Annotated in this window: 49 protein-coding genes and 1 pseudogene (1 of these 50 cut by a window edge); 30 read left to right on the forward strand and 20 right to left on the reverse strand. The window is 70.6% G+C overall.

What is annotated here, in order from left to right:
* Window positions 1–703 carry the 5' portion of a XylR family transcriptional regulator gene (locus G6O68_RS12570; protein WP_165248217.1) on the reverse strand. The gene continues 503 nt to the left of window position 1, outside the view, so only the first 703 of its 1206 coding nucleotides appear in the window; its start codon is at window positions 701–703; its stop codon lies off the left edge, out of view.
* A 298-nt stretch (window positions 704–1001) separates the two neighbouring features.
* Here G6O68_RS12570 and G6O68_RS12575 point away from each other — a divergent pair, with 298 nt between their 5' ends.
* The 3 genes from G6O68_RS12575 to G6O68_RS12585 all read left to right on the forward strand — a co-directional run bounded on the left by G6O68_RS12575 (window position 1002) and on the right by G6O68_RS12585 (window position 3233).
* Window positions 1002–2030 carry a DUF1559 domain-containing protein gene (locus G6O68_RS12575; protein WP_165248219.1) on the forward strand — a complete coding sequence of 343 codons (1029 nt, stop codon included), beginning with the start codon at window positions 1002–1004 and terminating at the stop codon, window positions 2028–2030.
* Between the two features lie 97 nt (window positions 2031–2127).
* On the forward strand, window positions 2128–2649 hold the full coding sequence (locus G6O68_RS12580) for a carboxypeptidase-like regulatory domain-containing protein (protein ID WP_165248221.1): 522 nt from the start codon (window positions 2128–2130) through the stop codon (window positions 2647–2649).
* Between the two features lie 32 nt (window positions 2650–2681).
* On the forward strand, window positions 2682–3233 hold the full coding sequence (locus G6O68_RS12585; RefSeq protein ID WP_165248223.1) for a carboxypeptidase-like regulatory domain-containing protein: 552 nt from the start codon (window positions 2682–2684) through the stop codon (window positions 3231–3233).
* A gap of 859 nt (window positions 3234–4092) precedes the next feature.
* Here the strand turns inward: G6O68_RS12585 and G6O68_RS12590 are convergent.
* Window positions 4093–5847: an FAD-dependent oxidoreductase gene (locus tag G6O68_RS12590; protein ID WP_165248225.1), complete on the reverse strand. Its 1755-nt coding sequence runs from the start codon at window positions 5845–5847 to the stop codon at window positions 4093–4095.
* 181 nt (window positions 5848–6028) lie between these two features.
* Entirely contained in the window at window positions 6029–7366 is a 1338-nt protein-coding gene (locus G6O68_RS12595) for a Gfo/Idh/MocA family protein (RefSeq protein ID WP_165248227.1), read from the reverse strand.
* Between the two features lie 242 nt (window positions 7367–7608).
* Between G6O68_RS12595 and G6O68_RS12600 the strand changes: the two genes are divergently transcribed.
* The 6 genes from G6O68_RS12600 (at window position 7609) to G6O68_RS12625 (ending at window position 12283) form a co-directional block, all read left to right on the forward strand.
* Window positions 7609–8685, forward strand: coding sequence for a catalase family protein (locus G6O68_RS12600; RefSeq protein ID WP_165248229.1), 1077 nt, complete (start codon window positions 7609–7611; stop codon window positions 8683–8685).
* Window positions 8686–8778: 93 nt separating this feature from the next.
* On the forward strand, window positions 8779–9807 hold the full coding sequence (locus G6O68_RS12605) for an NADP-dependent oxidoreductase (RefSeq protein ID WP_165248231.1): 1029 nt from the start codon (window positions 8779–8781) through the stop codon (window positions 9805–9807).
* 43 nt (window positions 9808–9850) lie between these two features.
* Window positions 9851–10204, forward strand: coding sequence for an ArsR/SmtB family transcription factor (locus G6O68_RS12610; protein WP_240911157.1), 354 nt, complete (start codon window positions 9851–9853; stop codon window positions 10202–10204).
* A gap of 11 nt (window positions 10205–10215) precedes the next feature.
* Window positions 10216–10653: an SRPBCC family protein gene (locus tag G6O68_RS12615; RefSeq protein WP_165248232.1), complete on the forward strand. Its 438-nt coding sequence runs from the start codon at window positions 10216–10218 to the stop codon at window positions 10651–10653.
* A gap of 81 nt (window positions 10654–10734) precedes the next feature.
* Window positions 10735–11766 carry an MBL fold metallo-hydrolase gene (locus G6O68_RS12620; RefSeq protein ID WP_165248233.1) on the forward strand — a complete coding sequence of 344 codons (1032 nt, stop codon included), beginning with the start codon at window positions 10735–10737 and terminating at the stop codon, window positions 11764–11766.
* An 82-nt stretch (window positions 11767–11848) separates the two neighbouring features.
* Window positions 11849–12283, forward strand: a complete 435-nt coding sequence (locus G6O68_RS12625; RefSeq protein ID WP_165248235.1) for a hypothetical protein — start codon at window positions 11849–11851, stop codon at window positions 12281–12283.
* Here G6O68_RS12625 and G6O68_RS12630 read toward each other — a convergent pair.
* Window positions 12234–14876, reverse strand: a complete 2643-nt coding sequence (locus G6O68_RS12630; RefSeq protein ID WP_165248237.1) for a serine/threonine-protein kinase — start codon at window positions 14874–14876, stop codon at window positions 12234–12236. The genes G6O68_RS12625 and G6O68_RS12630 overlap by 50 nt on opposite strands.
* A gap of 67 nt (window positions 14877–14943) precedes the next feature.
* Window positions 14944–15312, reverse strand: a complete 369-nt coding sequence (locus G6O68_RS12635; protein WP_165248239.1) for a PEP-CTERM sorting domain-containing protein — start codon at window positions 15310–15312, stop codon at window positions 14944–14946.
* Between the two features lie 15 nt (window positions 15313–15327).
* Between G6O68_RS12635 and G6O68_RS12640 the strand changes: the two genes are divergently transcribed.
* Window positions 15328–15810 (forward strand): hypothetical protein, encoded by a 483-nt coding sequence (locus G6O68_RS12640; RefSeq protein ID WP_165248241.1) that lies wholly within the window; start codon window positions 15328–15330, stop codon window positions 15808–15810.
* A gap of 393 nt (window positions 15811–16203) precedes the next feature.
* Here G6O68_RS12640 and G6O68_RS12645 read toward each other — a convergent pair whose 3' ends face one another.
* Complete coding sequence (locus G6O68_RS12645) at window positions 16204–16782, reverse strand: RNA polymerase sigma factor (RefSeq protein WP_206108087.1); 579 nt, start codon at window positions 16780–16782, stop codon at window positions 16204–16206.
* A gap of 190 nt (window positions 16783–16972) precedes the next feature.
* Here G6O68_RS12645 and G6O68_RS12650 point away from each other — a divergent pair, with 190 nt between their 5' ends.
* The 3 genes from G6O68_RS12650 (at window position 16973) to G6O68_RS12660 (ending at window position 20537) form a co-directional block, all read left to right on the forward strand.
* The gene (locus tag G6O68_RS12650) at window positions 16973–17860 is read left to right on the forward strand and encodes a phosphoribosylaminoimidazolesuccinocarboxamide synthase (RefSeq protein ID WP_165248243.1); all 888 of its coding nucleotides are present in this window, start codon (window positions 16973–16975) and stop codon (window positions 17858–17860) included.
* A gap of 33 nt (window positions 17861–17893) precedes the next feature.
* Window positions 17894–19048, forward strand: a complete 1155-nt coding sequence (gene aroC / locus G6O68_RS12655; RefSeq protein WP_165248245.1) for a chorismate synthase — start codon at window positions 17894–17896, stop codon at window positions 19046–19048.
* A gap of 160 nt (window positions 19049–19208) precedes the next feature.
* Complete coding sequence (locus G6O68_RS12660; RefSeq protein ID WP_165248247.1) at window positions 19209–20537, forward strand: hypothetical protein; 1329 nt, start codon at window positions 19209–19211, stop codon at window positions 20535–20537.
* Between the two features lie 92 nt (window positions 20538–20629).
* Here G6O68_RS12660 and recA read toward each other — a convergent pair whose 3' ends face one another.
* The gene (gene recA, locus G6O68_RS12665) at window positions 20630–21727 is read right to left on the reverse strand and encodes a recombinase RecA (RefSeq protein WP_165248249.1); all 1098 of its coding nucleotides are present in this window, start codon (window positions 21725–21727) and stop codon (window positions 20630–20632) included.
* 72 nt (window positions 21728–21799) lie between these two features.
* Window positions 21800–22417 carry an RNA 2',3'-cyclic phosphodiesterase gene (gene thpR, locus G6O68_RS12670; protein ID WP_165248251.1) on the reverse strand — a complete coding sequence of 206 codons (618 nt, stop codon included), beginning with the start codon at window positions 22415–22417 and terminating at the stop codon, window positions 21800–21802.
* A 1164-nt stretch (window positions 22418–23581) separates the two neighbouring features.
* Here thpR and G6O68_RS12675 point away from each other — a divergent pair.
* Both G6O68_RS12675 and G6O68_RS12680 read left to right on the forward strand, forming a co-directional pair.
* Window positions 23582–23980, forward strand: coding sequence for a hypothetical protein (locus G6O68_RS12675; protein WP_165248253.1), 399 nt, complete (start codon window positions 23582–23584; stop codon window positions 23978–23980).
* Between the two features lie 98 nt (window positions 23981–24078).
* A complete protein-coding gene (locus G6O68_RS12680; RefSeq protein ID WP_165248255.1) occupies window positions 24079–24606 on the forward strand; it encodes a hypothetical protein in 528 nt (175 codons plus the stop codon).
* Here the strand turns inward: G6O68_RS12680 and G6O68_RS12685 are convergent.
* Complete coding sequence (locus G6O68_RS12685) at window positions 24603–25058, reverse strand: hypothetical protein (RefSeq protein ID WP_165248257.1); 456 nt, start codon at window positions 25056–25058, stop codon at window positions 24603–24605. The two genes, G6O68_RS12680 and G6O68_RS12685, sit on opposite strands and share 4 nt — an antisense overlap.
* A gap of 422 nt (window positions 25059–25480) precedes the next feature.
* Here G6O68_RS12685 and G6O68_RS12690 point away from each other — a divergent pair, with 422 nt between their 5' ends.
* Window positions 25481–26899, forward strand: coding sequence for a hypothetical protein (locus tag G6O68_RS12690; RefSeq protein ID WP_165248259.1), 1419 nt, complete (start codon window positions 25481–25483; stop codon window positions 26897–26899).
* Between the two features lie 146 nt (window positions 26900–27045).
* Window positions 27046–27555, forward strand: coding sequence for a hypothetical protein (locus tag G6O68_RS12695; protein WP_165248261.1), 510 nt, complete (start codon window positions 27046–27048; stop codon window positions 27553–27555).
* Window positions 27556–27785: 230 nt separating this feature from the next.
* On the opposite strand, the gene G6O68_RS12700 is transcribed toward G6O68_RS12695, so the two are convergent.
* On the reverse strand, window positions 27786–28553 hold the full coding sequence (locus G6O68_RS12700) for a TerC family protein (RefSeq protein WP_165248263.1): 768 nt from the start codon (window positions 28551–28553) through the stop codon (window positions 27786–27788).
* A gap of 296 nt (window positions 28554–28849) precedes the next feature.
* Here G6O68_RS12700 and G6O68_RS12705 point away from each other — a divergent pair, with 296 nt between their 5' ends.
* Both G6O68_RS12705 and G6O68_RS33430 read left to right on the forward strand, forming a co-directional pair.
* Window positions 28850–29857, forward strand: a complete 1008-nt coding sequence (locus tag G6O68_RS12705) for a YybH family protein (protein WP_165248265.1) — start codon at window positions 28850–28852, stop codon at window positions 29855–29857.
* Window positions 29854–31680: a tetratricopeptide repeat protein gene (locus G6O68_RS33430; protein ID WP_165248267.1), complete on the forward strand. Its 1827-nt coding sequence runs from the start codon at window positions 29854–29856 to the stop codon at window positions 31678–31680. Before G6O68_RS12705 ends, G6O68_RS33430 begins: the two co-directional genes overlap by 4 nt.
* A 100-nt stretch (window positions 31681–31780) precedes the next feature.
* Here G6O68_RS33430 and G6O68_RS12715 read toward each other — a convergent pair whose 3' ends face one another.
* On the reverse strand, window positions 31781–32719 hold the full coding sequence (locus G6O68_RS12715; protein ID WP_165248269.1) for a GGDEF domain-containing protein: 939 nt from the start codon (window positions 32717–32719) through the stop codon (window positions 31781–31783).
* A 323-nt stretch (window positions 32720–33042) separates the two neighbouring features.
* Between G6O68_RS12715 and G6O68_RS12720 the strand changes: the two genes are divergently transcribed.
* Window positions 33043–33654 carry a hypothetical protein gene (locus G6O68_RS12720; RefSeq protein ID WP_165248271.1) on the forward strand — a complete coding sequence of 204 codons (612 nt, stop codon included), beginning with the start codon at window positions 33043–33045 and terminating at the stop codon, window positions 33652–33654.
* Window positions 33655–33798: 144 nt separating this feature from the next.
* Here the strand turns inward: G6O68_RS12720 and G6O68_RS12725 are convergent, their stop codons facing one another.
* A complete protein-coding gene (locus G6O68_RS12725; protein ID WP_165248273.1) occupies window positions 33799–34404 on the reverse strand; it encodes a CAP domain-containing protein in 606 nt (201 codons plus the stop codon).
* 1104 nt (window positions 34405–35508) lie between these two features.
* Here G6O68_RS12725 and hisF point away from each other — a divergent pair.
* The 4 genes from hisF (at window position 35509) to G6O68_RS12745 (ending at window position 40316) form a co-directional block, all read left to right on the forward strand.
* Window positions 35509–36321, forward strand: coding sequence for an imidazole glycerol phosphate synthase subunit HisF (hisF, locus tag G6O68_RS12730; RefSeq protein ID WP_165248275.1), 813 nt, complete (start codon window positions 35509–35511; stop codon window positions 36319–36321).
* 80 nt (window positions 36322–36401) lie between these two features.
* Window positions 36402–37553, forward strand: a complete 1152-nt coding sequence (locus tag G6O68_RS12735) for a type IV pilus twitching motility protein PilT (protein ID WP_165248277.1) — start codon at window positions 36402–36404, stop codon at window positions 37551–37553.
* 160 nt (window positions 37554–37713) lie between these two features.
* On the forward strand, window positions 37714–39474 hold the full coding sequence (locus tag G6O68_RS12740) for a GspE/PulE family protein (RefSeq protein WP_165248279.1): 1761 nt from the start codon (window positions 37714–37716) through the stop codon (window positions 39472–39474).
* Window positions 39475–39545: 71 nt separating this feature from the next.
* On the forward strand, window positions 39546–40316 hold the full coding sequence (locus G6O68_RS12745; protein WP_165248281.1) for a hypothetical protein: 771 nt from the start codon (window positions 39546–39548) through the stop codon (window positions 40314–40316).
* A 26-nt stretch (window positions 40317–40342) separates the two neighbouring features.
* Here the strand turns inward: G6O68_RS12745 and G6O68_RS12750 are convergent, their stop codons facing one another.
* Window positions 40343–40906, reverse strand: coding sequence for a hypothetical protein (locus G6O68_RS12750; RefSeq protein ID WP_165248283.1), 564 nt, complete (start codon window positions 40904–40906; stop codon window positions 40343–40345).
* Between the two features lie 233 nt (window positions 40907–41139).
* On the opposite strand from G6O68_RS12750, the gene G6O68_RS12755 reads away from it, so the two are divergent.
* The gene (locus tag G6O68_RS12755) at window positions 41140–42672 is read left to right on the forward strand and encodes a DUF1570 domain-containing protein (protein WP_165248285.1); all 1533 of its coding nucleotides are present in this window, start codon (window positions 41140–41142) and stop codon (window positions 42670–42672) included.
* 87 nt (window positions 42673–42759) lie between these two features.
* On the opposite strand, the gene rpsR is transcribed toward G6O68_RS12755, so the two are convergent.
* The 4 genes and pseudogenes from rpsR to G6O68_RS33580 form a co-directional block, all read right to left on the reverse strand.
* Window positions 42760–43002 carry a 30S ribosomal protein S18 gene (gene rpsR / locus G6O68_RS12760; protein WP_068413333.1) on the reverse strand — a complete coding sequence of 81 codons (243 nt, stop codon included), beginning with the start codon at window positions 43000–43002 and terminating at the stop codon, window positions 42760–42762.
* A 207-nt stretch (window positions 43003–43209) separates the two neighbouring features.
* On the reverse strand, window positions 43210–43623 hold the full coding sequence (locus tag G6O68_RS12765; protein ID WP_165248287.1) for a hypothetical protein: 414 nt from the start codon (window positions 43621–43623) through the stop codon (window positions 43210–43212).
* A gap of 43 nt (window positions 43624–43666) precedes the next feature.
* Window positions 43667–44176 carry a hypothetical protein gene (locus G6O68_RS12770; protein WP_165248289.1) on the reverse strand — a complete coding sequence of 170 codons (510 nt, stop codon included), beginning with the start codon at window positions 44174–44176 and terminating at the stop codon, window positions 43667–43669.
* 224 nt (window positions 44177–44400) lie between these two features.
* A pseudogene (locus G6O68_RS33580) lies at window positions 44401–45190 on the reverse strand (ADP-ribosylglycohydrolase family protein).
* 653 nt (window positions 45191–45843) lie between these two features.
* On the opposite strand from G6O68_RS33580, the gene G6O68_RS12780 reads away from it, so the two are divergent.
* The 5 genes from G6O68_RS12780 to G6O68_RS12800 all read left to right on the forward strand — a co-directional run bounded on the left by G6O68_RS12780 (window position 45844) and on the right by G6O68_RS12800 (window position 51560).
* Window positions 45844–47358: a sensor domain-containing diguanylate cyclase gene (locus G6O68_RS12780; protein WP_165248292.1), complete on the forward strand. Its 1515-nt coding sequence runs from the start codon at window positions 45844–45846 to the stop codon at window positions 47356–47358.
* Between the two features lie 401 nt (window positions 47359–47759).
* Entirely contained in the window at window positions 47760–48377 is a 618-nt protein-coding gene (locus G6O68_RS12785; protein WP_165248294.1) for a hypothetical protein, read from the forward strand.
* Window positions 48378–48883: 506 nt separating this feature from the next.
* Window positions 48884–50521, forward strand: coding sequence for a 2-isopropylmalate synthase (locus tag G6O68_RS12790; protein ID WP_165248296.1), 1638 nt, complete (start codon window positions 48884–48886; stop codon window positions 50519–50521).
* Between the two features lie 92 nt (window positions 50522–50613).
* Entirely contained in the window at window positions 50614–50817 is a 204-nt protein-coding gene (locus G6O68_RS12795; protein ID WP_165248298.1) for a hypothetical protein, read from the forward strand.
* A 143-nt stretch (window positions 50818–50960) separates the two neighbouring features.
* Complete coding sequence (locus G6O68_RS12800) at window positions 50961–51560, forward strand: PEP-CTERM sorting domain-containing protein (RefSeq protein ID WP_165248300.1); 600 nt, start codon at window positions 50961–50963, stop codon at window positions 51558–51560.
* Between the two features lie 87 nt (window positions 51561–51647).
* On the opposite strand, the gene G6O68_RS12805 is transcribed toward G6O68_RS12800, so the two are convergent.
* The 3 genes from G6O68_RS12805 to G6O68_RS32790 form a co-directional block, all read right to left on the reverse strand.
* Window positions 51648–53495: a M48 family metallopeptidase gene (locus G6O68_RS12805; protein WP_165248302.1), complete on the reverse strand. Its 1848-nt coding sequence runs from the start codon at window positions 53493–53495 to the stop codon at window positions 51648–51650.
* A 135-nt stretch (window positions 53496–53630) separates the two neighbouring features.
* Window positions 53631–54239: an SMI1/KNR4 family protein gene (locus G6O68_RS12810; RefSeq protein WP_165248304.1), complete on the reverse strand. Its 609-nt coding sequence runs from the start codon at window positions 54237–54239 to the stop codon at window positions 53631–53633.
* Between the two features lie 91 nt (window positions 54240–54330).
* Complete coding sequence (locus G6O68_RS32790; RefSeq protein ID WP_240911159.1) at window positions 54331–56226, reverse strand: M20/M25/M40 family metallo-hydrolase; 1896 nt, start codon at window positions 56224–56226, stop codon at window positions 54331–54333.
* Between the last annotated feature and the right edge of the window lie 121 nt (window positions 56227–56347).

Raw genomic sequence — 56347 nt, forward strand, 5'->3', positions numbered from 1 at the left:
GGGGGTTCGCCAGCTCGCAGGCGAGGGTCTCGTCGTCGGCGCCGATCACCGCGACCTCCTCGGGGACCGAGACCCCGGCGCGGCGGCAGGCCTCGAGCGCCTGGATGCCCCGGAAGTCGTTGCAGGCCATCAGCCCCAGGGGCTTGGGGAGCGACGCGATCCAGCGCGAGGCCGTCTCCATCTCGGTCTCCCAGGCCGGCAGCTGGTGGCCCCACGAGGCGGTCTGCCCGCCGCGGTAGAGCCGGCATTCCCAGCCCTCGCGGCGCACCCGCTCCGCGAACCCTTCGTAGTTGGCCGCCGACCAGCGGAAGCCCGGATAGCCGAAGAAGGCGAACCGCTTGAAGCCCCGCTCCAGCAGGTGCTCGGCGGCCACGGCGCCGATCGCCCGGTGGTCGCTCTGGATGTGGGGCCGCCCCGCCTGGTCGTCCAGGTTCACCATCGGCAGCCTGCGAGGGGGGCGGAACTCGCCGCCGGACTTCGTCACCCCCAGGATGATCCCGTCGCCGTCCCACGAGGCCAGCCAGGGGGGCAGGGGGTCCTGCCGCGACCGGGGTTCGAAGTAGAACGTCCAGGGGCCGTTCTCGCGCGCGTATCGGGCCACGCCCTGGAGGATCTTGCGACCGTAGGCCATCGAGGTCTGGACCACCAGGGCGACGTGAGGCGGCCCGTCTCGGGTGCAAAGAGGCTTCGAAGGTGCTGCCATGCGCAGGAGGGACTCGCCGAATCGTCGGTGAGGAGAATCACTGATCGTCCGAAGACTTTGAACGAATTCCATGGTAGCCCCGAGGGGGCCGCAGCGACAACCGTCATGGTAGGCCGAAAGTTAGAAAACGAATGCCGAATATTGAATTGTCGGAGTCGGGGAGAGCCTCTAAGGTGATCTCCACTCTCCCACTTCCCTTGCATGCCGTCGTTCGCGGACAGACGTCGCGACATCGTCGAGGCGCACGCTCCGTTGCGCCCGTCCCTGCCCGATCTGCTCGTCTGAGGAGTCAATTCTGATGACCGCCATCCAACGCGGCGAGCCCCGTCGGGGCTTCACGCTGATCGAACTCCTGGTCGTGATCGCGATCATCGCCGTCCTCATCGCGCTCTTGCTGCCGGCCGTGCAGTCGGCCCGCGAGGCCGCCCGCCGGATCCAGTGCACCAACAACCTGAAGCAGATGGGCCTGGCCTTCCACAACTACCTGAGCGCCGTGGGCGCGCTTCCGCCGGCCAAGATCTACTCGGGCAGTTGCACCGCGCTGAATCCCGGCGGCCGGGTCCTCAATACGACCGCCTTCGCCCTGATCCTCCCCTACTTCGAGCAGACCGCCCTGGCCAACGCCTACAACTTCGAGCAGGCCGGCAACAACACGGCCTTCGGCGGCGTGAACACCGTGGTCATCGGCTCCGACCTGGTCAACACGACGGTCGTCGGCACGATGATCAACGCCTTCTGGTGCCCCAGCGACAACGAGCCCGACGCGGTCAACGACCCCAATACGACCGCCGCCTGGCCGTACCGCCGGATCAACGCCCGACGGGCGAACTACCAGCTCAACACCACGCTCTACACCGACTACTTCTGCCCGGCCTCCACCGGCGTCGACGCCGGCCAGAAGGGCCCCTTCTTCAACGACCTGGCCACCTCCATCTCCGCCATCACCGACGGCACCAGCAACACGTTCCTCGCCGGCGAGTCGGTCAACGGCGTCTCCAAGTACGACCAGGCCGCCCCCGCCCGGTTCGGCCCCTACTGGGGCTCGGGCACGCATACCGCCGTCCACGGCCGGATCCTCCCCCCGACGCATGAACATGCCATCGCCTTCATGCCCAACGGCGTCTCGGGCTACCTCTACCCGACCGCCACGGCGTTCGCCAAGAAGGCCCCCTACGCCTGGGTCTTCTCCAGCAAGCACGCCGGCGGCGTGAACATGCTGATGGCCGACGGCAGCGTCCGGTTCATCAAGAACTCGATCAGCCCCGTCACCTGGTGGGCCGCGGCCACCATGGCCGGCGGCGAGGTCGTCAGCGCCGACGCGCTCTGACCCCCATCGCGTCGCGTCGAGCCCGATCCGAACGACCGACCCGCGGCGACGCCCTGCACCGGCTTCGCCGCGGGTCTTTCATGAGGGAGCCCCCAGCATGAACCTCCGCCAGACGACCCGGCGACTCGCGCCCGTCGCGATCCTCCTCGGCCTCGCCGCCGGCTGCGGCGACGCCGACGACTCGATCGCCCTCGTCCCCGTGAAGGGGAAGGTCCTCCGCAACGGCGAGCCCCTGGGCAACGCCTCGGTCTCGTTCCAGCCCGACCCGAGCAACGCCGACCAGACTCCCGGCGGCGACACCAGCGGCCCCGCCGGCACCTACCTCGCCCGGTTCAAGACCCGCTCGGGCCTCGCCCCCGGCAAGTACAAGGTGACCGTCACCCCCGGCGCCGCGATCCCGGACATCGAGATCGACGCCTCCGTCGAGGAGGCCTTCAAGGACGACCCGATCATGCTCGGCGAGATGAAGAAGTCCGCCGCCGGCTCGTCCAAGGGGGGCCGCAAGGGGAAGAAGCTCGATCCCCCCGCCGAGTTCGAGGCCGAGGTCAAGGCCGACGGCAAGCCGCTCGACTTCGACATCGCCAAGGGCGAGGTCGTCAAGCAGGCCGCCGCCAGGTAGACCCCGCCAGCCACGATCAGGAGCCCTCCCCGATGAACGCCCGAATCCGCCGCCCGATCGGCCTCGCCTCCCTCCTCTGGATCGCCGTCCTGGCCGCCGGCTGCGGCGGAGGATCGGAGGAGGACACCGTGGACGCTCGCCTCGCCAAGCTGGAGGCCCTCGCCCCGGTCTCGGGCGTCGTGACGGTCGGCGGCAAGCCTCTCCCGGGCGTCGTCGTGACCTTCATCCCCGAGGAGTGGGCGCCGGCCCACGGCGAGACCGACGAGGACGGCCGCTACACCCTGGAGACCGCCGCCCGCCCCGGCGCGATCCCCGGCAAGTACAAGGTCGCCTTGAGCTACCTCGTCGCCGCCGACGGCCGCGTCCTCGGCCTCGAACCACGCGGCGGCTTCGTCCCCGACCCCGCCGTGGCGACCGCCGTCGAGAAGCTCCCCCCCGAATACGTCTCCCCCGAGAAGACCCCCCTCACCGCCGAAATCCCCCCCGACGGCGGCAGCTTCGACTTCGCCGTCGACGCCCAGATCGAGCCCACCTCGCCCGAGCCCGAAGCCGCAGCGGAGCCGGTCGCCCCTGCTCCGGAATGATCCGTCTGCTGTCGATGACGGCTTCTCAGTTAAGATCGTGGCTGAATCTCAAAATCGACCGTTCGACAACCGCGTTTGCCGCCCGCACGGTCCACGACTTCCACCGTGATGCTGGCATCATCACCCTCGCGGCATTTCTTGATATCTCGGGCGCGACCGATGGAGAACACGGGCGCCCCCGGGCCGAACCAGTCGAGATTTGTATCGATCTGATTGGCCCGCCAGAACCGCCTTACCTCCTCCTCGTTCCGGACGCGGAGGCCCAGGTCTTTCCCCATCGCTCGAATCACTGTCCCGTAAGCCGTCAAGCGAGCCCCTGGCGGTACGGATTTAGACGATCTCAGGATATCGATCGGGATTCTTTCCGGTTGTTCCGAAGTCCCGCCCTCGGGCTTGTCTCCCCCTGTTGGCCCAGGAGGGGCGACCTCCCCGCCAGAGTGGTCAAACTCTATTTCAAATCCAAACACATTAATTCTTCGAATTTTGCGAAACCAGTTCGCCATGACTCCTCCCGATTCTCCGGCCTTCGAGGCACACGGCTGGCGTCCGCCCGGAGCTCCTGGGACCAACCTCTGAGAATGCGCGACGATCCAAAGCACCGAGGTCTCGGCCTGACCATTGCCACGATTGTAGCGTCGGCCCGACGAGGAGCTGATGTACTCAACAGGAGTCGGAAAGATTCTGACCTGGTTCCGAGTCGTCCCCGAAGTGCGCCCCGCTCAGGCGTCGCCGATGGTGAAGCTTGTGCTATAGGAGAATCGATCCACTCAGCCCGGTCGAGGTGGGACGAGAGCACAGAGTGGGCTCAAGGGACCAGCCCGAGCCCACTTTATCCTGCCGGCCTGCCGGCCTGCCGGCCTCACTCCGCCTTCTCGGCCTCCGGGCCGGGGTAGAGCTTGCCCTCAATGGTCCACTCGGTGGGGGTCTTGGCGCGGACGAGGGCCTGGAGCTGCTCGATCTGCTCCAGCTCGTCGCGGCTGCTCCGGCCGTTGCGGGCCATGTCGGCGGCGGCGACCCCGGCGGCGGTGCCGCTGGACCACTCGATCGGGTGCAGGCGGGTCGCCGCGTTGGCGAGGAAGCTCTGCGCCATGGTCTTGCCGGCAACCAGCAGGTTGCCGAACGTCTCGTTCGTCAGCGAGCGGAACGGGATGTAGAACGGCAGCGTGTCGTGCGCCGAGACGATGTACGCCGGCATCGAGCAGGTCGAGATCGGATGGACGTCGGACGGATACGCGCCCAGGGCCACGCGGTCGTGGAACCGTCGGCCGGTCTTCTTGGCGATCGACCCGGCCAGGTCTGTCCCCTTGAGGAGGAAGCCGTCGAGCCCGACCGAGCGGCGGGTGTCGCGGATGTACGGCAGCTTGGCCAGCCCGTGGCCGGTCCCCAGCACCTCGCCGGCGAGCAGGAGCTGACGCGGGTCGATCCCCTCGGGCGCGTGGGCCTTGAACCAGTGATGCCAGCCCAGCGCCCGTCGCTCGGCCTCGGACATCACGCCCAGGTCCACGCCCCCCTTCCAGTCCCCCTTCTGCGAGTCGGTCTCGGCGCGGGTGAGGAACAGGTAGCCGAACGGGTAGTCGTTGCCGCCGGCCTTGAGCTTCGCGGAGTAGCCCCAGTTCTGGAGGCAGAGGTCGCCCACGGCCGCCGGGCCGCCCCCCTTCGCGCTCTTGATGCGGCGGTAGGTCCAGATCTTGTCCCAGGCCTCGGCCTTGCCCTGAAACTCGTCGTAGCCGAAGCCGGAGACCCCCTCGGGGCCGGCGGGCTCGTCGGCCGGCTCGGCGGCGTAGCGCTGGACGAAGTCGAAGACCGTGGACTGGCCGCAGCGGTCGTCCCCCTCGCGGCCGCCGTCCTCGGACTCGACCCCCTGGAGGTACGGGGCCCCGGCCAGAACCAGGACCTCGCCCCACTCGGTCGCGTCGATGAAGACGACGTCGCGTCCCCTGGGGGCTTCGAACCGGAGCACGGCCTTCTCGAACCGCGAGGAAGGCTCGGGGCTGTACCAGTCGGGCAGGTCCTTCGACGGCAGGACGTCGTAGCCCCCGGCCGCGACGCCCGCCCTGGGCGTGCGCCGGATCGCCGTGATCGCCGTCACCAGCCCCCGGGCCGGGTCGGCCTCGACGGTCTTGATGACGGTTTCGCGGAAGACCACGAGCGTCCCCTGGTCGACGAGCTTCTTCTCCAGCGGCAGGAGGTGGTCGGCCAGGAAGTTCTTCGGCTCGAAGCAGTAGTTGCTGACCCAGCCCTTGCCGGGGTTGCCGGTGGCGTCGAGCATGGCCCGGAAGTTGGGCGTCATGTTCGCGCGGTCGCGGGCGATCGCGAAGACCTTGTACTCCTCGCCGGTCTTCTTGTCCTTGATGGTGTGCCAGGCCTCGTCGATCGCCGGTACGGCGCTCGCGGTGATCTGGCCGCCGACCCAGTCGGTGGGCTCGATCAGGCAGGTCCTCGCCCCGCTCTCCGCCGACGCCACCGCCGCCGCGAAGGCCGCCGTCGTACCGCCCGCGATCACCACGTCGAAATCGCGGTGAATCTCGACGCCCTCGGCGCGGGCTCGCGTCCCGACCCCCGGGAAACCGACCAGGCCGACCCCGCACGCCCCCAGGAACTCTCGCCGTCGCATATCCGGACCCCTTCGATGATCGTCGCCCCTTGCCGGGCGGACGCGCGCGACCGCCTCGTTCCGGCCCGCAGCGTCGCGGGCGGATCTCCGAATTCTATCAGTTTCGAGCCCGGGCGGTCACCCCCGCCGCGTCGGGGCGGGCGGGGCGGGGGGCCGTGTGTGCCTCGGGAGGGTCCGCCGGTCAGGCCCGCGCGGGGCCGTCGGCCTGGAGCTTGACGGAGGAGGGCTCGGGGAGCCGCCAGGGGTCGCGGTAGGGGCGGGAGAGCATCGCGGCGGCCTCGGCGTCGCCGAGGATGGTCTCGACCTGGGGGTCCCAGGCGAGCTTCCGGCCGGTCCGGATGGCGATGTTCCCCAGGTGGCAGACGGTCGCCGAGCGATGCCCGATGCCCACGTCGCAGATCGGCTTCGCGCGCGACTTGATGCAGTCCAGCCAGTTGCGGTGGTGGTTCGCGCTGACCTCCAGCCGCACGTCCCCTTCGGCCAGGGGCTCCGTGAGCAGCTCCTTCGGGTCGGAGGCGATGCTGCCGCGCGAGACGCCGATGGTCCCCTTCTCCCCCTCGAACTGGACGGAGTGGCCCTTGCCCTCGCCCTGGAGGCAGACCACCCGCACGCCGTCGTCGTAGGTGTAGACGATCCGGCTGGTCTCGGCGACCTCGAACCAGCCGTCCTTGTTGAACTGGGCGGTGGCCTCGATCGCGACCGGGCCGGAGTCGTCGCGGCCCAGGCCCCACTGGGCGATGTCCAGGTGGTGGGCCCCGAAGTTCGTCATCTGGCCGCCGGAGTAGTCCCAGAAGAAGCGGAAGAGGTAATGCACCCGCTTCTCGTTGTAGGGCCGCTCGGGGGCGGGGCCGAGCCAGGTCTGGTAGTCCAACTCGGGCGGAGGGGTGGAATCGGCGACGGCCGGGCCGGCGAAGTTGACCTTGGGGAGCAGGACGCGGACTTCCTTGATCTTGCCGAGCCGGCCGTTGCGGACCAGCTCGCAGGCGCGTCGGAAGCCTTCCTCCGAGCGCTGCTGGCTGCCGGTCTGGACGACCCGGCCGGCGGCGCGGGCGACTTCGACCATGCGACGCCCCTCGGCCACGGTCAGGCTCAGCGGCTTCTCGCAGTACACGTCCTTGCCCGCGGCGCAGGCGTCGGTCGTGGCCAGCGCGTGCCAGTGGTCGGGGGTCGAGACGACCACGCCGTCGATCGACTTGTCCTCCAACAGCTTGCGGTAGTCGCCGAAGGTCGTCGCCTTGCCGCCGGCCGCCTCGACGACCTTCGCGGCCTCGGCCAGGTGCTTCGAATCGACGTCGGCCAGCGCGACGACCTCGACGCCCTCCTGCTTCAGGAAGCCCTTGAGGTTGCTGACCCCCTGACGCCCCACGCCGACGAACCCGAGCCGGATCCGCTCGCCCGGCGCGACGGCCCCGGCCCGCGCGCGGCTCGTCAGGATGTTCGGGAACGCCCAGCCCGCCGCCATGCCCGCGCCGACGCCCCGGAAGAAGCCCCGCCGATCGATCCTCGCGTCGCGACTCATGAATCCCACCCCTTCAAGATCGTGGCCCTTCGCCGTCGCCCCTCGCCGCCCGTTCGATTGTGCGTCGGGATCGGACGGCACGCAACCGGCCGCCATGCGGCCGCGTCGGCCGGGCGCGCGAAAGTCCGCCCTCGCGACGATTTGTTTGGAAAAGGCCGGCCCGCTTCCGTACAACCGATCGGCCTCGGGAAAGTACCGTGGGTACCGGACGCGACGCTTCGACACCTCCGAGGAGCCCCCCCATGAACACGCACGCCGCCCCGATCCCGCCCCACGAGGTCGCCCCTATCAAGAGGATCGTCGACCTGAGCCTCAAGCTGCTGGATCGGGACGAGCGCCCCGTCAAGCGAGGCCAACATCCGAAGCACCACGGCCTGGTCGACGCCCAGTTCGTCGTCGACCCGTCCGGGCTGCCCCCGGAGTGCCGCGTCGGCCTCTTCCAGCAAGCGAGGACCTTCCCGGCGTTGGTCCGATTCTCGAACGGCGGCCAGGCGGACGACCGCAAGGGGGACGTCCACGGCATGGCGATCAAGCTCCTCGACGTCGAGGGCGAGAAGCTGATCCCCGAGGAGAAGGACGCCGCGACCCACGACTTCATCCTGATCGACAACGAGGTCTTCTTCATCCCCGACCTGGGCTTGTACGCGCCTTTCACCGAGGCGTTCGCCAAGGCGAAGGGGGTCGAGCCGTCGACCGTGCGGACCCTGCTCGCCCCGCTCCCGAAGACGGGGCGGTTCCTGGCGACCCTCGTCGCCCTCTTCTACACCCCCCGGGGCCTCAAGGGCGCCCGCCTGCTCAGGCTGCTGATGCACTCCCTGAGCAAGAAGCCCGACAGCCCGCTGACCACGCGGTACTGGAGCACCACGCCGTATCGGCTGGGCCCGAAGGCCGTCAAATACTCGGCGACCCCCGCCTCCGACGAGGCCCCCCCGCGCGCCGACTCGCCGGACCTGCTCCGCCTGGCGATGAAGGCCGCGCTGGACGAGCGGGACGCGGAGTTCACCTTCGCCGTCCAGCTCCAGGCCGACGAGGGGTCGATGCCCGTCGAGGACGCGACCGTCGAATGGGACGAGAAGGCGTCGAAGCCCATCCCGGTCGCCCGAATCGTCATCCCGCGCCAGGAGTTCGACACCGAGTCCCGCCGCGCCTTCTGCGAGGACCTCTCCTTCACCCCCTGGCACGCGCTCCCCGAGCACGAGCCGCTCGGCGGCATCAACCGGGCCCGGCTCCCCGTCTACCAGGCGATCTCGGCCGAACGCCACCGCCTGAACGGCAAGCCTAGGGTCGAGCCGACGCCCGCCGACGTCGAGAAGCTCTGACCCGGTCGCCCGCGCGGGACGGGCCGGGATTTGCATGCCGAGGACCTCAAGCCGATCCCGAGGCCATCCCTCGTCCAACCCGGAGGCCGACTCGTGTCCCAGCCAGCCGCCCGCATCGTCCTGGCCTCGCGTCCCCAGGGCGAGCCCACGCCCGAGAACTTCCGCCTGGAGCGGTTCGACGCGCCAGAGGCCGGGAAGGGCCAGGTGCTCCTGAAGACCATCTACCTGTCGCTCGACCCGTACATGCGGGGCCGGATGGACGACCGCGAGTCCTACGCGCCGCCGGTCCCGGTCGGCGGCGTGATGGACGGCGAAGTCGTCGCCGAGGTCCTGGAATCGAACCTGCCCGGTTACGCGACGGGCGATCTCGTCCTGGCGGGGCTCGGCTGGCAGACGCACGGCGTCTCCGACGGCGAGGGGCTCCGCAAGGTCGACCCGGCGCTGGGGCCGATCTCGACGGCCCTGGGCGTGCTGGGGATGCCTGGCTTCACCGCCTACACCGGCCTGCGGATGATCGGCAAGCCGAAGGCGGGGGAGACGCTGGTGGTCGCCGCGGCCAGCGGGCCGGTGGGCTCGATGGTCGGCCAGCTCGCGAAACACGCGGGGCTGCGGGCGGTCGGGATCGCCGGCGGGCCCGAGAAGTGCGCCTATGTCCGCAACGAGCTGCGGTTCGACGCGGTCGTCGACCATCGCGACCCGGACTTCCCCAAGCGGCTCGCCGAGGCCTGCCCGAACGGGATCGACATCGACTTCGAGCTGGTCGGGGGTGAGGTTTGGCAGGCCGTCCTGCCCCTGCTCAATAGGTTCGCCCGCGTCCCGGTCTGCGGCCTGGTCGCCCACTACAACGGCGGAGGGGCCGCCGAGGTCGACCGCCTGCCGGCCACCCTCGGCCGCATCCTCGCCCGCAGCCTGACGCTCCGCGGCTTCATCGTCTACGAGTTCGCCGACCTCCTCCCCGACTTCCTCTCCGAGGTCGCCCCGCTCGTCAAGAGCGGCGAGGTCCGCTACCGCGAGGACGTCGTCGACGGCTTCGAGAAGGCCCCCGAGGCGTTCATCGGCATGCTCCGCGGCGGCAACTTCGGCAAGCTGATCGTCCGCGTCGCCCCGGAGCCGACGGCTTGACGGCCCGACTCCGCAACCTAAAATCATTCAACCTCTCGGTTGAATGATGGCGATCAGCGAAGGGCCGTCCGACCTGGATCAGACCTTGCTGGCCCTGGCCGACCCGACGCGGCGGGCGATCCTCCGCCTGCTGGTGCAGGGGGAGGCCCGGATCACCGAGTTGGCGCGCCCGTTCGGGATGTCGCTGAACGCGGTGTCGAAGCACATCCGGGTGCTCGAGCGCGGCCGGCTCGTCCGGCGGCGCAGGGCCGGGCGGGAGCAGTTCCTGACCATCGACCCGAAGCCGCTCGACGACGCGGCGGCGTGGATCGAGGCCCAGCGCGCCGCCTGGACGGCGCGGCTGGACGCCCTCGACGCGCTGCTGAAGTCCGACGACGCGGCCGGGCCCCCCGAGTGAGGAGGAAGCCCATGTCGGCCCCGATCGAGCCCGCCGTCGCCCTGAAGCTCGTCCGCCGATTCGCCGCCCCCGCCGAACGCGTGTTCGACGCCTGGCTGGACCCCGCCACGGTCGGCCGATGGCTGTTCGCGACGCCGACCGGCGCGATGGTCCGCGTGGAGGTCGACGCCCGCGTCGGCGGGTCTTACGCCATCGTGGAGCGTCGCGAGGGCGAGGACGTGGAGCACGTCGGCGAGTACCTGGAGATCGACCGCCCACGACGCCTGGCCTTCACCCTCAAGGTGCCGAAGTACTCGCAGCAGGAGGACCGCCTGATCGTCGAGATCGTCCCCCTGGAGACGGGCTGCGAGTTGACGCTCACCCACGAGAGGCTCGCCCCGGCCTACCACGAGCAGGCCCGCGCCGGCTGGGGTATGATCCTCGACGGCCTGGCGACGAGGCTCGGCTGAACCGGCACGGCGGTTGCGGTCGAATTCGGCGAGGTCGGACATCCCAAGGCGCCGCCGATCGCGGATGAGGAGACATCGAAGATGAGCGTACCCCAACCGGAAAGCGCCGAGATCCCCGCCTTCGCGGAGAACGAATGGCCCAGGCCCTTCGCGGAAGACCTGGCGTACCTGCGAACGGCCCTGGTCAACGTCTTCTTCGCGGGCAAGGCGGGGGACCGCAACTGGGTCCTGATCGACGCCGGGATCCCCGGCTGGGCCGATTCGATCGCCGACGCCGCGGCCCGACGCTTCGGCGAAGGGGCCCGGCCCTCGGCGATCATCCTCACCCACGGGCACTTCGACCACGTCGGCGCGGTGGCGACGCTGGCCGAGCGCTGGGACGCGCCGGTCTTCGCGCACCCGCTCGAACTTCCTTATCTGACCGGCCGGTCGTCGTACCCGCCCCCGGACCCGACGGTGGGCGGCGGCGCGATGGCGACCCTCTCGTGGCTCTACCCGCGCGGGCCGATCGACCTGGGAGGCCGCGTCCACCCGCTGCCGGCCGACGGCTCGGTCCCCGGGATGCCGGGCTGGCGTTGGGTCCACACGCCGGGGCACACGCCCGGCCACGTCTCCCTCTTCCGCGAGGCCGACCGGACGCTCGTGGTCGGCGACGCCTTCGTCGCGACCAAGCAGGAGTCGGCGCTCGCCGTCATGACCCAGCGCCGGGAGATCCACGGCCCGCCGATGTACTACACCAGCGACTGGGGGGCCGCCCGGCGTTCGGTCGAGATCCTCGCCACCCTGGAGCCCGAGACGGCCGGGACCGGGCACGGCGAGCCCCTGGCCGGCGAGTCCCTCCGCATGGGGCTCCACGCCCTCGCCTTCGATTTCAACCGCCTCGCCGTCCCGGCCCACGGCCGCTACGTCCCCCGCCCGGCGACTGCCGACTCCGAAGGCGTGATCTCCATCCCGCCCGACGTGCCGCATCCGCTGCTCAGGCTGGCCGTGGGGTTCGGCCTGGGCCTCGCCGCCGGCGTGGCGATCCACCGATGGACGTCGGGCGGGCGTCCCGAGCCGCGACCGTCGGACCTCGCGGAAGCGTCCCGACGCGGCCCGCGCCGCGACGCCTAGGCTCGCGATTTGCAGTTGGAATCCCTCCGTGAGCCCGGCCGTGCCCCGGGCGACGATTCTCGATCGACGGAGGAGCGAAACGATGGACGACAGGAAACTGGCGAAGGGCCTGGGGTGGTTCAGCATCGGCCTGGGCCTCGCCGAGATCGCCGCCGGCCGCCAGATCGGCCGGGCGCTGGGGATGGAGCACCGCACCGGGCTGCTGGCCGCCTACGGGGTCCGCGAGATCGCCACGGGCGTCGGCATCCTGACCGCGAGCGACCCGACCCCCTGGATGTGGGGCCGCGTGGCCGGCGACGGCCTGGACCTGGCCACCCTGGCCAGCGCCTGCACCGAGGACAACCCCAAGCGCGGCAACGTGCTGGGTGCCATCGGCTCGATCGTGGGGATCACCGCCCTCGACGCCTTCGTCGCCGCGCGGCTCCACCGCAACCGGGCCGCGGCCGAGGCCGAATCGTTCGACCTCTTCAGGGATCGGCTCGCCGAGGCCAAGGGCCGCTTCGGCTCCCGCGCCTGACCGCCCCCCGTCCGTTCGCCGCAGTCACGGGGCCGCGACAAGTTCCCGGAACTCGTCGCGGTCCCGGAAGACGGCGAGGTCGGCGTCGTCGCGGGCGGCGGCCCGCAGCGCGGGGTCGGCGGCGAGCGACTGCGCCAGTTCCCGAAGCGCCTGATCGACCGTCGCCGCGCGGTCGGGCTCGGCGAGCGACCCCTTCCCCCAGCGCGATCCCGAGCGCGCAGGCGACGTTGTAACGATCGGCCGGCGCGAGCGGCCCGTCGGGATGTTCGAGGATCGCGGAGGCCTCGGCCCGCACGCGTCCGGCGTCCCCGCCGCGCGCGAGGCAGAGCAGGCGGAGGAAGCGGAGGCCCATCCTCCCCGGCCGATCGGGTAGGATCGCGAGCACCCGATCCCAATCGGGGAGCGCCTCGGCGAATCGACCGGCGGCCTCGAGCGCCTGCGCGCGAGCCCCGTGCAGGTTCTGGAGCGACTGGAGCAGGCGCAACGATTCCGGATCGTCGCGGAGCAGGGGGGCGATCCGCTCGATCGCCGTCGTGAAGAGCGCGACGGCCTGGTCGACGCGCCCCGTCCCGACCAGCAGGTTGCCGCGATTGACGTCCAGGTCGCAGAGGTCGGCCGCGTGCGAGGGGACTTGCGGCTGGGCGGTGATCGCGCGGGCGAGCAGGTCGGCGGCCTTCGCGTAGTCGGCCTCGGCCTGGTCCGGGCGGCCCAGCGAGGCCCGCGCATTGCCCAGGTTGATCAGGGTCTGGGCCGTCGAGGCTTCCAGCTTGGCGTCGTCGGGGCGGCCGGCGAGCATCGCCTCGTCGAGGGCGAAGGCCCGGGCGAGGTAGGGTTCCGACAGGTCCATCCGGCCCGCGATCTGCCAGGTCGAGCCGAGGTTGTGCAGACACCAGGCGAGGTCGTGCCGGCCCCATCCCGACGCGGGCTCCGGGCTCCGCTCGGCCAGCGCGAGGGCCTGTTCCAGCTCAACGATCGCCCGTTTCGGGTCGTCGTTCATCAGCAGGACGCCCAGCTTGATGTGGGAGATCATCCGAGGGCGGGTCAGCTCGGCGTCGTCCGGATCGTCCCGGGCGAGCGACTCCAGCAGGCGACGCGCCCGGAGCAGGTTCGCCTCGGCGTCGACCTTGCGCCCCAGCTCGACCTGGAGGCTCGCGGCCTCGATCGCCGCCCAGGCCGTGTCGCGGATCACCGCCACGTCGGTCGGCTCGGCCCGCGTCAGCGCATGGTCGTAGAAGCCGAGGGCGGCTTCGAGTTGGGCCCGCCGCAGCTCGTCCAGGCGGGGGACGTGACGGAACCGGGGGTCTTCGTGGATGGCCGTCAGGCGGCCGAGGGCCTCGCGCGCGTCGCGATAGTTCGCATCGGCCGCGGCCCGCTGGCGACCGGCTTCCAGGGTGGCGGCCTCGGCCCGTCCCAGGGCCTCGCGGAGCCGAGCGTTGTGGACCAGGACCCCCGCGAGGCCCCCGGCCGAGGCGACGACGACCAGCGCCGCGAACGCCGCCTGCGAGGGCCGCCGCCTCGCCCACTTGAAGGCCCGGTCGAGCGGGCCGGACGGCCGCGCGAGGATCGGCTCGCCGCGCGCGAACCGGTCGAGATCGTCGGCCAGCGTCGCCGCCGAGTCGTAGCGCCGGGCGGGATCCTTCTCCAGGCACTTCAGGCAGATGGTCTGCACGTCGCGCGGGACGCCGGGCTGGAGCCTCCCCGGCGCGGGGGGCTCGCTCGATCGGACGAGGTCGAGGGTCTCGACGGGGGAGGGCGCCAGGAACGGCGGCCGGGCCGTCAGGCACTCGAACAGGATGGCCCCCAGCGCGTAGACGTCGACCGCCGGCCCGTCCCCGACCGTAGAGCCCGAAGCCTGTTCCGGCGCCATGTACGACGGAGTCCCCATCAGGGCTCCGGTCCGCGTGGCCGGGCCCGCGCCGAGCAACTTGGCGAGCCCGAAGTCGGCGACCTTCGGCGCCCCCTCGGCGTCGAAGAGGATGTTCGGCGGCTTGAGGTCGCGATGCACCACGCCCTCGCGGTGAGCGTGGGCGATCGCCCGCGCCAGCGTCGCGGCCTCGTGAGCGGGGAGGGGCCCGGCGGCCAGGCGGTCGGCCAGCGATCCCCCCTCCAGCAACTCCATCGCATAGAACGGAGCCTCGTCGATCACGCCGACGTCATGGATCGGCACGATGTTGGGATGGCGGAGGCGAGCGGCGGCCTCGGCCTCGACCCGGAACCGCGCCAGCTGGGCGGGGCTGGCGTCCGTCCCGGCGGCGATCCGCTTGAGCGCGACGAGCCGGTCGAGCCCAACCTGACGCGCCCGATGGACGACCCCCATCCCCCCCCGGCCGATGATCGCTTCCAGTTCATAGCCCGACGGGGCCGGGGGCGTCGTCGTCCCGGGCTCGGCACTGCCCCGAGCGGCCGCCTCGCGGAGCAGTTCCACGAGGGGATCGTCGACCGAGGAGAGTTCCAGCGCCTCGCGACACGCGTCGCACGATTCGAGATGCCGTTCGACGCGGTCGGCGTCGGACGGCTCGACCTCCCCGCGCCCGAAGGCGGCGAGGAGGTCGGGTTCGGGATGGGGGTGGGTCGTCGCCGAGGGTTCGTTCATGGCTGCGGAGGCTCCATCGTCCCTCGCCCCATTTCAGCATCCCGGGCCGGCTTCCGCGAGGGTCACGTCACGACCGTGCGCGGCGGGCCAGCGCCGCCGCGCCGAGCCCGCCCAGCAGCGCCAGCGCCAGCGACGAGGGCTCGGGGACCGACGCCGGCCCGCCCAGGTAGCCGAACTCGACCACGCCCGGTTGCTGATTGTTGGCGCCGCCGCCGGGCCCCGTCGAGATCGTCCTCCCGCGCTGGATGATGGTCGCCGTCTCGGTGAGCACGAGGATCCGCCCGCCCCCCGAGAAGTAAGAGCCCCCCTCCGCCTTGATCGTGGAGAACGCGCTCGTCTCGATCGTCGGCGCGTGGATCAAGAGCCCGCCCCCCGACCCGCCGCCGGCGTTCGCCGCCAGGGCGTTGCCGGAATCCCCGCCGCTGGCGGAGAGCAACGACCCCACCCCGAAGTGGATCGAATCGGAGGCGCCCAGCTCGATCGCGCCTCCACCCCCGCCGCCGCCGCTGCCGATCGCGTGGCACAGGTTGAGCCCGGCGCCGCCGCCGCCCGAACCGCCCAGGAGCAGGTCGTGCAGGTCGCCGTAGACGGCGCCGAACTGCCCCCGATCGTTCGCTCCCCCCTGGCCCCCGTAACCGCCGCCGCCCGCGTTGTTCGGCAGGCCGCCGGGACTCCCCGGGCCGCCGCCGGGCCCTTCGCCGGTCTGGCTGCCATCGCCCCCCTTGCCGCCGCCCGCTCCCCCCAGGCCTCCCTTGCCGTCGCCCCCGAGCCCGCTGGAGTCATGCCCTCCAGCCCGTCGGCCGTCAAGGCGCCGGTCAGCACGATCGTGGACTGCGAGAGGAGGGCCAGGGGATTCGCCCCGATCGCCGTGATCGTCACCCCTGCGCCGATGTTGATCGAGCTGAACGTCAGCACCGAGATCGTCGGATTGTAGCCGCCGCCCTGGGAGTACGTCGTCCCGGTGAAGAGGATGTTGTCGGCGGAGTCGCGCAGCGTCGGGCTGCCGTCGGTGTTGATCGTGTAGGCCCCGCTGGTCAGGTTGAGCGCCCCCAGAGAGGCGAACGAGCCGGGGTCGAGCCAATCGGCGCGGGTCGGGGAGGCCGCGAACGGTGCGGCCAGGGCCAGGGCGAGCGTCGCCCGGAAGCGGAGCGATCGGGGAAGTCTCATCGCGGCGTTCTCCTCCCGGTGTCATCGATGGTCCGACGAGGCCGGCGCGACGGCTCATGCCCGCGTTGCCGGCGACCGACAAGAGAGTGCGCCGATCGTCGCACCCTGTCAGGCTCGCGTGCGATGTGGCGGGAAATCGACGCAACCGCCCCACCCGACCTCAAGACACCAGGCCCCGCACCTCCTCGCGGAGCCGACGCAGAACGCGCGACTTGCCGATCAGGACCGCGTTGACCGACAGCCCCGACTCCTCGGCGACGGACGCCGCCGATCGACCTTCGACGACCACGAGCCGGAACGGACGCCAGGTCGAGGGGGCGAACACCGGCTCGACCAGTCTCATGACCTGGGCGGCGACGTGCTCGTCTTGCTCGCGGTCCCACGCCCGCCCCGGCTCGCCGCCCTCGTCTTCGAGCAGGGCGAGCCGCTCGTCATGGCCGTTGAGCGGCCCGTTTCGCCTCGCCCGCCAGTATCCCCTAAGTCGGTTGACCGTCACCGACGGCACCCATTTCCGGAACGCCCCCTTGCGACCGTTGTGGTCGAAGCTCGGCATCTCCCGGAAGATCACCAGGAGGATCTCCTGCGCCAGGTCGTCGGCGTCGGCGTCCGGCACCCCCTGGCCGAAGAGCCATCCCCGGATCAGGGGCGCGTAAAGCGCCTCGAACCGCCGCCACGACATCTGGTCGTCCGGCCGGCTTCGGAGCCGATCCAGCAAACTCCTCGGCGTCTCGTTCATCATCCACCGCGACCGCGAAACGGCTTCGTCTCGGCGCCCGGCCCTGCGTCTACCAGGTTATACGGCGCGGATGCCGGCGGTGACGAGGGGCGGCCCCCTTCCTGGGCGACTGGTCGGGGTCTTGCCGCGATCGGGGGATTTGATTAGATTCAACCCCGGCGCGTTGATGAACGGATGTCGGGTGGAGGCGGTCGTGGCGATCTCGGAATCGGGCCTGGAGGGCCTTCCCAAGAAGCAGGGGAAGGTCCGCGACGTGTACGACCTGGGAGACCAGTTGTTGCTGGTCGCCACGGATCGCATCAGCGCGTTCGACTGGGTTCTGCCGACGCCGATCCCCGACAAGGGGCGGGTGCTCTCCAGCCTCAGCGAGTTCTGGTTCGAACGTCTGGGCGTCCCCAACCACCTGATCTCCAGCCAGGTCGACGACTTCCCCGTCGCGCTCGACGACCGGGCCCGCAAGGACCTGCGCGGGCGGGCGATGCTCGTCCGCAAGGCCCGGGTCGCCCCGTTCGAGTGCGTCGTCCGGGGCTATCTCTCCGGCAGCGGCTGGAAGGAGTACCGGGCGTCGGGAGAGGTCTGCGGCGTGAAGCTCCCGCCGGGGCTCGTGGAGAGCGATCGCATCGACCCGATCTTCACCCCCGCCACCAAGGCCGAGACCGGGCACGACGAGAACGTCTCGTTCGACGTGATGGCCGACGCGCTCGGGACCGAGGTCGCCGCCACGCTCCGGGCCAGGAGCCTGGAGGTCTACGGCAAGGCCGCCGAGACGGCCCGCGAGAAGGGCCTGATCCTCGCCGACACCAAGTTCGAGTGGGGGTTCGACGAGCGGACCGGCGAACTCCTGCTGATCGACGAGGTCCTCACGCCCGACAGCTCCCGGTACTGGTCGATCGAGACGTACAGGCCCGGCGGGCCGCAGCCGTCGTTCGACAAGCAGTACGTCCGCGACTGGCTGGAGGCGACCGGCTGGGACAAGTCCAGCCCGCCCCCCGCGCTGCCGGACGACGTGGTGGCCCGGACCCGATCGAAGTACATCGAAGCCTACGAACTGCTGACCGGCCGCCCGTTCCCCTGGCGCTGACGCCGCCCCGACGAAGGCCCGAAAGACCCGCCCATGCTCCGCTACCTGACCGCCGGTGAATCGCACGGAACGGCCCTGACCGCGATCGTCGAGGGCTTCCCCGCCGGGGTGACGCTCGACAAGTCGTTCATCGACCGCGAGCTGGAGCGCCGGCAGGGGGGCTACGGCCGGGGCAAGCGGCAGAAGCTGGAGACCGACCGGATCTCCATCGAATCGGGGACCTTCAAGGGGGTCAGCACCGGCGCGCCGATCACGCTCCGCCTGATCAACAACGACGCCAAGCTCGAACGCCTGGCCGAGCCCGCCGCCCCGCGCGGGGGGCATGTGGACCTGGCGGGCTCGATCAGTTACCAGACGGGCATCCGCCAGGTCCTCGAACGCGCGAGCGCCCGCGAGACGGCCGTTCGCGTGGCCGCCGGGGCGCTGGCGAGGCTCGTGCTGAGGGAGGTCGGGATCACCGTCTTCGGCTACGTCGCCGAGCTGGGGGGGATCGCCGCGCCGCCCCTGGGCCTGGACCTGGCCGTTCGCGACGCCAGCCCGGTCTACACGCTGAACCCGGAGGCCGACGCGGCGATCGTGGCGGCGATCGACGCCGCCCGCGAGGCCGGCGACACGCTCGGCGGGATCGTCGAGACGGTCGTCACCGGCTGCCCGATCGGCCTGGGGAGCCACGTCCAGCCCGACCGCCGCCTCGACGCCCGCCTCGCCTGCGCGGTCATGGGGATCCAGGCGATCAAGGCCGTCGAGATCGGCCTGGGGATCGAGGCCGCCAAGCGCCCCGGCTCGAAGGTCATGGACCCGATCCGCTACGAGCCCGAGCACGACGCCGACGACCGCCGCCACGGGTTCCGGCGGCCCTCCAACAACGCCGGCGGGATCGAGGGGGGCACGTCCAACGGCGAGCCGATCGTCGTCCGAGCGGCCAAGAAGCCGATCAGCACCCTGGCCAGTCGCGGCCCCTCGATCAACATGGCGACGAAGCAGGAATCCCCGGCCACCTACGAGCGGTCCGACGTCTGCGCGGTGCCCGCCGCCAGCGTGATCGTCGAGAACGTCGTGGGCTTCGAGATCGCCGCCGCCCTCCTGGAGCGGTTCGACGGCTCCAGCCTCGATTCGCTGAAGGCGACGATGGCCGCCGTTCACGCCCTGAACCGCGAGAAGCTCCACCACTGGGCCGAGCGCCCGTAGAACCCTCACGGTCGCCCGCCGGGCGTCCCGAGCCGGCTCAATTCGCGCGACCGAGCCGGGCGATACAACGTAGGTGACGCGCCAGGCCGCGGGCCGCCCGGAGGAGCCGGGCGACGGCGACCGTCCTCGGCGCACTTCGTCCGATTCGAGGGAGGCACGGATGTTCCCCCTTTCGCGACCGGCCCGCCAGGGGCTGGCGACGGCGGCCCTCGCGGCCCTGACGGTCCTGCCCACGGGCTTCACCGCGTTCCACGCCTGGCGGATCAACCGCCCGGGCCACGTCCGCGACGTGGAGATCACCCTGGGCCGTCGGCTGGGGCTCCAGGTGACGCTCGACGCCGTGGCCTATCCCCGCCCGGGCGAGGTCCGCTTCCGGGGGATCGTCCTCCGCCAGGAGGAGCCCCGGGGCAAGGGGCTGGCCGAGATCGCCCGCGCGGCGTCGCTGCGCCTTGTCGAGTCCGGCCGCGACCTGGTCGTCCACGCCGACGAGTTGGCCCTGCGGGGCGAGAGCCCGGACCTGGCCATGACCCAGGTCGGCTCGCTCCTCCAGCGCTCCGGCGAGGTCCCCTACGACCGCGTCGAGCTGACCGCGCCCGCGTGCCGGCTCGACCTCGGGCCGGGGCTGGGCTTCCAGCTTCAGGACCTCGCGGCGACGATGGCGTCGGAGGCGTCGGGCCCGACGGTCCGCGTGGCCTACCGGGTCGTCGAGCCGGGCTCGAAGACCCGCTGCGAGCTGACCTTGAGCCGCGACCGAAAGGTCGACCCGGTGAAGACCACGCTGGCGCTCAAGACACTGGAAGGGCTGCCGCTGCCGGCCCGCGCGCTGAACGTCTTCTTCGACGCCAGCGGCTGGCTCGGCGAGGCCGCCCGCGTCGACGGCCGGCTCACGCTCCGTCGCTCGGGCGGCGGCGGTTGGGAGGGGGACTTCGCGGGCGACCTCCACGACGTCGACCTCGCGTCCCTGGTCGGCCGAAGGTTCCCCAGCCACCGGCTCGCCGGCAAGGCGCGGGTGTCGATCGAGAACGCCCGATGGGGCGATCGGCCGGGGCAGGGGCCGGGCTGGATCGAGGCCCGTGGCAAGCTCGCCTCCGGCCCCGGCGAAGTCGGCGCCGACCTGCTGGCGGCCCTCGCCCGCGAGATGAGCTTCCGCCCGGCCTCGCGACCCGTCCGGATCGACCCCCGCAAGCCCGAGGTCGACTTCGCCGCCCTGGGCCTGGCGTTCGACATGCGGGCCGACGGCGAGATCCACCTGGCCGGCGCCCTGGGCAACGAGTACCCGCCCGACGCCGTGCTGGCCGTCGGCGCCAACGCCCTGATCCACGCCCCGGAGGGAGCGAGCAGCGTCCACGGGCTCATCAAGACCCTGGTCCCCGTGGCCGCCGCCCGGCCGGGCACGCTCGTCCCGCTGACGTCGGAGTCCCGCGTCCTGCTCTGCCTCCCCGTCGCGCCCGACGCGGTCCGGCCGGTCCGCACGATGGGGGCGAACTGAGAGGCCGAGGCGCCGCCCGGGGAACTCCTAAACAACAACATATGAACCGACGCCTTACCCTTGACGGCGGGGAAGGCGTCGGCAAGCTCGGCTCAGATCCCGTCGAGCGGCTCGTCGTCCTCGTCCTCGTCGATCCCCACCCCGGCGGCGACGGCGGCGGCGACGGTGCCGGCGCGGTTGGCCATGACCTTGGCGGCGATCTCCTCGGCCAGGGCGACGTTCTCGCGAAGGTTCTCCTTGACCTTCTCGCGGCCCTGGCCCAGGCGCATGTCGCCGTAGTTGAACCAGGAGCCGGACTTCTCGACGAGCTTGTCGGCCAGGGCCATGTCGAGGATGTCCCCCTCGCGCGAGATGCCGTTGGTGTACATCATGTCGAACTCGCACGTGCGGAACGGCGGCGCGACCTTGTTCTTGACGATCTTGACCTTCACCCGCGAGCCGGTGATCTCCTCGCCGTCCTTCACCGGCCCGATCCGCCGTACGTCCACCCGGCACGAGCTGTAGAACTTCAAGGCGCGGCCGCCGGGCGTGGTCTCGGGGCTGCCGAACATCACGCCGATCTTCTCGCGGATCTGGTTGATGAACACCAGGACGCACTTGGACCGCGAGACGCCGCCGGTCAGCTTCCGCAACGCCTGGCTCATCAGCCGGGCCTGCAGGCCGACGTGGCTGTCGCCGATCTCGCCCTCGATCTCGGCCTTCGGCACCAGGGCCGCCACCGAGTCGATCACCACGATGTCCACCGCGTTCGACAGCACCAGCATCTCGGCGATCTGCAGGGCCTCCTCGGCGCTCCCGGGCTGGCTCACCAGGAGCGACTCGATGTCCACCCCCAGCCGCTTGCACCACGAGGGGTCCAGCGCGTGCTCGGCGTCGATGAACGCCGCCACGCCGCCGTTCTTCTGGGCGTTGGCGATCGTCTGCAGCGCGATCGTCGTCTTGCCGCTGGACTCCGGCCCGAACAGCTCGATGATCCGGCCCCGGGGCAGGCCCTTGCCCCCCAGCGCCAGGTCGAGCGACAGGGCCCCGGTGGAGATCCCCTCGACCTCCAGGTGGCTCCCCTCGCCGAGCTTCATGATCGAGCCGGCGCCGAACGTCTTCTCGATCTGGCTGATCGTCGTGTTCAGCGCCTTCATCTCGGCGGAGACCGGCGCCGCCTTCGCTTCGGTTGCAACCTGTCGCTTCGCCACGACCAAGGCTCCTTCATATCGAGCAGAGTTCTGTACGCCCGATCACTAGTGTAGCACGTCTCGGGTTTCGGGTCAAGTCTCGGTGCGAGTCCGTGCCGATGCCAGCGGCCCACGCGCGAGCGCGGCGTGGGTGGGGCCCTCGGGGGTCAGGGTCGAGGAGTAGGCGACGACCTCGCCGACGGTGAACTCGCCGGCGGACCAGTCGTGGTATCTGGCGAGGATCTCGCCCAGGTCGGGCGGGGCGACGGCGGTCGGGCCCTTGCCGCGTCCCGCCTTCAGGCGGCCGAGCGTGACGTGCGGCGTGAACCGCGTGTCCTCGGGGGGTCGGCCGATGGCGCGAAGGTGGTCGACGACCGCCTTGTGCAGGGCGGCGAGCGGCTCGACGCCGGGGCCGTCGAACCCCGCCCAGGCGACCCGGGGCCGATCCGGCTTCGGGAACGCGCCCAGGCCGGCGATGCGGACCTCGAACCGCTTGCAGGTCCGCGCGGCCTTGGCGGCGGCCTCGCAGACGGCGTTCAGGTCGATGTAGGGGACATCCCCCAGGAACGCCAGCGTCATGTGGAACGGCGCACCGTCGGTCCATCGGAATTCGGGGACCAGCGGCGCGAGCCTCGCCTGGAGCTTCGACAGCCGCTCGGAGATCGGCGAGGGGACGTCGATCGCGAGGAACGTCCGGGTCGTCTGGGCCATCGCGTCGTCTCGTCCTTTCCCCTGGCTGGCTCGTCGTTTCGGAGATCCGGCATCATACCCCGGCGTCGAGCGCCGTGCGAGGCGTCGGGCCTCTTCGGCCCCCGTGCGCGACCGCCAGGTTGCGGCTTCGCGACGGCGACGCCTCGAAATGAGGAACCTGACGATCCTCCGGGATCGAGATTGGCTTCGTTCGGCGCGGCACGATGTCCCGAAGCCCCCCGCCGCGCGACGTCCTCTGAGCTTCGACCCCCGCCGGCGGTCTGAGGGATCGGCTTCGATTGGGTTCGTTCGCGCACGACCAGCGAGCGGATTCTCCGACGCAACCTCCTGGGTTTCCTTAATTTGCAACCACTGCGAGGATTGGGTTCGTTCGGCGCGATTCGACCGTGCGACGATGGCTCCATCAGGCCCATTGGCATGGCGGTGGTCCTCGCCGGCCGATCGCGGCGATCCCCCGGATGCGCCCCGGGAATCGGCTTCGATTGGGTTCGTTCGCGCGCGGCCTGCGGACTCTTCTTGAAACGCAATACGTTCGGATTTCACGACTTGCATCCGCCAGAGAGATTGGGTTCGTTCGGCGCGCCTGGCCACTCCTCGCTCAGCACCACCGACTCGGGGTGTTGAACGGGGTGCCACGGGTTCGGAGAACCTGAAAATCGGCGTCGGGCCGATCCCGAGCCGTAGCTGAGATCCCCGGCCGGTCCACGGGTTCTCCGACCCCGTGGCACCCTGAGGTTTTCAGCCACGACTTGGTGGTGAATGAGGACTATGCGAGCCTGCGTAGGTTTCCACGGGGGTCCGGGCCTTGCGAGGCATCCAGGGAAGACGGCCTCGTCGAAATGCGAGGAATCCCTGCGCAGCATCTCCCACGTTGACTATGGTCCGGGATCGCGGGTGCGGGAGACCGGAGGTCCTGAAATCAGGCTCCCGAGGGACAGGGCTTGCCCCGAGGCGGGTCGACCGCGACATGATGGAGACCAGCCTCGTCTCCTTGCGGTGCACGTCTGCCCTTCGCACGACGGCCCGGGGAGCCTTCCTGCTACAACCTCCGTCCGCCCTGCCGGTCGCGTTCACGAAGGTCGCCGGCCGTTCCCGGCTGGTCGATTTCGACGGCTCGCCAGTCATCGTCAGTCGGTGACGGGCTACGGAACCTGGACCAACCCAATGGCCGTCCGCTCCTTCTGGAAAATCTGGACCGACGCCAGGTCGGAAGCAAAGACGCTGCGTCTCTTCGAGCAGGTCCGACGCAATCTCGACCGAGAGGCGCTGGATCGCAGCATCGAGCCCTATCCGAAGCTCCAAGGCTTCGTCGCGGCATTCTGGGTCGAACCGGAAGGCGGGACCTGGAACGACCAGGTGGTCGAGGTGATCGCGCTGGGGCAAAGGGTCGGGTACGGGTGGAGGCTCAGCGGCGACATCCTCACCGACGTGGACGGCTGGTCGAACGAATCCAACGTCTCGGGCGTCAGGTCGATCCAGTTGATGCTGGATTCACGCTGGCAAGCCCCAGGATCGTCCGGGTTCGGCCCCCCGGCGTCGGACCTCGATCCCAACCTCGATTAATGTTCGGGGCTCGTCGACGAAGGTCTTGTGACCTCGGTGTCGCCCGGACGTCGGCTCTCGAGGACCGTCGAAACCAGGCACCATCCCGGGAGGACCCGTTGCCCCGAATCAATCCCCGAATCTCGCTGCTTCGGCTGATGATCTTGACGGCCCTCGGCGCGATGCCGCTCACGATGATCCGCCGGCCGGAGTCCGTCGTGCTCGTGGCTGAAGTCCTCGTGGTCTCCTTGGCGGGGGCGACCTGGTGGCGGTCGAGAGGCCGATCGGCCCTCCTCGGCGGTCTGGTCGCGGGCCTGGCGGCGATGCTCGTCTTCGAGACCTTCGAGGTGGCGTATCATCGAACGTTGACGGGCCTGGACCCGGCCACCGTCGCCCGGCTGCTCAACGCCGCCGCGGCACCGCTGGCGGGGGCGATGCTCGGCGGGTTGGTCGGACTCGCCGTCGCATTCGTCGGTCGGCTGGCCGACCGGGCGCGACCTCGATCAGCCTGCCAGTCGATGGGAAGCGATCGAGAGGAGCCACATGGGATGGGCCGCCAGGACCCAGAGCAGGAGGGTCGTCGCGACGAGCACGACAACCAGGAGCAAGGGGCGATGACGCATGAAGCCCTCGGGTCGATCGTCTAGAACTCGGGCCGGATGCGTTCCATGACGCGGCGGACGAGGCGGAGCAGGGGGGACGGTTCGTCGGTCGAGACGTCGTCTTCCATGTAGCGGGAGAGTTGGCCGGGCTTGACGACCACGACGATCCGCAGGCCCTCGCGGCGGGCCTGGTCGAGTTCGTCGCCGCCGAGGAGCAGGCCGGTGGCGGGATTCCCCTCCTGGCTGAACGCCAGGGTGACCACGTCGCTGGGGGCGTTCTCCAGGCGGACCTGGGCCGACTGGCCCGGGGCGACTTCGCCGACGAGCACCTTGACCCCCGCGTACGAGGCGACCAGGTCCTTCACCGGCGCGTCGCCGCCGTTGACGACGATGAGCCCGGAACGCGGCCCGCGCGCCATCCGGACCCCGACCTCGAGCGCCAGCGACGCCGCGACGATCAGGCCGACAATCCACCACCATTTGCGACGTCCGGTCATGGCTCAAGCTCGCTCCCCACCCCTCACCGCCGGATCGACGATTGTCCGAGGGGAGTGCGTCCAGGATCGCACGCCGGGCCCCGAGGCGGCAAGGCGCCTTCGGCCGGCGGGGGGCCGGGACGCATCGGAATCGGCCGATGTCGGACGGATTCCCGGCGATCCGCGCCGAGAAGTCCGGCGGTGCGCGTTCTGCGTCTCGCCCGGCCCCGATCGCGGGGCGGGGGGCTTCGAATCGGTCAATCGACCACGCGGAGGGGCCGATCAACGGTAGGGGGGCGGGGCGCTCTTTCGGGACGCTCGCGGCCCCCCGACGACGGATCGGGACGAGTCAACCTTGCCGAGTCCCCGACCCTCGACGACTGGGGAAACCCGGGCGATCGGGCGGCCGGAACCGGCCTCGCTCCATGCAGGATGGTCCCGCCTTGAACGAGACTTCGACCCAGCGCCACGCCGAGCCCTGGTCACGAGTCGATCGGGTGCCCGACGGCCGCCCCAGCCCCGCGAACGTCCTCGCCGAAGCCGGAATCCTCCGGCCGACGTCGGGGAAGTTCTGGGGCGTGGTCGGCCTGGTGATCCTGACCGGCGTGACCAGTTTGGTGGTGGCCACGATCTCGATCTGGCTGACGCCGGTCTACATGGCCGCGATGGTCCTGATCTTCGCCGCGCCCCGGCCAAAACGGCCGGAAGCCACCGCTTCGCCGACCGCCGACGCACCATCCCCAGCCTCCGAGCCCGCGGAGGCCTCTACCGAGGCCGTAGCGGGCGACGCGCCGGGGGAAGGCGCGATCGGCGGCGAGGCCGAGGCGGCCGCTCCGGCCGAGGACGCCGCCGCCGCCGAGCCCCCCAAGCCTCGCAAGCGCCGGGCGAAGGGGAAGCGGGCGGCGAAAGCGGCGGCCCTCGCCGAGGCGTCGTCGTCGCAGCCCACCTGGATCCGCGTCGGCCCCGGGAAGTTCGTCCGGGCCGACCTGCAAGACCAGGACGCCTCGTCCGACGCCGAGGTGCCGGCCGAGCCGCCCCTCGCGACCAGCCCCGAGACCCCCGACGAGATCGGAGCCCCGACCGAAGCCGAGACCGAAGCCCAGGCCGACGCCGAACCGACGCCGCCCCCCGCGCCCGACGCCTTCGCGGACGCCGGCCGGGCCGTCGAGCCGGAGACGCCCACGGAAGCGACGCCCGCGTCGGCTTTCGACGAGGGGCCGAGCGAGATCGACTCGCCGGCCCTTGCCGAAGCCGACGAAGCGGCCCCCACGACCATCGACGAGGAGTACGGCATCGCGCCCTCTGCACTCGTCGAGCCCCCCGGCGAGGAGTACGGCATCGCGCCCTCTGCACTCGCCGAGTCCTGGGAGCCCGAGGCCCTTCCCGAAGCCGTCCCCGACGACGAGCCCGAGCCCGCCTCCGAGGGGACGCCGCAAGTGCAGGAGTCGGAGCCGGTCCAGGCCGAAGCCCAGGCCGAAGTCCCTGTGGAGGTCGAGCACCCGGTCGAGACGTGGGCCCCTGTCGAGGTCGCCGAGAAGGTGCCCGCCGAAGTCCCGACGGAATCCGAGCGTCCGACGACGATCGCGTCGCCCCTCCCCGAGCGCCCCGCGCCCGAGGGGACGGCGGCCGCCTCGCCGACGGCCGCCCGGCCCGCCGGACTCGGCCTGCTCCGCCGGTCCATGCGGCCCCGTGAGCGTCGCGAACGCCTTCCGGCCCCCCGCTCTCGCGGACAGTCGCCCCGCACCGCCCGACCAGGCCGTGCGGAGCGGGTCCGCGTGGGGGGAACCCCCGGACGCGATCGCGACCGCTCGAACCGCCCGCCGCGCCGCCCTCACCCCCGCTCCCCACCGCGGCGGGCCTGATGCTCCGCCTACCGCAAAACCTGAAGACGCCCCGGCCGGTCACGGCTCCGGGCGTCTTCGCGTTTCGAAGGAAATCCGGTAGGGTGGGCGCCACCACTCCGATGCGAACGCGGTGGGCGGTGCCCACCCTACCGGATCATGTGGGAATGGCAGGGATCCTGGTGACCAATCCGATTCGGCTGGACGACCTCATTCGCCTGGTCCAAGAGCGATTTCGCGACGGTCCACCCAACGGGTGGCTCCTCGGCTGGGATCCCGCACGCTGCTTGGATTCGGTCGGCAGGGCCGCCAGGCCGCACCACGTCGGCAACACGACCTCTTTCGACTACGGCTTCTGTAACCAGTTCGAGGTGGCCATCGGAGCGGGCGGCCGAGGTGAGTGTTGGGTGCTGACGATCCATCTGAGCTTCGTCGCGCCGACGTTCTGCCTGTTCTGGACCCGCTACAAGAGCCCAAACAAAGGCGTCGTGAACGCCGGCGTACCAGAGGGACAGCGAGCCTTGGAGGACGAGGTGCGCGCGGCTATCCAGGCGGAGGGATTCTTCGAACTCCCGGACGAATGGTTTGACGTGCACGTCGACGGCGTGCGACTGGAGCTGTCCGATGCGGCGGATGTCACGCTGAACAAGTGCCTATTCTGCGATTATGACGGCTGACGAAGGGAAGCCTGGATCCGCGAGACGGAGCCCGCGCGGAAGCTCGCCAAATCGAACTTGGGTGACGGCTCGACGGCCGCAAGCCTCGAATGATTGAAATTCCGTGACGGGCGATTCCCGCCGGTTCGACATCATCGACCCGGGTGCGGCTGGCACCGTACGCCTCTCCGATCAAAACGCGGTGGGCGGTGCACACCCTACCGGACGTCATCCCGTCCGGGGGTCGCGGCTCAGGCCTCGGCGGCCGGGTCGACCGCCGGGTCGGCTTCCACGGCGGGGGGCTCGATGTCCTCGTCGCCCCCCGGATCTTCCACGGCGGGCTCGGGATACCACCAGTTGACGGTCAGGCAGAGCGTCACCAGGCCGATGCGGAGGGCCCAGAGGCCCCAGGCGGGGAACTCGCTCCAGCCGGCGACGTAGCCGTTGTGGAAGAGGGCGGCGAGGTCGTGCTCCATCATCTCGGCGGCGGCCCAGGCCAGTAGCGCGGCGCCGGCGTAGGCGATGATGGGGAACTTGTTCATCAGCTCGGTGATGATCGCGCTCAGGAAGAGCAGGATCACGATCGAGAGCACCAGGCCCATGACGATCTGCGCCGACGACTGGGCGGAGATGGCGATGGCCAGGACGTTGTCCAGGCTCATGATGAAGTCGGCCAGGGCGATCCGCTGGACGGCCTTGAACAGCGAGTTGGGGGCGTGCTGCGAGTGCTCGGACGAGGCCTCACCCTCCTCCTGGAGCAGCTTGCAGGCGATCCAGACGAGGAGGACGGCCCCCACGAACCGCAGCCCGGGGATCGCCAGCAGCTGGGAGACGACCAGGGTCAGGCCGATCCGCATGACGATGGCGAGGCCGCAGCCCCAGATCATCGCCTGCCGGCGCTGGGCCGGGGGGAGGCGGTGGGCCGCCATGCCGATGACGACCGCGTTGTCGCCCGAAAGGAGCAGGTCGAAGAAGATGATCTTGAGGATCGCGATCGCTTGCGGGAGGTCGACGGCCATTCGTGATCCGAAAGTTGGGGCCTGGCGCCGGGCGGCGAATGAGGACGACCGGCGCGGCCGAAGGCCGGCCGCGCGGCGTGAAGGTGCCATCATAGCCCCGCGCGGCCCCCGCTGGGAACATCCCTCGCCCCGACACGCCCGTTCGGACGCGGACTTCGGCCCGGATTCTGCAGGGATTCTCCGGATGTCCCGTCGCCCCCGGCGTCCGCGCCGCGTATGGTTCCTGGGATAGGAAGCCAGCGCGTCCGGCCGCGGGGTCGGGGGCGGGCCGCCAGGCGGAGAAAGGCGATTCACCCATGTCCAGACACCCGAGCGCGTGGATCCTACCGGCCTGCCTGGGCCTCGGCCTCGTCGGCGGAGCGGCCCTGGCGGAGGAGGCTCCGGCCGCCGCGCACGAGAAAGCCGACCGGGAGGCCGTCCAGGCCGTCCTGGCGGGGTTCGTGAAGGCGTTCGACGCGGGCGACGCGCCGGCGATCGCCGCCCTGTTCACCGAGGACGCCCGCCTGGAGACCGAAGGCTCGCCGCCGATCGAGGGCCGCGCCGCGATCGAGCGCCGGTTCGCCGAGCGGTTCGAGGCCGAGCCGGGCCAGACGATCGTCGTGAAGCCGGATTCGCTCCGGTTCCTCGGCGCCGACGCGGCCCTGGAGGCGGGGATCGCCGCGATCACGATTCCCGGCGAGGAGGGCGAGGAGCCCGAAATCTCGCGGTTCAGGTACTCGGCCGCCTACGTCCGCAAGGACGGCCGCTGGCTCCAGGACTGCATCCACGACTACCCCGAGACCGAGGCGGCGGCCGACGAGCCGTCCCCCCGCGAACGGCTGGCCGAGCTGGAATGGCTGGTCGGCGAGTGGATCGACCAGGACGAGGACGCCGAGGTCCACACCACGTTCGACTGGGCGGAGGAGGGGGCGTTCCTCGTCCGCAAGTACCGCGTGAAGGCCGCGGGCTCGTTCGTGATGTCGGGCGTCCAGCGGATCGGCTGGGACCCGCGTCTGGAGCAGTTCCGCTCGTGGACGTTCGACTCGGAAGGGGGCTTTTCCGAGGGCCTCTGGTCGCGCGAGATCGGCCTCGACCGCTGGGTCGTCAAGACGACGGGCGTCCTGAAGGACGGCCGGTCGGTCTCGGCGACGAACGTGCTCGACCGCCGGGGCCGCGACGTGCTTCGCTGGTCGTCCGCCGACCGCACGCTCGGGTCGTCCGCCCTGCCGGGGTCCGAAAACGTGACGCTCGTCCGCCGCCCGCCTGCTCCCTCCTCCGCGACATCCCCCTCCACCAAGCCGGGCGAACTCAGGAGCCAGCCATGAACCGCACCCTCAACGTCGCGCTCGCCGGCGTCGTCGCCTCTTGCCTGTGCCTCCAGACGATCTCGGCCCACGCCCAGCGGGGCGGCGGCGGCCGTGCCGGAGGCGGGATGCGCGGGGGCGGCGGGGCTCCCGGGGGCGGCATGCGCGGCGGCGGCGCCCCCGGCGGCGGGATGCGCGGGGGCGGCGGAGTCCCCGGCGGGATGCGCGGGGGGATGCCCCCCGGCGGCGGAGCCGGTGGCCGCCAGTCGTTCAACCGCACGCCGTCGTTCACGCCGCCCCCCAACATCCAGCGCGGCAATCCGCCGGGCGGTTGGCAGGGCCAGATGAGGCCCCCCGCGGCGGTCCAGCGGCCCGGCGGCCCGGCGGGCCCCGGGCCGGGGGCGGGCCCGCAGCCGGGACGGCCGAATCTCGGCGCGCAGCCCGGTCGGCCGAACTTCAACGTTCCGGGCGGTGGTCGACCTCCTGTCGCGGGCCCGGGCCCCGGCCCCGGCGGTCGCCCTCCCGTCGCCGGCCCCGGGAATCCGGGGTTCCGGCCTCCTGTGGCGGGACCGGGCCCCGGCCCCGGCGGTCGCCCCCCGGGGGGGATGCGTCCCGGTTATGGTCCCGGTCCCGGCGGTCGTCCGCCGGGCGTCGGGCCGGGGGGCCGTCCGCCGGGAGGGTGGGGGGGCTATCCGCCCGCCTACGCCGGCCGGCCCGGCTGGAACAACCACCAGTCCTGGGTGAACGGCTACTGGCACGGCCGCAACAGCAACAACGGCTTCTGGAACGACGGCGGCGCGTTCTTCACCGGCCTGGCGGTCGGCGGGGTCGCCGGCTGGGGGCTCGGCTCGTCGATCTACAATTGGGGATACCGGCCGTACGTCAACCCTTACGCCGTCGTCGCTTCCCAGCCGGTGATCATCCAGCAGCCGGTGATCGTGCAGCAGCCCGGCGTCGTCGAGCAGCCGCAGGTCGTCGAGTCCGCGCCGGCTTACGATTACTCGCAGCCCCTGACCACCACGGCCGCCCCCGAGGACGACCCGGCGCTTCAGACCTTCGCCGACGCCCGCTCCGCGTTCCAGGCCGGCGACTACCCCGGCGCCTTGAAGCTGGCCGACGAGGCGCTCAAGGCCCTCCCCAACGACGCGGCGCTCCACGAGTTCCGCGCCCTCTGCCTGTTCGCGCTCAAGCAGTACGAGCAGGCGGCCGGCGTGCTCTACGCGGTGCTGGCCGTCGGCCCCGGCTGGGACTGGACGACCATGATCGGTTTGTATCCGAGCGTCGACGTCTACACGGCGCAGCTCCGGGCCCTGGAGGAATACCGATCGGCCCACCCCGACTCGGCGCCCGCCCGGTTCGTCCTCGGCTACCACTACCTGACCGAGGGCTTCAACGAGCAGGCCGCGCATGAGTTCAACGCCGTCGCGAGGCTCCAGCCGACCGACACGCTCTCGAAGCAGATCGCGGACAGCCTCACCGCCGACGCTCAGGCGGCGAAAGACCCGGCGGCCGTCGCCGCCCAGCCCCAGCCCGAAGCGGCGGCGGCCGCGCCGGCGAACGAGCCGAGCCTGGTGGGGACCTGGAAGGCCGCCCCCGACCCCACGACCTCGATCGAGCTGACACTGAAGGACGACGGGACGTTCACCTGGAACGTCGCCCAACAGGGGAGGAACCAGCCGATCGCGGGGGGCTACACCTACGCCGGCGGGATCCTGACCCTCGCCCGCGCCGAGAATCCGGACGACGCCATGGTCGGTCGCGTGACCTGGAAGGACGACGCCCATTTCGTCTTCCAGGCCCTCGGCGGTGGGGCGAACGACCCCGGGCTGAACTTCGGGAAGTGACTTCGAGCCTTCTCCGGAGACGAAAAGAGGGGGGATCGGGCCCCGGCTTTCCTTGAGCCGGGATCCGGTCCCCCCGCTTCATGTTCATGACCACCACATTTCAGTCGCGAGCGATCCCGACCGGCGGGGCGGCGACGACCCGGCCCGGCCCGAGCGTCCGCGCCTCGTCGAGGGCCGCTTCGGCCGCGTCGAGCAGCTCGCCGAGCGTTGTGCCGCTGGCGGGGAACGAGGCCACGCCGATCGAGAGCGACGCTTCCATCGGGATGCCCAGCAGGTCCTCGGCCGCGGCGATCCCCCGGCAGAGCTTCTCGCCCACGCGGCGGGCGTCGTGCAGCTCGGAGCGCGGGAGGACGGCCATCAGCCGGTCGTCGTCGAGCCGACCGACCAGGTCGCTGGAGCGGAGAAGCCCCGCGATCCCGACGCCGACCCGGCCCACCACCCGGTCGGCCTCGTCCGGGCCCATCAGCTCGCGGACCCCTCGCAGTCGGTCGATCGCCAGGAAGAGGATCGACAGCGGCTCCTTGTGCCGCCTCGCCTGGCTGAGGGCGAACGGCACCACGGTCCCCAGCAGGCCGGCGTCGTGGATCGACGAGTCTCGGGCCCGAGACGGGCCGCCGCGGCGATCGCGCCGGATCCGCTCGATTGCGATCGCCGCCAGCGTCGCCAGCGATTCGAGCCGACGAGTCACGACCGCGGGGCGGGCGGACCCCCTCAGGTCCAGTTCCAACCGACCCCAGCTCCGACTCCCCTCGCCGACGCGGATCGGGATGACCGAGGCGCCCGACGCCGGGCCGGGCTCCCCGGACTCCAGCACGACGGCGACGCCGTCCTCGCCCGAGGCCCGCCTGGCGGCCGTCGCCAGGGCTTCGCACAGAGCGACGAGGTCGGTCGCGACGGCGGCCGTCGCGACGAAATCGTGCACGGCGGACTCGGCCGACGCCCGACGTTCGGCCTCGGCGTCCCCGTTCGCGCGCGGGGCGAGCGTCGCCGTCGCGAACGACGTCGGGTCGTCCCACCTCCACCCTCTTTCCGTTTGCATGGCGATCCTCTTTGATGTCCTGCCGCGTCGAGGGATGCCTCCGACTCTTCCAGAAGCAAGCCTAGGCCACGTTCGCCGGGTCAGGGCGGAAAGATCGGCCTTGCCGGGCGTCGGGGAATCGGGCAGGATGCGGCGTCTCCTCGTCCCGGCCGTGGTTCCACGCGCCGGGGCCGACCCCCCGCTTTCATGTCCGGGGACGGGTCGGAACGCCGATAGAGCTTGAGGAATGCGGCCGCGAAGGCTCGGGACGGCCCGATCGGGACGCCCGAGAGAAGTCGCGGCGCGGCGAGGCGGGCAGGCCAGGCAGGATGAGGCCCAGAATCATGCGAAAGACGCGGATCGTCGCGAACGGGGCGGGGGTGCTCGGGATCGTCGTCCTGACGCTCGCGCAGGCGGGTTGCGCCTCGGGATGGATCCCGACGTCGCGGGTCACGCGGGTCTTCGCGCCCGAGCCGGTGGCCGAGAACCCGCTGCTGGTCCCGATCGACGACTTCGAGGCGGTCTGGAACAAGACGGTGGCCGAGGTCGGCGCCTATTTCGAGGTGGCGTCCGAGAACCGGCTCTCGCGGACCATCGTCACCGAGCCGAAGATCAGCGCCACGGTGCTGGAGCCGTGGCTGGGCGACGCCGTCACCATGCAGGACCGGGTCGAGGCGACCCTGCAGACGATCCGGCGGTTCGCGATCATCAAGGTCGACCCGGCCCCGAACGGGGGCTTCCTCGTGAAGGTGGAGGTCCACAAGGAGCTGGAGGACATGGTGAAGCCCGACCGCCAGATGATGGGCCGGGCCGTGTTCAACAACGAATTCCCCGTGAACCGGGCCCGCGAGACCGTCGGTCCCGTGCCGGTGGCCGTGGGATGGATCGCCCGGGGCCGCGACCCCAATCTGGAGCAGGCGATCCTCTCGGGCGTCCGCGGGGCGTTCTTCCTCTGAGGTTGAGGCCGATCGTTCCCTCCGAGGGCCCCCCGGCGCGCGTTCCTTCCACGCGCCGGGAGTCGCCCGTCGGTCGGTTGCTCAGTTAGTCAGGCATCGGGCCCCGGACATCGGGGCGGAGCCGTCGCGACGGCGAGACGGCGCTCAGTTGGCGTTGAAGGTCCACCAGGCCCCGGCGCCGGCGATGCCGACCCAGGTGATCGTCGGGTCGAGCAGGGCCGCGCGGTGGGCGGGCGAGGCCATCCACATCGCCTCGATGCCGGGGAAGCCGCCCATCGCCGAGTTCTGGCGGCGGGCCGGGCCCATCACATGGTGACCCAGGCCTTGCGACGCCTGATGGTTGTTATTCATCGCCGCCCAGCTCGACAGGTTCGGGTCGTGGCCGACCGCACCCAGGCCGTAGGAGGCCCGGACGCCGTTGAGCCAATTCACGAAGCCGTACGGGTCGCCGTAAGCGGCCGCCGGGGCGGCCGCCGCCTGGACGGGCTGGCCCGTCGCATCCATGCCGGCATAAGCCGCCTGGTAGGTCTGCGTCGCCGCGGGCTGCTGGACGTACTGGGTCGGCTGGGCGACCTGGTAGACCGGCTGGGGCGCGGCGGCCTGCGGGACCTGGTAAGTGTAGGTGGGGGTCGTATAGGTGGGGGCCGGGGCGGGGGCCGCGGAACCGTCCGTGGTGTAGTAGTACTGTTGAGCTTCGGCCTGGCTGGCGACCGCGATGACGGCGACGAAAGATAGGATCAACCGGGTCACGGCGCGAAACTCAAAGGTGAAACTGGCCAATGGTCAAAACTCCCTTGGGTTGTGCGAGCGACGCGGCACCACGCCGCGCCCGTAATCGCCGGGGTCAAACCCGAATCCGGGATGGATTCCTCGCCGTATCCCCGACACGACTCGCACAGGGTGCCAAAATGGGACACGTTTCCAGAAAACGCAAACGGTTTTTCCTGAATGTTGATAAATTTCACCCCTCGGTCAGGACCACTTGCGTGCTGATGTCCTTTTCTCTACATCTCCTCGCATGACGGCCGCAGGAGTGCGTCGCCGTGACAATCCGGTGGCGGCGCAACTCCAAGACAGGCAGCCGAAAGCCGGCCGCCACGCCCCCTCGCGAGCCGTCGCGGCCGGCGGGGCCGGCCCGGGCCCAGGGGCTCCGGTCGGGGTCGTCGAGGAGGCGCGTCGGGGCCGACCCGGGCCATCATCCATGGGTCGACGCATCTCAATTCTACCGACCTCAGGCGACGCAAACGGGAGGGCTCCCGCGGCGTCAACGCCGCCGAAACGCCCCTGTTCGAGACGATTCCGCCAGCAAAACCTCCCCATCCCACGCCCACGCGCCGCGACGCGGCGGCCCGATGGGTCCGCCTCCCGGACTTCGCGAGCGATCTCGGTCGCGTGCGTCGTATCAGGGAAAGTAAATGCCTCTTCATCCTGTTTCGGTCGGAGATCGTCCGCCGCCGGGGGGCCCCGTCCCGCCCGGGTCGCGGCGTCACGTCGCTGGCGCGATCGGGACGGTCGCGAACCGTCGCCGAACGACGTCGCGTGACGACGACTCGGGAGTCGCCGGAGGACGACGGGCGGGCAGCGGGTGGCAGTCGCCGGCCCTGGGACGGCCCGGGCCGCAAGAGGGGCCCCAACGTCGCGAGAGCCGGGCCGGGGAGGGGCCCAGAGAGCCCGCTGCGGGGGCCCGGAGGCGGGGCCCGGGATCTTTCGTCCACCCTCTAGGCTGCATCCGACGGGTGTTATAGAATAACTCGTCGCTCTTGTCTCGTACTCGGACGTAACTGCACACGTCGGAATCGGTTCGGGCTCGCGACGGGGCCGTCGCCCCGGCCGGGCGCCGCGATGGGGTCGCGCATGCTGGCCAAGCGGATCATCCCTTGCCTCGACGTCAACCAAGGCCGCGTGGTCAAGGGGACGAATTTCCTGAACCTCCGGGACGCCGGCGACCCGGTCGAGGTCGCCCGCCGCTACGACGAGGAAGGGGCCGACGAGCTGGTCTTCCTCGACATCACCGCGAGCCATGAGGAGCGCGAGATCCTCTGGGACGTGGTCCGGCGCACGTCCGAGGTCTGCTTCATGCCCCTGACCGTCGGCGGCGGGGTGCGCACGCTCGACGACGTGCGGGCGCTCCTGAAGGCGGGGGCCGACAAGGTCTCGATCAACTCGGCCGCGGTCCGCGACCCGGAGCTGATCCGCAAGGCGGCCCGCAAGTTCGGCAGCCAGTGCATCGTGGTGAACATCGACCCCAAGCGGGTCGAGCGGGAAGGCCGCGAGGTCTGGGAGGTCCACATCAACGGCGGGAGGATCCCCACCGGGTTGGAGGCCGTGGCGTGGGCGGTCGAGGTCCAGCGTCTGGGCGCCGGCGAGATCGTCCTGACCAGCATGGACGCCGACGGCACGAAGAACGGCTACGACCTGGAGATGACCCGCGCCGTGGCCGACGCCGTGGAGGTCCCGGTCGTCGCCTCGGGGGGGGCCGGCAGCCCCGAGCATCTGCGGGCCGTGCTCGACGAGGGCCGCGCCAGCGCCGCCCTCGCCGCGAGCATCTTCCACTATAAGGAGTACTCGATCCGGGAGACCAAGGATTACCTGGCCGGGCGGGGCGTGCCGGTGCGCCGGCCGCCGACCTCGCCCCCGGCCTCGGCGACGCCGATCCGGGCGTCCTGAAGGGGCCCGCGCGTCGGCGCCCGTCCGATCGATCCCCGACGACCCCACACGCAACCGACCCGACCGACCGAGGAGAGCCCATGTCCACCGCCGTCGACCCCACGATCGAAGCGCCGGCCAACGAGCCCGAGGCCAACAAGCTGTTCCGGATGTGCATCAAGTACCAGGGGTCGGACCTCCACCTGAAGGTGGGCATGGCCCCCTCGATGCGGCTGGCCGGCGTGCTGCGGCAGATGCAGCTGCCGCCGCTGACGTTGGCCGACATGGAGCGGCTGATGTTCCCCCTGCTCAACCACAGGCAGCGCGGGATTCTCGAGGAGGACGGGGGCGTCGACTTCGCGCACATCATCCTGGACGGGGACGTGGAGACGCGGTTCCGCGTCAACCTGTTCCGGGCCCGCGGCCGGCTCAGCCTGGTAGCCCGGCGGGTGAGCAACAAGATCCCGACGTTCGAGCAGCTGCACCTGCCCCCCGTGCTGGCCGAGATCACCCAGAACGACCAGGGGATCATCATCTTCGCCGGCGTGACCGGCTCCGGGAAGTCGACCTCGATCGCCTCGATGCTCCAGTACGTCAACGAACGCGAGCGGATGCACATCGTGACCGTCGAGGACCCGATCGAGTACACGTACAAGGACGAGAAGTCGATCATCAACCAGCGCGAGGTGGGGATCGACGTGAAGGACTGGGACATCGCGCTGAAGCACGCGGTGCGTCAGGACCCGGACATCATCCTGGTGGGCGAGCTGCGCGACCGGGAGACCTTCAGCGCCGCCATGCACGCCGCCGAGACCGGGCACCTCGTCTTCGCGACGATCCACGCCGGCACGGCCCCGTCGACCATCGGCCGCCTCCTGGACCTATTCCCGCGCGACATGCACTCGTCGCTGCGCCAGTCGCTGGCGTTCAACCTCAAGGCGGTCGTCGCCCAGAAGCTGCTGCCCACCACGAAGGAGTGGGCCGACAAGGGGGTGACGCGCGTGCCGACGAACGAGATCATGCGGCTGAACCCCACGGTCAGGAAGCTGATCCTCAACGAGGAAGACAACAAGCTCGGCGACGCCATCCGGATCGGCAAGGAGGAGGGGATGATGGACTTCACCGAGAGCCTCCGTCAGCTCGTCGTGGCCGAGAAGATCGAGCGGGCGGTGGCCTTCGAGGTGGCGCCGCAGCCCGAGGCTTTGAAAATGGCCCTCAAGGGGATTACGATCAACCAGCCTGGTATCCTCTAAGAGCCGCGAGGCCCCGGCGAGCCCGCCGGGGCCGTCCGGCGGGGGCGTCGCGAGGCGGGCGACGCCCGGCGAGTCGCGGCCCCCGGCCCGCCGAGGCCCGACCGACGCCGCCCCGATAGCACGCCTCCCCCGGGATCAAAGCACGCAAGAAAGGTCAGCAATGATTCGTCCGTCTCTGGTGCTCGCGACGTTTCTGCTCGGGACGCTCGGCGTCGCTTCGGGGGCCGACGCCGCCGACCTGCTCAATCCGCTGCTCGCCCAGGCCGAGTCGGCGCCCCTCCCGCCGCGCGGCCCCGGCTTCTACCTGAACCTATTCAAGTTCATCCCGGTGATCGTCGTCTACCTGCTCTGGACCTGGACGACCGACTGGGTGGAGCACGACGGCCGCGAGCTGAACAACCCCAAGTTCGAGACCTGGAACAGCGTCATCTTCTTCTCGGGCGTGCTCGGGCTGGCGATGGTCTTCTCGATCCCGATCTACCCGGTCGGCCTGGGGCTGCTGCTGCTGGCCTACTTCGTGCCGATCCTCACCTACGTGTTCATACGCAACCAGACCGTCGCCGACGACCAGAAGGTGCTAACCCCCTACCACCTGGGCGAGGTCGCCAACGACGTCCTGGCGCGGCTGGGGACCCGGCCCTGGTTCAACAAGAACATGGGGAGCATCGACCGCGCCGGGCCGCCGATCGTCTTCGTCGGCAAGTCCTCCGGGTCGGCCGCCAAGGAGGACCCCGCCCGCATCCGCCAGGCGGAGGAGTCGCGGTCGTTCATGGCGGCCAAGGAGCTGGTCTACGACGCCACCCTCCGCCGCGCGACCGACATCCACCTGGAGCCGACCGCCGACCAGCTCTCGGTCCGCTATCGGATCGACGGCATCCTCCACGCCGCCGAGCCGTTCGACCGGGCCACCGGCGACGCCGTGATCAACGTCTTCAAGGTCCTCTCGGCGATGGACATCTCCGAGAAGCGCAAGCCGCAGGACGGCTCGTTCGGCGCCAAGCTCCAGGCCCGCGACCTGGACTTCCGCGTGGCCACGTCGGGCTCGAAGGCCGGCGAGAAGCTGGTCATGCGGATCCTCGACAACTCGTCGGGCGTGAGCAAGCTCGAGGACCTGGGGATGCGGCCCAAGCTCGTCGAGCAGGTCAAGAGCCTGGTCACCCAGCCCCACGGCATGTTCCTCTCGTGCGGCCCCACCGGCTCGGGCAAGTCGACCACGCTCTACGCGGCCCTCCGCGAGATCGACCGCTTCCAACGGAACATCATCACGGTCGAGGACCCGATCGAGTACCACATCGACAACGTCACCCAGATGGAGGTCAACACCAAGGCCGGGCAGACCTTCGCCACCAGCCTGCGGTCGATCCTGCGTCAGGACCCCGACGTCATCATGATCGGCGAGATCCGCGACCAGGAGACGGCCAACATCGCCTGCCAGGCGGCCAACACCGGGCACATGGTCTTCTCCACGGTCCACTCCAACGACGCCGTGACCGCCCTCTTCCGGCTGCTGGACCTGGGGGTCGAGCCGTTCATGATCGCCTCGGCCCTCTCGGCGGTGCTGGGCCAGCGGCTCGTCCGCCTGCTGTGCGACGCCTGCAAGGAGCCCTACAAGCCCAAGCCCGAGTTCCTCAAGAAGGCCAACCTGCCCGCCGACAAGGTCGACGTCTTCTACCGCCGGCCCGAGAACCCCGAGCAGGTCTGCCCGCAGTGCGGCGGCACCGGCTACTACGGCCGCGCCGGCATCTTCGAGCTCCTGGTCCTGACCGAGCCGATCCGCGAGCTGCTCCGCGAGAACCCCTCGCTGACCAAGATCAAGGCCGAGGCCCGCCGCGGCGGCATGATCTATCTCCAGGAGGACGGCCTCCGCCAGGTGATCCAGGGGCGGACCTCGATCGAGGAGCTGCTCCGCGTCGTCAAGTGACCGCGACCGGCCCGGCCTACCGAACGAACGCCGCCGATCGACCATCCCCAACGCAGAACGGGACCTCGCTTATGTCCGTGCCTCCAGCCCTGCTCGACACGCTCCTCGTGGCCCTGATGCTCTTCATGACCTACGTCCTGACGAGCGAAGGCGCCTGGGGCGCGGCCCTGATGTTCTTCAACGTGCTCTTCGGCGGCCTGATCGCGTTCAACTTCTTCGAGCCGCTGGCGAACCTCATCGACTCGACCGGGATCGGCTGGAGCTTCTCCGAGACCCTGGCGATGCTCCTGATCTTCTGCGTCTCCGTCTTCATCCTCCGCCTGGCGACCGAGACGCTCGCCCCGGTGATGGTCCGGTTCCCGAACCCGGTCTACCACGCGACGCGGCTGGTCTTCGCCTTCGCCACCACCGTCGTGACGTTCGGGATCATCCTGGTGGCGTTCCACGCCGCCCCGGTCCACAAGAACATCTTCGGCTACATCAACTACAACACCAAGCCGCCGTTCGGCATGGGCGTCGACCACGCCTGGCTCGGCTTCTTCCAGTACGTCACCGGTGACATCTTCGCCACCTACGGCTCGGGCGTGCGCGACCCCTACTCCACCTACGGCAAGACCGGCAACCAGGTGGTGCCGGTCAACCTGTTCGACCCCCGCGGCAAGTGGCTGCTCGACAAGCAGGAAGCCCGCCCCTACGGCGAAGGCGCCATCCTCGAAGAGGCGAGCGGCGGCGGCGAGGGGGGCGAGGGCGGGGCCGCGCCGCAGGGGGGCCCCGGTGCCCCGCCGGCGCCCGCGGGGTCGCGGCCCATCGGCGGCTCGGTGGCCCCGGCGGCCCCGCTCTGAACGAACGCGACGCGGCCCGGCCTTCCTCAGCGCCGCAGGGGCGCGAGGCCGGCCGCGGCGGCGGCGTCGTCGGCCGGATCGGTCGAACGCATCTCCAGCAGGTCGATCCGCACCTGGTTCCGCACGCCGGGCAGGTGCTGCACCTTGTACACGGCGGCCTTGCCGGTGGCCGTCTCGACCACGAACAGCGGCGCCCAGCCCGCCCCCAGCGTGCCGAGCTGGCCGGTGGTCATCAGGAAGCGGGGCTTCGGGCCGTTGTCCACGTCGAGCGCGAAATCGGCGACCAGGTCGCGCTCGGCGAAGGCTTCCAGGTGGCGCGTGCCCCCCACGGTCTGGCGGTAGCTGGGGATCGTGGCCTTGAGCTTGCCGGCCTTGTAGTCCAGGTAGTACAGGGCGTCTTCCGGCACCTGGATCTTGTTCCCCTCGTCGTAGCGGACGGCGATCGGGCCGGTCGTCAGAATCGACTCGCCCGAGCGATCGCCACCCCCCGCCTGCAGCGTCTGCGGGCGGCCTCCCGCAAGCAGCACGCCGAGTCCCAGTCCGACGATCAGCCCGAGCGCGGTTCCGATCCGAGGACGCATCGCGTTCATGTCCCTCTCCTCCGTGTCAGGACCTCGGGCCGACGGCCCGTCGGGCGCAGACCCCCCGCACCCCGTCGAGGCCCGCATTGTGCGAGCCTTCCCCCAGGCCGTCCAGGCCAACCCTCGGCCGTCGCGACGGGCGAATCGGGGTCGCGGCCGGCCCCCCTCGTCCCGAATAATCGAGAAAGCGAGAGCCGACCGCATCCTCTCGCCGGGCGAGCCCCCAGGAGACCCGCGCCGCAATGTTCCCGATCCTCCTCGCCGCTCTGGCCTTGACGCTCCAGGTCCCCCCGCCGACGGCCGACGCCGATCGGGCGAAGGAGTTGGAGACCGACGCCCGGGCGATCCGCATGCGTGAGTCGGACTCCCTCCGGGCGCTCGCAGACCGGCTGAAGGGGCAGGGCGACCCCAACGGCGCCGCCGAAGTCCTCAAGCTGGCCCCTCCCGAGCCGGAGGGGAGCGCCACGCTGATCCTCCCGCTCCCCGACGTGGTCGAGGCGCGGCCCGGGCTTTCGAGCCTGCCGGCGGCCGAGGCCGCCTGGCGGAAGGAGATCGACGCGATCCGCAAGCCCGCCGGAGAGGCGTTCTTCGATTTGGCGAAGCGGGCCGCGACCGCCGAGCCCCCCCACATGGCCCGCGCCGGGATCGCGCTCCGCGAGACCCTGGCCCGGCTCCCCGACCACGCCGAGGCCCGCCGCCTGCTGGGCTACGTCCCCCACGACGGCGGCTGGGCGCGCCCCTTCGCCGTCCGCCAGCTCAAGGACGGCAACGTCTCGCATCCGACCTACGGCTGGGTGCCCGAGGACTGGGTGGTCCACCTGGAGCTGGGCGAACTCCCCGCGCCGGCCGTCCGGGGGAAGGCGACGACCTGGCTCCCCGCCGCCGAGGCCGACCGCCTGCGATCGACCTGGCGCACCCCCTGGCAGATCAACACCGAGCACTTCGAGATCCGCGCCGACGTGCCGCTCGCCGAGGCCATCCAGTTCGGCCGCCGGCTGGAGGCGTTCCACGACCTCTTCTTCGCCCTGATGGCCGACGTCGTGGGCGACGAACTCCCGCTCTCCCGCCGATTCAGGTCGCCTGCGCTCCAGCCCGACGCGAGCTACCGCCCCCACCAGGTCGTCTACTACGCCGACCGCGACGAGTACCACGAGCGCATGCGGCCCGTAGCCGGCGAGCAGGTCGCCTCGCAAAGCCTCGGCTACTACGACCCGCCCCGGCAGGGCCAGGGCAACCGCCGGCCTGCCTACTTCTTCCGCGACGCCGACGGCCAGCTCCCCGTCGAGGCGACCCTCTATCACGAGGTCTCGCACCAGCTCCTGTTCGAGTCGGCCGGGCGCAACGCCTACCTGGCCAACGCCGGCGACTACTGGGTCTTCGAAGGGCTGGGGACCTACTTCGAGACCGTCACGCCGCGCGAGGACGGGAGCATCGAGGTCGGCGGGATGGCCGGCGCTCGACTGGAGGAGGCGGTGCGCTCGCTCGGCGCGCGGAAGTTCCTGCGGCTGGAGGAGTTCCTCCGCCAGGACCAGGCCGCGTTCAACCGCGACGAGCGGATCTTCGTCAACTACCAGCAGGCGATGGCGCTCGCGGTCTTCCTGATGCAGGCCGACCGGGGGGCGTACCGCGAGCCGTTCCTGGACTACGTCCGGGACGCGTATCGCGGGCGCATCAAGCGGGGTTCGGGGCGATCGCTGGAGGACCGCCTCGGCACGCCCGTCGATGAGATCGAACGCCGATTCCGGGCGTTCTACGCCCCGGCCGCGAAGGGCTGAGGCGACGGCGGCAAGGGCCGGGTGCGGACCGGACGCGGCGGGCGGGCCGGAAAAGCCCGGCACCCGCCCCGAATCGGCCCGGCCGACTTACTCGCCGACGTACGGCAGGAGGGCCATGAACCGGGCCCGCTTGACGGCGGCGCTCGAGGCCCGCTGGAAGGCGGCGCAGTTGCCGCTCCGCTTGCGGGAGAACATCTTGCTCTGGTTGGTGCACAGCTTCTTCAGCAGCCCGATGTCCTTGTAGTCGACATAGGCCGGGCGGGGGCAGCCTTCGCGGGTGCAGAACCGGCAGCGATTCTTGCGGTTGCGTCCGAACTTCTTACGGGGCATAAACCTTCTGTCCTCAGCCGCTTACGTAAAAAAAGGTTGCACGGACGGCGCCGGGCGCGGCCCCGCCGGAGTGGTATCTCGCCGACCTTGTGGCAAGCTGACAGCTTAAGGACCGCGATCGGCCGCGTCAAGCCGCCTCGTCGGGGGACGGCCGGAAAGCCTCCCGGGTCCCGAGGACGAGTGGCACGCGGCGTCCCGTCGTCCCGGTCAATCGACGGCTCCGAGCCCCGGGTGCTCCATCGCCCAGAGCCAATTCAGCGAGATCGGCACGAGCATCATGGACAACAACGTGCCGAACGTGAAGAGGACGCCGGTCGCGACCACGGAACGCCTGCCGAGCAGCACCGCGAGGTAAAGGTCCGCGAGCGGTCCGGCCGTGAACAGGAGGTTGGCGGCGACCGCCCAAGAGGCGAAGTGAAAGTACGTCCGAACGTTCATCGGCAAGGGATGCGACGTCGCCGAGAAGTTCAGGAGGACCAGCCCGGCGACACCGGCGAGGATCACGTTGAAGGCCGGGCGCAGCCACTTCTCCCAGGTCAGGAAGACGTCCCGGGCCGTCGACGGCGGGGCCACGTCGATCGTCGATGTCGAGGCCTCGGTGTGAATCGGCGTCGCGCCCATGGCACCCCCCTTCCTGCATCAGGGATCGGATCGAAGAGTCGCCTCATTCCCGCCAGAAGACGTTGACGAAGTACCCTTTCTCGTCCCAGGCGTGTCGGCCGCCGTCGTCCCAGGCGTTGACGCGCGTCGACGAGAGGATCTGATCGATCGCGGAGATCAGGTCGTCCGGCGTCGCGCAGATCCGGATGTGATATCCGACACCCCGCTCGCGGACCAGGTCGGCGGCCTGCTCGATGCTCAGGGTCCCATCGTGCAGGGCCCGGAGGATCGTCCCGGCGAGGTCTGCGTTCTCGTCGTAGATGGCGAACAACCGCTTGCGGGCGATCCGGCCCGCCCTGGGATGGTCCGGGTCGGGCGTCTCCACGCGCAGGACGCCCCCGCGAAAGTCCGGCGGCAGGGTCTGCCTGACCCATCGGGTCGAGAAATCGCCGTAATCGCCCATGCTTCGGCCTCGCCCCGAGGGTACGTCCATCTCCATCTTACCCGACGCGACCGCTTCGCCCGAAACCCGAAGCTCGGTGATCGAGTTGCCGGCGTAGGCTACGAGGATCATCCCCTCGGGCTCGCCTCGATGCTCCCAGGCCGAGGTCCCGGCCGTGAAGCCGAGGTATCCTCAGCCAGCCGCGACCCGAGGAGAGCGATCACCTCGCCGCTCCGGTCGAACGCCTTCCAACCCCACGGCGGCCGCAGTTCGACCCACTCGACCATGCACTGCCTCACGCCCAGGGTTTCCGAGCGATCACCACTGTGAAAGTCGATCTCCGCGTGCCGTCAGGCCTACCCCGCCGACGGGGGGAAACGGGCCTCGAAGGCGGCGACGACTCCGGCCAGGTCGTCGTCCAGCCGGTCCAGGGCCTGCTCCCGGATCGGGCCGGGGACGCCGCCGTGGAAGGCCGCCGCGACGGCCCCGGCGATGCAGGCCAGCGTGTCGCAGTCCCCTCCGAGCGAGACGGCCAGGCGGACGGCGGTTTCATAATCCTCGGACTCCAGGAAGGCTACGAGGGCTTGCGGGACGGTGCCCTGGCAGGACGAGTCGAAGACGTGGAAGGGCCGGACGTCGTCCAGGCGGAACGAAAGGTCGTACTGGAACCGCCGCTCGACCTCCTCGCGGATCTCCCATTTGGCGGCCCCCGACCGGGCGAGGAAGATCGCCGCGGCCGTCGCCTGCGCCCCCTTGACCCCCTCGGGGTGGTCGTGGGTCACCCGCGCGGTTTCCTTCGCGACTTTCAGGACCTCGGCGAGCGTCTCGAAGGCCCAGGCGACGGGGCCGACGCGCATCGCCGTTCCCCCAGCTGTTGTACGGGCCGGTCTCCTCGGACTCCGCCCACCTCTTGAAGTCGCCGCCGAACCCGGCCCCCGGATAATGGCGGTGGTAGTCCTTCAACAGGGCGGCGAGGTCCCCGCCGTGGAGCAGCCAATCGGCGACGGCCGCGGTGAGCACCGTGTCGTCGGTGAAGCGAGCCCTGGCCGCGAACAGCGGCCGGAAGTACGGCGACCGCTCCACGAGCCACCGCTTCTTGCCCTCGTACACCGAGCCGATGACGTCGCCGGCGATCGCCCCGAGCATTCAACCTCCACGACCGCCGCCTTCCCCGCGGCCCGATCGTCAGGCGGGGTTTCATTTCGAGTACGAAGATAGACGTCCTCTCGGCTTCCGGGTTCGGGTCCGTCGACGGTCTGCTTCGCCGATGGGAAGCTTTCCGGTGCGACGGTGCGGGGGAGCCGCGCCACCTGGGCTCGGCCTCCCGGTGATCCCGCCACCGGACAGCGACGGGAGACCTCCGGGTGGCACGGGTTCGGAGACCCCGTGCCACCCGGCCGTTCGGGCAACAGGGGCGCGCCTCCTAATGGTCGACGACGTCGAATCGGCCGGGACCGAGTCGGTCGCGGAGCCGGTCCAGCAGCGCGAGGAGGATCGGGGCCTTATGGAGGCCTGAGGTCATCTGGGCCGTCCCGGGAGGATGGACCGCGTGGAGCGACCGGGGGCCCGCCGCTTCGGCGACGCCCCGCCGTGCGTCCGGGTCGGCCGGGATTCTGGTTGGATCGCCGTCGGAAGCGTACGACGACGGGTGTCGTGACCTAGAATACCTGCAGAGAACGGCGAGTGGGCGGGACGTTCCCGAGACCGCCGAAATTGTCCTCCTCCTCGCCGGGTCCTCCATCCTCCGCAAGCGGCGTCCCCAGGGGTGGGGGGTTGCGGGACGTGAGAACGGTGCCGTCGTGACCGAACCGCGCGTCCAAATCACGAACCGGAAACCCGTCCGATGGTTGGATCGGCAGCAGCAGGCGCTGGCCGACATCAGCCGATTGTGGCGGGAGTACGGGGGAGATCTCGAACGGACGATCCGAGGGGTCACCGAGGCCACCTCGTCCGCGCTCGGCATCGCGCGGGTGAGCTTCTGGCGGTACAACAGGGCGAAGCGGACCATCGTCTGCGAGGACCTCTACGAGTCGGAGTCGAAACGTCATTCGAGCGGTATGCGATTGCCGGCGGGGCGAAGTCCGGCGTACTTCAAGGCGCTCGAATCCGAGGAGGTGATCGCCGCCGTCGACGCGCGGGCCGACCCGCGCACCTTCGAATTCGCGGATTCCTACCTCGGGCCGCTGGGCATCGGGGCGCTGCTGGACGCGCCGGTCCGCGTCGACGGCCGGCTGGCCGGCGTGCTCTGCCTCGAACACGTGGGCGGCGTGCGGGAGTTTCGGGACGACGAAGTCCGGATGACCACCTATCTGGCCGACATGATCGGGGCGTTCCTCACGGTCGGCGACTGGTGCGGGGGGCAGACGGGGCGCGGCCGGGCTTTCGGGCAGCTGCTCGCGGCGGGGGAGAAGCTTGAGGAGCTGATCCGGGACGAGATGGCTGTCTGGCGGATCCTGTTCGAGCAGTCGCGAGACGGGATCGTCGTGCTCGACATGGATGGCCGCGTGGTCGCGGCGAACAAGATGTATTCCCAGCTCCTGGGCTACTCGGAGGACGAGATCCACGAGCTGAGCGTGTGGGATTGGGACCTCGTCTTCGAAAGGAAGCAGGTGCGTGAGAAGCTCCGGTCGGTGAACGCGTCGGGCGATCACTTCGAGTCCCGGCACAGGCGGAAGGACGGGACGGTCATCGACGTGGAGATCAGCACCAACGGGGCCCTCTTCAAGAACCGGAAGCTGATCTTCTGCTTCGTCCGGGACGTGACCGAGCGCAAGCGGGTCGAGGAGCGGCTTCGCGTCCTCGCCACGACCGACGGCCTCACCGGCGTCGCCAACCGCGTGGAATGTTCCAGGAGGCTGGCGGGGGATCTCGAGCGGGCCAGGAGATACGACTCCCCGTTCTCGCTGATCCTCTTCGATCTCGATCATTTCAAGCAGGTGAACGACAACCACGGTCATGACGCGGGGGACCGGGTCTTGCAGAGCTGCGCGCGGCTGGTGGTCGACAGCATCCGCCGCGTCGACGTCGCGGGGCGCTGGGGGGGCGAGGAGTTCCTAGTGCTCCTCCCGCATTCGAGGCTGGACGCGGCGGCGAACGTGGCCGAGAAGATCCGGCAAGCCATCGCCCAGCACCGGTTCGACGAGGTCGGCTCGGTCACGGCCAGCCTCGGCGTGGCGGAGTTCTCCCGGCAGGACGATTCCAAGTCGTTGCTCAGGCGTGCGGACGAGGCGCTCTACCGGGCGAAGGCCCGGGGGCGGAATTGCGTCGAGGTCGCCCCGGCGAAGGAGCGGGACCTCCGGTGGTTCGCCTCGTGAGTCCAGTAGGGCGGGCGCCGCCCACCTCTTCGTTCCGGACTTGGTGGGCAAAGCCCACCCTGCCCAACTCCGCTTCGGGCCGGGCTTTCCAGGTCCCGCGCTCGACCCTGAGGTCGTTCTCCGTCGCCTTCGCCCTCGACGCCGGAGGCACCCTCGACGAGACGGCCGCCGAGTTCATGGCCTAACGCTCCTCCCTGCCGGCGACGGCAGCTCGTTCCGACAGCCCATCGGCCACCGCCGGTAATCGTCCCCGTGCGAATCCCGGGATCGGTCGTCGCTCCTCGCCGAGGCCCTCGCATCGAGTCGCCCGCCGGATGGATCGCCGTGACGGGTCGTGATAGGGTGATTCGGCGGCGGATCGGTCCGGGGAAGGGGATCGAACGCCAGAAGGACCAGCGCCGATGCCGATCACCTACATGCCGCCGAAGGGCCAGATCTGGGGCCATGGGGTCGGGCGACTCTCGGCCTGGCAGCTCTTCGAGCGCTCCGAGCGTTTCCTGCGCGAGCGGGCCTTGATCCTCGACCCCGGGGAGACGGAGTGGAGGGTGACCTGCGAGGCCGGATCGTCCGATGCGGTCACGGCGGCCTTCGACGCCTCGCCGCTCGTCGCCGGCCAGGGGGAGGATGTCGAGATGTCGACCCCCGACGGCAGGACCCTGCGATTCGTGACGCGAAAGCTGCCAGCGGCGTCGCTCGGGGACGCGGTGCGGTGGCTGGAGGCGCTGGAGCCGGAGTTGCGCGGCCGGGGCGACGTCCGCGATTTCAGCCTCGATCAACACGTCGTGTTCCGGTGGAGGGCCTCGCCGGGCGGCGCGGATGCGGTACCCGGGATCTATGCTTCGACCTTCGGCGTCTGCTACGCCCGCCCTCGCTGCGTCACCACTTGCTTCGCCTTCGCATCCGTGGAGCACTATCGCGAGATCAAGCGCTACCTCCAGGAAATCGGGCTCGTCGCCCTCTCCGACAAGCACGTCCGCCCGAAGAAGGCGATGGCCGAGGCCCCTCGGGAGGCGACCTGACGCCGCATCGACGCAACTCCGACGCATCGATTGAAAGGCCCGGGGGACCGACCGCGGGCCGGTCGCCGCGTTGGGGCCGGCGGGGCGACCGCCGCGAAGGAAGAGCGACGCCCTTGACCGCGAAGCCCAGTCCGCCTAGGATCGTACCGGTCCATCATGCCGATGCGACCGATCCCGGAGCCGCCCGAATGATCCTGTCGCTCACCAGCCTCGACCTCCTCCTGCTGGGCCTTCTCGGCCTTCAGGTCGGGTCGTCTTAGGGCTGGCGAGCTTCTTCGATAAAGTCGAACAGCGAAGCCCCGAGACTCACCCGAACGGTGGATCTCGGGGCTTCTTCGTTTTCGACGACCGGCCCCGACCACCTCCGACCGGGCGTCCCGACCTCGCTTTCGCCTTTGCGGGCGGACCGAGAAGCGGCGTACACTGAATGCAGCGATTCGCGCGGGCCCACGTCGCCTCCCAACGACCGCGGCCGCGCCCGGAACGAACAAGGAACGAGCCCAGCCATGACCGCCCCCGACCCGACGGCCGCCCCCCCGACGAACCCGAGCCCCGCCGCCCCCGAGGCCGAGACCGGCCGCGACCGCGTCCGGATCTTCGACACCACGCTCCGCGACGGCGAGCAGTCGCCGGGCGCGAGCATGAACCTGGGCGAGAAGCTGGAGATCGCGCGGGCGCTCGCCGGGCTGGGGGTCGACGTGATCGAGGCCGGCTTCCCGATCGCCTCGGTGGGCGACTTCGAGGCCGTCCGGGCCATCGCCGCCGAGGTCGCCGGCTCGACCGTCTGCGGCCTGGCCCGCTGCAACGACCGCGACATCGACCGCGCGTGGGAGGCCGTTCAGTTCGCCCAGAAGCCGCGGATCCACGTCTTCCTGGCCACCTCGCCGATCCACCGCGAGCACAAGCTGCGGATGAGCCGCGAGCAGGTCGTCGAGCGGGCCGTCGCCGGCGTACGCCGGGCCGTCGCGCTCTGCAAGGACGTCGAATTCAGCCCCGAGGACGCCGCCCGCACCGAGCCCGAGTTCCTGCGCGAGGTGATCCGGGCGGTCATCGACGCCGGCGCGACCACGGTGAACATCCCGGACACCGTCGGCTACCTGATGCCCGGCCAGTACGCCGCCATGATCGCCGACCTGATCGCCAACGTCCCCAACATCGGCCGGGCGGTCGTCAGCACCCACTGCCACGACGACCTTGGCCTGGCCGTCGCCAACAGCCTGGCCGGCGTCCAGGCCGGCGCCCGGCAGGTCGAGTGCACCATCAACGGCATCGGCGAACGCGCCGGCAACGCCGCGCTGGAAGAGGTGGTGATGGCCCTGCGGACCCGCCACGACTACTTCGGCGTGGACACGACCATCAAGACCGAGCGGCTGTATCCCGTCAGCCGGATGCTCTCCTCCATTACCGGCCTGGCCGTCCAGCGCAACAAGGCGATCGTCGGCCGCAACGCGTTCGCGCACGAGTCCGGCATCCACCAGGACGGCATGCTGAAGAACCGTTCGACCTACGAGATCATGCGTCCCGAGGACGTCGGCGTCCCCCAGACCGACCTGGTGCTGGGCAAGCACTCGGGCCGCCACGCCCTGCGCGACCGGGTCGTCGAGATGGGCTACACCCTGAGCGACGAGCAGGTGGAGGTCGTCTTCAACGACTTCAAGGCGCTGGCGGACAAGAAGAAGGAGATCTACGACGAGGACCTGGCCGTCCTGATCGAGAAGCACCTGGGCGACGCCGTCCCCGCCTCGTGGCAGCTGCTGAGCCTGCACACGACGGCCGGCACCAGCGTCCTCCCCACGGCCACGGTCTCGATCAAGCGCCCGGACGGCGAGATCGTCCAGGACGCGGCCATCGGCGACGGCCCGGTCGACGCGATTTTCAAGGCCGTCGAGCGCGTGACCGGCGTCCACGCCAACCTGCACGAGTTCGTCGTCCGCAGCGTCAGCCAGGGGAAGGACGCCCAGGGCGAGGTGACCCTGGAGCTGGAAGTCGAGAGCGGCGAGGCCAGCTTCCGCGGCCGCGCCGCGTCCACCGACATCATCGAGGCCTCGGCCCTGGCCTACCTCAACGCCGTCAACGCCATCAGCGCCCGCAAGGACCGCACCGACGTCCGCGAGGTCGTCGGCCGCCCCGGCGCGGGGCTGTAACGGCGATCGCCCCCGGCCGATGACCCGGCCGGGGGCTCCAGGCCCGGTCGACCGTGCACCGCAGCCGAGGGCGGAGAACCATGAGACCTCCCATGAGCCCGCCCTGGCCGGTTCAAGCGATCGCCCTGGGGGCCGTCGGCTTCGTCCTGATCTATCCCTTCCTCGGGCGTCGTAACGACTGGATCGGGCGGTTGGTGCTCGGGGCCCTCTTCGCATTCGCCTTCGCCTTGTGGGCGGCGATCGCCTGGAGGTGGACGACGCGGGCCCTCGAATGGTGGCGAGACCGGCCCGCATGACCGCCGGCCCGGCGCGCCAGGCAGCGATTGTGGTTTAAAATCGACTGCCTTGATCGGAAGGCAAGGGAGTGGTCTCATGCGCCTGCCTCGGGCCCCGTCGCGTCCGAGCCATTTCTCTCGTCTTCATCTGGGGGGTCCTCTCCATGGCCCGATTCCGAACCTTCGCCATTCCGATCCTGATCGCACTCGGGGCCTTGGGCGGCCCGACCGCCTGTGCGGAGCCGGTCCTGTACACTTTCAGCGGGGTCGGGAGCGGCGAGCTGGGTGGGGCGTCGTTCACCGATTCCGCCTATACGTTCTCCGTACTCGCGGACACGGACGACATCGACGAGATCTCGTTCGGCGCCGACTCCTCGGTCATCCTGGACATGACCGCGACGATTGAGATCGCCGGCCTCGGGCTCGCCACGATCACCGATCCCGTCTTCGTCTTCGTCAATCGGGCCAACACGGCCGTCGGGGTGGGGGACTACAACGCCGCCGATTACGTGAACCTGACGTCCCCGCTGCTCGCGTCCTACTTCCTGGGCACGCCCTTCGGCCCGCTGACGGCCCCGATCACTTACTTCAACGTCTCGCTCCTCGCCACCGATGCGGGGCGGCTGAACCTGACGTCCTCGGGCGACGGGGTCTTCCAGGCATCCCTCCGGAGCGTCCCCGAGCCTGCGAGCATCTCGGCGCTCGGGCTCGGCGTGGTCGGCGTCCTCGCCTTCGCGCGGACTCGGCGGAGGCAAGCGGCCTGATCCTGGTCCGAGATCGGCGTCGCACCGGCTCGGCTAGGTCCGACGAGGAGCGTCGCCGTCTTCGTCCACGGCGGCGATCTTCGCCCCTCAAGTCGTCTCGGCGTCCGCCTGCTCCCGCTTCGCCTTCCGCCAGGCGGCGGCGGAGAGGTAGCGGCCGTAGTAGGACTCTATGGCCTGGATCGCCTCCACCTGGAGGGGGGCGAAGGTCTTGGTCGGGATCTTCGCCACGTGCCGGCCGTCGCGGTCGTAGTTGATGACGAGCGTGGGGCCGTCGAACATCATGCCGGCGACCTCGGAGAAGGCGATCCCGTCGGGCCAGGCGGAGTAGTGGAGGGCGATGCAGTCGAGGACGAGCGTCCCCTTCTTGCCCTCGAACGTGCGTTCCGGGAAGCTTCGGACGACGATCTCGCGCTCCTCCTCGCTCTCCGGGAGCAGGCGGTAGGGGAGCGTCGCCTCGTGCACGTCGCGGAACTTCTCCTCGAATTCCCGCCACTGGGCGCGTTCGATCTCCTCGGCGTCGTCGATCGCGTCGTACCAGCGGCCGTCGCCGGGCGAGGCGACGAGCGTCGAGACGTCGTGCGACCGGATCGGCACGCCGACGGCTTCAAGGCGCTGGGCCAGCGGCGGGTGGCTGTCGAACGGGTGGACCGTCGCGAGTTCGCCGAGGGCCGGGTTCGAGGCGAACGAGACCGCGTGCTCGGCGAACCCTCGCTCCAGCCGGGCCGAGATGTCGGCCGTCTCCAGCGCGTGCTGCCGGCCGAACAGGTCCTGCTGGATCCTGCCCCGGTAGTCCGAGTACGCCGAGATTCGCAGCAGCGCGGAGGCGAGGTCGCGGGGGGTCGTCGTCTCGGCCGCGATCACGTCGGCGCGGAACTCGCGCTTCCGGCTCTGCTCGCCCAGCGAAAGCTCGAACAGCGCCCGGAAGGCGTTCAGGAAGAGGTAGACGGGCACCGCGATGGGGTTCTCGGAGAGCGATTTGAGATACAGCCCGAACCGGGCGAGCAGGGGCCCGGTCTTCTTGGAGTAGAGCGTGTCATTGCCGCTGAAGTGGGCCATCTCGTGGGCCACGACGGCGTCGGCCTCCGCGCCGGACATCTGCTTCAGGAGGGCGAGGCTGACGTAGAGCGTCCGGCCCCGGCAGACCTCGCCGTCGACGTGGACCGGGCCCTCGGTCACGAAGAAGTTGTCGTCGACCCCCACAATGACGTTGTCGGGCGGGGCCGTGCCGACCTTCTCGGCGATCGCCCGCAGGTCCTCCCAGAGTCGCGGCGAGCCCGCCGGGTCGAGGACCTTCCCCTCGACGTGGAGGGTGGAGTCCGGTTTCTGGAAGATCGCCTTGATCACCGTGATCGCCCCGGCCAAGGCCAGGAATCCGGCGACGCCGACGATCTTGATGGAGTAGAAGTTGAACCAGAGCGCCGTCACCCAGAACGAGAGGGCCAGGATCAGGACGCCCGAGACGATCGCCTGCGCCGCCCCGTAGACCCGCAGGACCTGCCAGCCGATCGCCAGGGCCCGATACTGCGCCCGCTGCGACCACCGCGAGGCCACGACGCAAAGCCCCGCGATCACGAACACCACCAGGCCCCCGACGATCGACTGCGCCGACAGCCGGATCATCCAGCGGAAGGTCGCGAAGTAGAAACGCACCGTCGAGTCGAGATTGAACTCGTCCGCCAACGCCTCGATCTGGATCAGCTCCGAGAGCGGATGCTCCTCGAAGAACGCGACGGCCTTCGCCCGCTCCTCCTCCGTCAGGCTCGCGTCCGCCCGGAGCCCCGCCAGGATCCCGTCGCGCGCCTGGGCGTCGTATCGCGCCTGGGCGTGCAGGAAGAACGCCAACGCCAGCACCGGGATCAGGAACGCCAGCACGCCCGGCAGGACGTACGTCTTCACGAACCCGGCCTTCGAAAAGTCCCGCGCCGCGTCGCTCATGGATCGCCCCGCCGTCGTCGCCCGCCGCCCCGTCGGGCCCGTCGCCCGAAAACGTCGCGATCTTACAGGCGTCATTCGCGCGGCACAAGGACATGATGAATCGATGCGAGCGATTCGAAGCCCGCCGCCCCTACCTCAGCCCGAGTCCGAGTCGTCGTCGTACGTGACGGGCTCCAGCCTCGCGAGGAATTCGTCGAGGTCTCGCGCGACCAGGTACAGGCTCTCGTATCCGGCGGGCTTGGCGGGGAGACGGCCGGCGCGTCGCCTCTCCAGGTAGTCCTCGATCCGGGGGTGGAGGGCGGGGAACATCCGCCGGAACTCCTCGTCCGGCCAGAGCGAGCGCTGGTCGGCGTCGAGGAGGTAGACGCTCCCGTCGTCCGGCCCTCCGCAGCGGACGACCACCATACAGAACCCCCACGTAGCCTTTGCGACCGCGACGAACTCCGGGGCCAGCCCGGCGGCGTCGGTCGCCCACCGGACGTCGTAGACCTGGGCGTCGGGGGCGGCGCGACCATAGAAGAGGTCGACGCCGCACGTCTGGCCGACCGGCGTGATCGGCTCCAGGAAGTCGCACTTCGCCTCGCCGATCATCGCCCCGAACTCCAGCAGGAACGAGCGGTACGCGGCGGGGAGCCGCAGGCCGCGATCCCGCTCGAACGAGCTGACGAACTCCTCGGTCGCGGCCACCCGCCAGGGCGCCGGCGCGTAGCCAAGGGACTGGAGCTTGGCGGAGATCGGATCCATCGTTCGGCCTCCGGTTCATGGGCTCCCCGGACCTCCGGCTCCTCTTCCCCGGAGGGGAGGGGCGTCGGGGTCCGGGGCGCCGCCGGCGTGGTCAGGGGGCGGCGACGGCCGCGGCGCGGACCTCGGGGCGGGCGGGGGTCCGGGCGGGCTTGCGGGGGAGCTTCTCGTCGAGCATCGCCGTGTTGTAGACGAACGCGGCCATGATGATGGACGCCTGCTTCAGGTCGTCGGCCTGGGCCCGGTCGTAGACGTCCATGTTCGAGTGGTGGGTGCGGGTGTCGTACTCGACCTCGTCCTGGATGAACTGGAAGCCGGGCAGGCCCACGGCGTCGAACGGCAGGTGGTCGGTGCCGCCGGTGTTGGCGATCGAGAGGGTCTGGGCGCCCATCTCGCGGAACGGCTGCAGCCACTTGCGGAAGATCGGCCGGACCGCCTCGTTCCCCTGCAGGTAGACGCCCCGGATCTTGCCGGTGCCGTTGTCGAGGTTGTAGTAGGCGGAGAGCTTCTCGTACTCGGGCTTCGTCTCCTCCTTGTCTTCGGCCGTCGCCTCGGGGGCGTCGGGGCCGGGGCCGCCGAGGCCCTGGCGTTCGGGCCGCTTGCGGAAGTGCTCGTCGACGTAGGCCTTCGAGCCGAAGATCCCCTGTTCCTCGCCGGTCCAAAGGGCCAGGCGGATCGTCCGCCGGGGCTTGAGGTCGAGCGCCTTGAGGATGCGGACGGCCTCCATCCCCACGGCGCAGCCGGCGGCGTTGTCGGTCGCGCCGGTGCCGCCGTGCCAGGAGTCCAGGTGGCCGCCGAGCATGACGATCTCATCCTTCAGGTCGGTCCCGGGGATCTCGGCCACGGTGTTGTAGGCGTTCAGGTCTTCCTCGTGGAACTCGACGGCCAGTTCGACGGTCATCTTCAAGGTCTCGCCCTTCGCGAGCATGCGGACGAGGCGGTTGTAGTGCTCCTTCGCCATGACGAGCTGGGGGATCGCCTTCGGGGCGTCCTTCTCCCAGACCGAGACGCGACGGGGAAGCGGCGCGGCTCCCTCGCCGCGAGGCTCGCCCGGGGGCGGGCCGGGGATCGACGCCGACTGGACGAACAGCGTGCCGCCGTCGCCGCTCCGGCTGGGATCGATCAGCAGGGCGGGACCTTCCCCGGCCAGGAACCGCTGGCGCTTCGACGCCAGCTCCATCTGCGCCCGCATGTCGGCGGGGAAGGTGCGGGCGGGGGCCGGCGGCGGGGTCGCGGCCGTCGCCGGGGGGACGCCGGGCGCGGCGGGTTCGGCGGGGGGGGAGGCCGGCGGGGCGGGGGGGCGAGGCCGCCCGCCGCGGCCCGCGCCGGGCTCGGCGGCGTCGGCCAGGTCGAGCAGCTCCTTGTCGGTCTTGCGCGAGGCGAGGGGCTCGAACCGGGCGGGGACGTCGGGGGTCGGTCCGGTCAGGACGATCTTCCCCTGGAGCTTCCCCTTGTAGCGTTCGAAGTCGGCCTCGGTCTTGACGTCGAGGTGGACGACCTCGGCGGTCAGCACGCCGTCGAGCGAGGGGGACCAGGCCTTGGGCACGGCGATCAGGGGGATGCACTGGGGCTCCGTCACCTGCGCCGAGAACCGCTTGAGGGTCCATCCCCGGCCGAACGGGCCCCAGGGTTCCAGGTGGGCGTTCTCCAGGCCCCACTTCGTCAGGGCGTCGCGGGTCCACTCGTTGGCGCGCTTGAGGGCGGGCGAGCCGGTGAGCCGGGGGCCGATGACGTCGGTCAGGGTGCTCAATGTCGCCATGACCTCCGAGCGCTTCTCGCCCTCTTCCTTGATGCGGTCGATGGGGTCGGCGGGGGGCTTGGGGGTCTCGGGCTTGGCCTCGCCCTCACCCGCCGGCTTGGGGGCGTCGTCCGTCTTGGCCTCGGCCTGGGCGGGCGGGGTGGGGACGGGGGCCTGGGCCGACGAGCGCGGGATGATCCCGAGCAGGCCCACGGCGGCGAGCGCCAGGGCCGTTCCGCGGATGCGAAGCATGAGCGTCCTCCAAGGGGGTCGATCGAACGGGCGGATCCGGAAGGGAAGAAGATGGGGGCGGGACGCGAAGGGCGGGGGAGGGGAGCCGGGCCGCGCGAGCCGCGAAGGCCATCATAGCAGG

Source organism: Paludisphaera soli, from assembly GCF_011064595.1.
GTDB classification, from domain to species: Bacteria; Planctomycetota; Planctomycetia; order Isosphaerales; family Isosphaeraceae; genus Paludisphaera; species Paludisphaera soli.

What these genes read in the sequence shown, in the direction of transcription:
- G6O68_RS12575 (WP_165248219.1), top strand. Translation starts at nt 1,002, where the DNA reads ATGACCGCCATCCAACGCGGCGAGCCCCGTCGGGGCTTCACGCTGATC.
- G6O68_RS12580 (WP_165248221.1), top strand. Translation starts at nt 2,128, where the DNA reads ATGAACCTCCGCCAGACGACCCGGCGACTCGCGCCCGTCGCGATCCTC.
- G6O68_RS12585 (WP_165248223.1), top strand. Translation starts at nt 2,682, where the DNA reads ATGAACGCCCGAATCCGCCGCCCGATCGGCCTCGCCTCCCTCCTCTGG.
- G6O68_RS12590 (WP_165248225.1), bottom strand. Translation starts at nt 5,847, where the DNA reads ATGCGACGGCGAGAGTTCCTGGGGGCGTGCGGGGTCGGCCTGGTCGGT.
- G6O68_RS12595 (WP_165248227.1), bottom strand. Translation starts at nt 7,366, where the DNA reads ATGAGTCGCGACGCGAGGATCGATCGGCGGGGCTTCTTCCGGGGCGTC.
- G6O68_RS12600 (WP_165248229.1), top strand. Translation starts at nt 7,609, where the DNA reads ATGAACACGCACGCCGCCCCGATCCCGCCCCACGAGGTCGCCCCTATC.
- G6O68_RS12610 (WP_240911157.1), top strand. Translation starts at nt 9,851, where the DNA reads ATGATGGCGATCAGCGAAGGGCCGTCCGACCTGGATCAGACCTTGCTG.
- G6O68_RS12615 (WP_165248232.1), top strand. Translation starts at nt 10,216, where the DNA reads ATGTCGGCCCCGATCGAGCCCGCCGTCGCCCTGAAGCTCGTCCGCCGA.
- G6O68_RS12620 (WP_165248233.1), top strand. Translation starts at nt 10,735, where the DNA reads ATGAGCGTACCCCAACCGGAAAGCGCCGAGATCCCCGCCTTCGCGGAG.
- G6O68_RS12625 (WP_165248235.1), top strand. Translation starts at nt 11,849, where the DNA reads ATGGACGACAGGAAACTGGCGAAGGGCCTGGGGTGGTTCAGCATCGGC.
- G6O68_RS12630 (WP_165248237.1), bottom strand. Translation starts at nt 14,876, where the DNA reads ATGAACGAACCCTCGGCGACGACCCACCCCCATCCCGAACCCGACCTC.
- G6O68_RS12645 (WP_206108087.1), bottom strand. Translation starts at nt 16,782, where the DNA reads ATGATGAACGAGACGCCGAGGAGTTTGCTGGATCGGCTCCGAAGCCGG.
- aroC (WP_165248245.1), top strand. Translation starts at nt 17,894, where the DNA reads ATGCTCCGCTACCTGACCGCCGGTGAATCGCACGGAACGGCCCTGACC.
- G6O68_RS12660 (WP_165248247.1), top strand. Translation starts at nt 19,209, where the DNA reads ATGTTCCCCCTTTCGCGACCGGCCCGCCAGGGGCTGGCGACGGCGGCC.
- thpR (WP_165248251.1), bottom strand. Translation starts at nt 22,417, where the DNA reads ATGGCCCAGACGACCCGGACGTTCCTCGCGATCGACGTCCCCTCGCCG.
- G6O68_RS12675 (WP_165248253.1), top strand. Translation starts at nt 23,582, where the DNA reads ATGGCCGTCCGCTCCTTCTGGAAAATCTGGACCGACGCCAGGTCGGAA.
- G6O68_RS12685 (WP_165248257.1), bottom strand. Translation starts at nt 25,058, where the DNA reads ATGACCGGACGTCGCAAATGGTGGTGGATTGTCGGCCTGATCGTCGCG.
- G6O68_RS12695 (WP_165248261.1), top strand. Translation starts at nt 27,046, where the DNA reads ATGGCAGGGATCCTGGTGACCAATCCGATTCGGCTGGACGACCTCATT.
- G6O68_RS12700 (WP_165248263.1), bottom strand. Translation starts at nt 28,553, where the DNA reads ATGGCCGTCGACCTCCCGCAAGCGATCGCGATCCTCAAGATCATCTTC.
- G6O68_RS12705 (WP_165248265.1), top strand. Translation starts at nt 28,850, where the DNA reads ATGTCCAGACACCCGAGCGCGTGGATCCTACCGGCCTGCCTGGGCCTC.
- G6O68_RS33430 (WP_165248267.1), top strand. Translation starts at nt 29,854, where the DNA reads ATGAACCGCACCCTCAACGTCGCGCTCGCCGGCGTCGTCGCCTCTTGC.
- G6O68_RS12715 (WP_165248269.1), bottom strand. Translation starts at nt 32,719, where the DNA reads ATGCAAACGGAAAGAGGGTGGAGGTGGGACGACCCGACGTCGTTCGCG.
- G6O68_RS12720 (WP_165248271.1), top strand. Translation starts at nt 33,043, where the DNA reads ATGCGAAAGACGCGGATCGTCGCGAACGGGGCGGGGGTGCTCGGGATC.
- hisF (WP_165248275.1), top strand. Translation starts at nt 35,509, where the DNA reads ATGCTGGCCAAGCGGATCATCCCTTGCCTCGACGTCAACCAAGGCCGC.
- G6O68_RS12735 (WP_165248277.1), top strand. Translation starts at nt 36,402, where the DNA reads ATGTCCACCGCCGTCGACCCCACGATCGAAGCGCCGGCCAACGAGCCC.
- G6O68_RS12740 (WP_165248279.1), top strand. Translation starts at nt 37,714, where the DNA reads ATGATTCGTCCGTCTCTGGTGCTCGCGACGTTTCTGCTCGGGACGCTC.
- G6O68_RS12745 (WP_165248281.1), top strand. Translation starts at nt 39,546, where the DNA reads ATGTCCGTGCCTCCAGCCCTGCTCGACACGCTCCTCGTGGCCCTGATG.
- G6O68_RS12750 (WP_165248283.1), bottom strand. Translation starts at nt 40,906, where the DNA reads ATGAACGCGATGCGTCCTCGGATCGGAACCGCGCTCGGGCTGATCGTC.
- G6O68_RS12755 (WP_165248285.1), top strand. Translation starts at nt 41,140, where the DNA reads ATGTTCCCGATCCTCCTCGCCGCTCTGGCCTTGACGCTCCAGGTCCCC.
- rpsR (WP_068413333.1), bottom strand. Translation starts at nt 43,002, where the DNA reads ATGCCCCGTAAGAAGTTCGGACGCAACCGCAAGAATCGCTGCCGGTTC.
- G6O68_RS12765 (WP_165248287.1), bottom strand. Translation starts at nt 43,623, where the DNA reads ATGGGCGCGACGCCGATTCACACCGAGGCCTCGACATCGACGATCGAC.
- G6O68_RS12770 (WP_165248289.1), bottom strand. Translation starts at nt 44,176, where the DNA reads ATGATCCTCGTAGCCTACGCCGGCAACTCGATCACCGAGCTTCGGGTT.
- G6O68_RS12785 (WP_165248294.1), top strand. Translation starts at nt 47,760, where the DNA reads ATGCCGATCACCTACATGCCGCCGAAGGGCCAGATCTGGGGCCATGGG.
- G6O68_RS12790 (WP_165248296.1), top strand. Translation starts at nt 48,884, where the DNA reads ATGACCGCCCCCGACCCGACGGCCGCCCCCCCGACGAACCCGAGCCCC.
- G6O68_RS12795 (WP_165248298.1), top strand. Translation starts at nt 50,614, where the DNA reads ATGAGCCCGCCCTGGCCGGTTCAAGCGATCGCCCTGGGGGCCGTCGGC.
- G6O68_RS12800 (WP_165248300.1), top strand. Translation starts at nt 50,961, where the DNA reads ATGGCCCGATTCCGAACCTTCGCCATTCCGATCCTGATCGCACTCGGG.
- G6O68_RS12805 (WP_165248302.1), bottom strand. Translation starts at nt 53,495, where the DNA reads ATGAGCGACGCGGCGCGGGACTTTTCGAAGGCCGGGTTCGTGAAGACG.
- G6O68_RS12810 (WP_165248304.1), bottom strand. Translation starts at nt 54,239, where the DNA reads ATGGATCCGATCTCCGCCAAGCTCCAGTCCCTTGGCTACGCGCCGGCG.
- G6O68_RS32790 (WP_240911159.1), bottom strand. Translation starts at nt 56,226, where the DNA reads ATGCTTCGCATCCGCGGAACGGCCCTGGCGCTCGCCGCCGTGGGCCTG.